The 41,397-nt window shown below is 63.3% G+C and carries 43 protein-coding genes and 1 pseudogene (1 of these 44 running past the window's edge); 22 read left to right on the top strand and 22 right to left on the bottom strand.

Features of this window, described 5'->3' with window-relative positions; translation table 11 throughout:
* The 4 genes in view from fliI to fliF are tightly spaced (at most 16 nt apart) and all read right to left on the bottom strand, a layout consistent with a single transcriptional unit that may run on beyond the window.
* Window positions 1–1,381, bottom strand: the 5' portion of a protein-coding gene (gene fliI / locus OP498_RS07420) for a flagellar protein export ATPase FliI (protein ID WP_280553097.1). 11 nt of this gene lie to the left of the window's left edge; only the first 1,381 of its 1,392 coding nucleotides appear in the window; it begins with the start codon at window positions 1,379–1,381; its stop codon lies off the left edge, out of view.
* Window positions 1,381–2,112 carry a flagellar assembly protein FliH gene (locus OP498_RS07425; protein WP_280553099.1) on the bottom strand — a complete coding sequence of 244 codons (732 nt, stop codon included), beginning with the start codon at window positions 2,110–2,112 and terminating at the stop codon, window positions 1,381–1,383. Before OP498_RS07425 ends, fliI begins: the two co-directional genes overlap by 1 nt.
* A 16-nt stretch (window positions 2,113–2,128) precedes the next feature.
* Window positions 2,129–3,133, bottom strand: coding sequence for a flagellar motor switch protein FliG (gene fliG / locus OP498_RS07430; protein ID WP_280553101.1), 1,005 nt, complete (start codon window positions 3,131–3,133; stop codon window positions 2,129–2,131).
* Window positions 3,126–4,841 carry a flagellar basal-body MS-ring/collar protein FliF gene (fliF, locus tag OP498_RS07435; RefSeq protein ID WP_280553102.1) on the bottom strand — a complete coding sequence of 572 codons (1,716 nt, stop codon included), beginning with the start codon at window positions 4,839–4,841 and terminating at the stop codon, window positions 3,126–3,128. Before fliF ends, fliG begins: the two co-directional genes overlap by 8 nt.
* A 253-nt stretch (window positions 4,842–5,094) precedes the next feature.
* On the opposite strand from fliF, the gene fliE reads away from it, so the two are divergent.
* The 6 genes from fliE to OP498_RS07465 all read left to right on the top strand — a co-directional run bounded on the left by fliE (window position 5,095) and on the right by OP498_RS07465 (window position 11,315).
* On the top strand, window positions 5,095–5,424 hold the full coding sequence (gene fliE / locus OP498_RS07440; RefSeq protein ID WP_280553103.1) for a flagellar hook-basal body complex protein FliE: 330 nt from the start codon (window positions 5,095–5,097) through the stop codon (window positions 5,422–5,424).
* A 229-nt stretch (window positions 5,425–5,653) separates the two neighbouring features.
* On the top strand, window positions 5,654–6,976 hold the full coding sequence (locus tag OP498_RS07445; protein WP_280553104.1) for a diguanylate cyclase: 1,323 nt from the start codon (window positions 5,654–5,656) through the stop codon (window positions 6,974–6,976).
* A gap of 45 nt (window positions 6,977–7,021) precedes the next feature.
* Window positions 7,022–7,201, top strand: a complete 180-nt coding sequence (locus tag OP498_RS07450) for a hypothetical protein (protein ID WP_280553105.1) — start codon at window positions 7,022–7,024, stop codon at window positions 7,199–7,201.
* A gap of 234 nt (window positions 7,202–7,435) precedes the next feature.
* On the top strand, window positions 7,436–9,097 hold the full coding sequence (locus tag OP498_RS07455) for a methyl-accepting chemotaxis protein (protein WP_280553107.1): 1,662 nt from the start codon (window positions 7,436–7,438) through the stop codon (window positions 9,095–9,097).
* 13 nt (window positions 9,098–9,110) lie between these two features.
* Entirely contained in the window at window positions 9,111–10,880 is a 1,770-nt protein-coding gene (locus tag OP498_RS07460) for a bifunctional diguanylate cyclase/phosphodiesterase (RefSeq protein WP_348533477.1), read from the top strand.
* Between the two features lie 168 nt (window positions 10,881–11,048).
* Window positions 11,049–11,315 carry a hypothetical protein gene (locus OP498_RS07465; protein WP_280553136.1) on the top strand — a complete coding sequence of 89 codons (267 nt, stop codon included), beginning with the start codon at window positions 11,049–11,051 and terminating at the stop codon, window positions 11,313–11,315.
* Window positions 11,316–11,424: 109 nt separating this feature from the next.
* Here OP498_RS07465 and OP498_RS07470 read toward each other — a convergent pair.
* Window positions 11,425–11,562, bottom strand: a pseudogene (locus tag OP498_RS07470) (methyl-accepting chemotaxis protein); the annotation flags it as partial.
* Window positions 11,563–11,664: 102 nt separating this feature from the next.
* On the opposite strand from OP498_RS07470, the gene fliD reads away from it, so the two are divergent.
* The 4 genes from fliD (at window position 11,665) to OP498_RS07490 (ending at window position 18,568) form a co-directional block, all read left to right on the top strand.
* On the top strand, window positions 11,665–13,029 hold the full coding sequence (fliD, locus tag OP498_RS07475) for a flagellar filament capping protein FliD (protein WP_280553108.1): 1,365 nt from the start codon (window positions 11,665–11,667) through the stop codon (window positions 13,027–13,029).
* Between the two features lie 283 nt (window positions 13,030–13,312).
* Window positions 13,313–14,512, top strand: coding sequence for a FliC/FljB family flagellin (locus OP498_RS07480; protein ID WP_280553109.1), 1,200 nt, complete (start codon window positions 13,313–13,315; stop codon window positions 14,510–14,512).
* 113 nt (window positions 14,513–14,625) lie between these two features.
* The gene (locus OP498_RS07485) at window positions 14,626–18,144 is read left to right on the top strand and encodes a tetratricopeptide repeat protein (RefSeq protein WP_280553110.1); all 3,519 of its coding nucleotides are present in this window, start codon (window positions 14,626–14,628) and stop codon (window positions 18,142–18,144) included.
* A 46-nt stretch (window positions 18,145–18,190) separates the two neighbouring features.
* Complete coding sequence (locus OP498_RS07490) at window positions 18,191–18,568, top strand: hypothetical protein (RefSeq protein WP_280549001.1); 378 nt, start codon at window positions 18,191–18,193, stop codon at window positions 18,566–18,568.
* A 27-nt stretch (window positions 18,569–18,595) separates the two neighbouring features.
* On the opposite strand, the gene OP498_RS07495 is transcribed toward OP498_RS07490, so the two are convergent.
* Entirely contained in the window at window positions 18,596–18,832 is a 237-nt protein-coding gene (locus OP498_RS07495; protein ID WP_280553111.1) for a hypothetical protein, read from the bottom strand.
* A 147-nt stretch (window positions 18,833–18,979) separates the two neighbouring features.
* Between OP498_RS07495 and OP498_RS07500 the strand changes: the two genes are divergently transcribed.
* Window positions 18,980–20,056 (top strand): XRE family transcriptional regulator, encoded by a 1,077-nt coding sequence (locus OP498_RS07500; RefSeq protein WP_280553112.1) that lies wholly within the window; start codon window positions 18,980–18,982, stop codon window positions 20,054–20,056.
* Window positions 20,046–20,537 carry a hypothetical protein gene (locus OP498_RS07505; RefSeq protein ID WP_280548998.1) on the top strand — a complete coding sequence of 164 codons (492 nt, stop codon included), beginning with the start codon at window positions 20,046–20,048 and terminating at the stop codon, window positions 20,535–20,537. Before OP498_RS07500 ends, OP498_RS07505 begins: the two co-directional genes overlap by 11 nt.
* Before the next feature lie 155 nt (window positions 20,538–20,692).
* On the opposite strand, the gene OP498_RS07510 is transcribed toward OP498_RS07505, so the two are convergent.
* The 4 genes from OP498_RS07510 to OP498_RS07525 form a co-directional block, all read right to left on the bottom strand.
* Window positions 20,693–20,980 carry a HigA family addiction module antitoxin gene (locus OP498_RS07510; protein WP_280548996.1) on the bottom strand — a complete coding sequence of 96 codons (288 nt, stop codon included), beginning with the start codon at window positions 20,978–20,980 and terminating at the stop codon, window positions 20,693–20,695.
* Window positions 20,981–20,990: 10 nt separating this feature from the next.
* Complete coding sequence (locus tag OP498_RS07515; RefSeq protein ID WP_280548994.1) at window positions 20,991–21,272, bottom strand: type II toxin-antitoxin system RelE/ParE family toxin; 282 nt, start codon at window positions 21,270–21,272, stop codon at window positions 20,991–20,993.
* 265 nt (window positions 21,273–21,537) lie between these two features.
* On the bottom strand, window positions 21,538–21,951 hold the full coding sequence (locus tag OP498_RS07520; protein ID WP_280553113.1) for a type II toxin-antitoxin system HicB family antitoxin: 414 nt from the start codon (window positions 21,949–21,951) through the stop codon (window positions 21,538–21,540).
* A gap of 166 nt (window positions 21,952–22,117) precedes the next feature.
* Window positions 22,118–22,324, bottom strand: a complete 207-nt coding sequence (locus OP498_RS07525) for a hypothetical protein (RefSeq protein ID WP_280553114.1) — start codon at window positions 22,322–22,324, stop codon at window positions 22,118–22,120.
* 176 nt (window positions 22,325–22,500) lie between these two features.
* On the opposite strand from OP498_RS07525, the gene OP498_RS07530 reads away from it, so the two are divergent.
* The 3 genes from OP498_RS07530 to OP498_RS07540 all read left to right on the top strand — a co-directional run bounded on the left by OP498_RS07530 (window position 22,501) and on the right by OP498_RS07540 (window position 24,594).
* Window positions 22,501–23,112, top strand: coding sequence for a lysozyme-like domain containing protein (locus tag OP498_RS07530; protein ID WP_280553135.1), 612 nt, complete (start codon window positions 22,501–22,503; stop codon window positions 23,110–23,112).
* Between the two features lie 158 nt (window positions 23,113–23,270).
* Window positions 23,271–23,648: a hypothetical protein gene (locus tag OP498_RS07535; protein WP_280553116.1), complete on the top strand. Its 378-nt coding sequence runs from the start codon at window positions 23,271–23,273 to the stop codon at window positions 23,646–23,648.
* The gene (locus OP498_RS07540; protein WP_280553117.1) at window positions 23,611–24,594 is read left to right on the top strand and encodes an OmpA family protein; all 984 of its coding nucleotides are present in this window, start codon (window positions 23,611–23,613) and stop codon (window positions 24,592–24,594) included. Before OP498_RS07535 ends, OP498_RS07540 begins: the two co-directional genes overlap by 38 nt.
* Window positions 24,595–24,602: 8 nt before the next feature.
* On the opposite strand, the gene OP498_RS07545 is transcribed toward OP498_RS07540, so the two are convergent.
* Entirely contained in the window at window positions 24,603–25,142 is a 540-nt protein-coding gene (locus OP498_RS07545) for a FlgO family outer membrane protein (RefSeq protein ID WP_280548985.1), read from the bottom strand.
* Between the two features lie 144 nt (window positions 25,143–25,286).
* Here OP498_RS07545 and OP498_RS07550 point away from each other — a divergent pair, with 144 nt between their 5' ends.
* From OP498_RS07550 to OP498_RS07565, 4 genes are all read left to right on the top strand, one after another.
* Complete coding sequence (locus tag OP498_RS07550; RefSeq protein WP_280553118.1) at window positions 25,287–26,246, top strand: tripartite tricarboxylate transporter substrate binding protein; 960 nt, start codon at window positions 25,287–25,289, stop codon at window positions 26,244–26,246.
* Window positions 26,247–26,554: 308 nt separating this feature from the next.
* Complete coding sequence (locus OP498_RS07555) at window positions 26,555–26,782, top strand: DUF2835 domain-containing protein (RefSeq protein ID WP_280548981.1); 228 nt, start codon at window positions 26,555–26,557, stop codon at window positions 26,780–26,782.
* Between the two features lie 293 nt (window positions 26,783–27,075).
* Complete coding sequence (locus OP498_RS07560; RefSeq protein WP_280553120.1) at window positions 27,076–31,053, top strand: EAL domain-containing protein; 3,978 nt, start codon at window positions 27,076–27,078, stop codon at window positions 31,051–31,053.
* Window positions 31,054–31,291: 238 nt separating this feature from the next.
* Window positions 31,292–32,452: a Fic family protein gene (locus OP498_RS07565; protein ID WP_280553122.1), complete on the top strand. Its 1,161-nt coding sequence runs from the start codon at window positions 31,292–31,294 to the stop codon at window positions 32,450–32,452.
* Window positions 32,453–32,464: 12 nt separating this feature from the next.
* On the opposite strand, the gene OP498_RS07570 is transcribed toward OP498_RS07565, so the two are convergent.
* The 8 genes from OP498_RS07570 to OP498_RS07600 form a co-directional block, all read right to left on the bottom strand.
* Window positions 32,465–33,154 (bottom strand): M15 family metallopeptidase, encoded by a 690-nt coding sequence (locus OP498_RS07570; RefSeq protein WP_280553123.1) that lies wholly within the window; start codon window positions 33,152–33,154, stop codon window positions 32,465–32,467.
* 73 nt (window positions 33,155–33,227) lie between these two features.
* Window positions 33,228–33,416, bottom strand: a complete 189-nt coding sequence (locus OP498_RS07575) for a hypothetical protein (protein ID WP_280553124.1) — start codon at window positions 33,414–33,416, stop codon at window positions 33,228–33,230.
* Between the two features lie 75 nt (window positions 33,417–33,491).
* Window positions 33,492–33,707 (bottom strand): hypothetical protein, encoded by a 216-nt coding sequence (locus tag OP498_RS18575; protein WP_348533478.1) that lies wholly within the window; start codon window positions 33,705–33,707, stop codon window positions 33,492–33,494.
* 62 nt (window positions 33,708–33,769) lie between these two features.
* Complete coding sequence (locus OP498_RS18580) at window positions 33,770–33,913, bottom strand: hypothetical protein (RefSeq protein WP_348533114.1); 144 nt, start codon at window positions 33,911–33,913, stop codon at window positions 33,770–33,772.
* 102 nt (window positions 33,914–34,015) lie between these two features.
* The gene (locus OP498_RS07585; RefSeq protein WP_280548975.1) at window positions 34,016–34,306 is read right to left on the bottom strand and encodes a type II toxin-antitoxin system RelE/ParE family toxin; all 291 of its coding nucleotides are present in this window, start codon (window positions 34,304–34,306) and stop codon (window positions 34,016–34,018) included.
* On the bottom strand, window positions 34,294–34,572 hold the full coding sequence (locus OP498_RS07590; protein WP_280548974.1) for a CopG family ribbon-helix-helix protein: 279 nt from the start codon (window positions 34,570–34,572) through the stop codon (window positions 34,294–34,296). Before OP498_RS07590 ends, OP498_RS07585 begins: the two co-directional genes overlap by 13 nt.
* 308 nt (window positions 34,573–34,880) lie before the next feature.
* On the bottom strand, window positions 34,881–35,606 hold the full coding sequence (locus tag OP498_RS07595; RefSeq protein ID WP_280553125.1) for a nucleotidyl transferase AbiEii/AbiGii toxin family protein: 726 nt from the start codon (window positions 35,604–35,606) through the stop codon (window positions 34,881–34,883).
* Window positions 35,607–35,613: 7 nt separating this feature from the next.
* Complete coding sequence (locus OP498_RS07600; RefSeq protein ID WP_280548972.1) at window positions 35,614–35,826, bottom strand: hypothetical protein; 213 nt, start codon at window positions 35,824–35,826, stop codon at window positions 35,614–35,616.
* A 155-nt stretch (window positions 35,827–35,981) separates the two neighbouring features.
* Here OP498_RS07600 and OP498_RS07605 point away from each other — a divergent pair, with 155 nt between their 5' ends.
* The 3 genes from OP498_RS07605 to OP498_RS07615 all read left to right on the top strand — a co-directional run bounded on the left by OP498_RS07605 (window position 35,982) and on the right by OP498_RS07615 (window position 37,898).
* Complete coding sequence (locus OP498_RS07605) at window positions 35,982–36,170, top strand: hypothetical protein (RefSeq protein WP_280553127.1); 189 nt, start codon at window positions 35,982–35,984, stop codon at window positions 36,168–36,170.
* Window positions 36,171–36,359: 189 nt separating this feature from the next.
* On the top strand, window positions 36,360–37,214 hold the full coding sequence (purU, locus tag OP498_RS07610; RefSeq protein WP_280548966.1) for a formyltetrahydrofolate deformylase: 855 nt from the start codon (window positions 36,360–36,362) through the stop codon (window positions 37,212–37,214).
* A gap of 12 nt (window positions 37,215–37,226) precedes the next feature.
* Window positions 37,227–37,898: an energy-coupling factor ABC transporter permease gene (locus OP498_RS07615; protein WP_280548964.1), complete on the top strand. Its 672-nt coding sequence runs from the start codon at window positions 37,227–37,229 to the stop codon at window positions 37,896–37,898.
* 624 nt (window positions 37,899–38,522) lie between these two features.
* On the opposite strand, the gene OP498_RS07620 is transcribed toward OP498_RS07615, so the two are convergent.
* The 3 genes from OP498_RS07620 to lexA form a co-directional block, all read right to left on the bottom strand.
* Window positions 38,523–38,897: a transposase gene (locus OP498_RS07620; RefSeq protein WP_280548962.1), complete on the bottom strand. Its 375-nt coding sequence runs from the start codon at window positions 38,895–38,897 to the stop codon at window positions 38,523–38,525.
* A gap of 379 nt (window positions 38,898–39,276) precedes the next feature.
* On the bottom strand, window positions 39,277–40,335 hold the full coding sequence (dinB, locus tag OP498_RS07625; protein ID WP_280553128.1) for a DNA polymerase IV: 1,059 nt from the start codon (window positions 40,333–40,335) through the stop codon (window positions 39,277–39,279).
* Window positions 40,336–40,359: 24 nt separating this feature from the next.
* A complete protein-coding gene (lexA, locus tag OP498_RS07630; RefSeq protein ID WP_280548958.1) occupies window positions 40,360–41,013 on the bottom strand; it encodes a transcriptional repressor LexA in 654 nt (217 codons plus the stop codon).
* Between the last annotated feature and the right edge of the window lie 384 nt (window positions 41,014–41,397).

Here is a 41,397-nt window from a genome sequence, read left to right on the forward strand (position 1 = left end):
CTCCCACGACGCCCGCCAGGGCCTGGCGGGCGTTTTCCAGGCTGCTGTTCTCCTCGATGCGCTGCTGCAGGAAGCTCTCGAGGTGCGGATAGCGCCGCACGGCCTCATCCAGTTGCGGATCATGCCCCGGTTGGTAGGCACCGACGCTGATCAGGTCGCGGTTGCGCTGGTAGCGCGAGAAGAGCCCCTTGAACTGCTGGGCCTGCTGCTGCTGCGGTGGGTCGATGATGGCGGTCATCGCCCGGCTGATGGAGGCCTCGATGTCGATGGCCGGGTAGTGGCCAGCTTCGGCCAGCGTTCGGGACAGCACGATATGGCCATCGAGGATGGCGCGTGCCGAATCGGCGATGGGGTCCTGCTGGTCGTCGCCCTCGGTGAGTACCGTATAGAAGGCGGTGATGGAGCCGCCGCCGCGCTGGGCATTGCCGGCGCGCTCGACCAGGTTCGGCAGCTTGGCAAAGACCGAGGGCGGATAGCCCTTGGTTGCCGGTGGCTCGCCGACGGCCAGGGCGATCTCGCGCTGGGCCATGGCGAAGCGGGTCAGGGAGTCCATGATCAACAGGACATTGCGTCCCTCGTCACGAAACCCTTCTGCCAGCCGGGTGGCATAGGACGCCCCTTGGAGACGCTGCAGTGGGGAGGTATCGGCCGGCGCGGCTACCACGACGGCACGGCGAAGGCCCTCTTCGCCCAGGATGTTGTCGATGAAGTCCTGGACCTCGCGACCCCGTTCGCCGATCAGGCCGACGACGATCACGTCGGCGCGAGTGTAGCGAGCCATCATGCCGAGCAGCACCGACTTGCCGACCCCGGAGCCGGCGAACAGCCCCATGCGCTGGCCACGGCCCACGCTCAGCAGGGCATTGATGGCACGAATGCCCACGTCGACCTGCTCTTCGATGGGCGCGCGCGCCAGGGGATTCAGCGGCGGTGTGGCCAGCGGGGCGCGGGGGGCATCCTCGAGCGGACCCATGCTGTCCAAGGGCGTCCCGTTACCGTCGACGACACGCCCCAGCAGGGCCTCGCCGAGCGGAAAGCGGCGGGCGCTATTGTGGGCTCCATCGGCAAGGGGGAAGACTCTGGCTCCCGGCATCAGGCCGGTGATCTCGGCCAGTGGCATCAGATACAGCCTGTCGCCGGCGAACCCCACGACCTCTGCCTCGGCGAAGCGGCCCGCTTCCTGACGACCGGCCGGAAGCTCGATACGACAGGCATTGCCCAGGGCCACCTGCAGTCCGACCACCTCGATCACCAGCCCGGTGGCACGCACCACCCGACCGCTGGCGCGGCAGGGGGGCAAGGGCTCCACGCGGGCACGCACGCCACGCAAGGCGCGCTGCCAATGAGCCTGGTGAGGGTTGGTGGACAGCGGCTCGGTCACTAGTGCTCGTCCCCTTGTGCCTGATGCGTGGTCGGGCTGCGATGTCTCACCTGGGTCTTCACGGCTTGCCAGCGACTCTCCCAGGTGGCGTCGAGTTCGCCATTGGCGCTGGTCACCCGGCAGCCGCCACGGCTGAGCTGGTCATCGGGCTGCAGCGTCCAGCCGGCAGCCGATAGCTCTTCGCCCAGATGCTTCTGTACCAGCTTGTGGTCCAGCGGATGCAGCCAGAGACGTTGCTGGCCGATGAGCGGGGGCTCGGTATGCAGCAGCGTGCGCACCAGTTCCAGCACCTGGCGAGGTCTCGCTTTCAGGGCCTCGCCGGCGAGCTGATGGCCGGTGGCCAGTGCCAGGTCGACCAGATCCTCGGCGATGGTGTCGTCAAGTTGTTCCAGGGCAGCACCGAAGGCGGTGGCCAGGGCCGCGATGGGTTCCAGCGCCTCGGCGAGGCGCGCCTCCAGCTCGTCCTTCGCCTGCTGGCGCCCTTCCTCGAGCCCCTTGGCCAGTCCCTCGGCATGGCCTTGTTCGCGACCCGCTTTCAGGCCCTCTTCATGGGCTTCTCGCCGGACCCTCTCGCGCAGCGCTTGCAGTTCCGCCTGGCGCTTGAAGGCCTGGCGTCGCTCGTCATCTGGCGTCGCTTGCGAATTGCCCTGGGACTCGGATGGAGCGGCGCGCCGTGGTCTCTCCAGTTCCCCCATCTGCCAACGGCGCCAGGGTGTCTGGTCGTCTGCCATGCCTGATTCACCACGCTCAGACATAGGTTTCGTCTCCGCCGCTCAGCACGATCTCGCCACCATCGGCAAGGCGACGCACCACCTGCAGGACGGCTTTCTGTTCGGCTTCGACCTGGGAGACACGAATCGGCCCCCGGGCCTCCATGTCCTCGCGCATCAGGTCCGCGGCGCGCTGGGACATGTTGCGCATGAACTTGTCCATGAGGGTTTCCGGTGCCCCCTTGAGCGCCACCACCAGGGAGTTGGTGTCGATCTCCTTGAGGATGAGCTGGATGCTGCGGTCGTCCAGGTCGATGAGGTTTTCGAACAGGAACATCTCGTCGATGATCTTCTGGGCCAGGTCTTCGCTGTGCGAGCGAACCGTCTCGATGGCAGCCTCTTCCTGGTTGGAGTTCATCAGGTTGAGGATCTCGGCGGCGGTACGTGCGCCCCCCATCTTGCTGCGCTTAAGGTTCTGGCCATCCAGCATGTTGGTGAGCACCTCGGTGAGCTCCTGCAGGGCCGCGGGTTGCACGCCGCTGAAGGTCGCGATGCGCAGCACCACATCGTTGCGCAGCTTCTCGTCGAACAACGCCATCACGTCCGCCGCCTGGTGCCGATCCAGATGGATCAGTACCGTGGCGATGATCTGTGGGTGCTCATCGCGGATCAGCTCCGCCACCATCGAGGCTTCCATGAGATTCAGGGCATCGATGCCGGAGCCGGTGCCGCTGGTTTCCAGCACGTCCTCGATCAGGCTGGACGCACGATCGCTGCCCAGCGCCTTGGTCAGCACCGAGCGGATATGCTCGCTGGAGTTCAGGTTGAGCGCGATGAACTCCTCGGTTTCGTCATGGAAGGCCTGTAGCACCTGGTGCATGTCATCGTGGGAGACCTGGTCCAGTCGGGCCATCTCCGTACTGATCTGCTGGATCTCGGTGGGGGAGAGGTACTTGAACACCTCGGCCGCACTATCCTCGTCGAGTGCCAGCAGCAGGATCGCGCTGCGCCGCGCGCCGCTTATCTCCTGGAACTTAGTCATGCTTGTTCATCCAGCCGCGAACGATCATGGCCACCATGCGCGGATCCTCTTCTGCCATCTCGCGAAGATCATTGAGGTTGTCCTCGTAGGCCGAGGCCTTGCGCTTGCGTCGCGGCTTGTTGTAGGTGGATTCATCTTCCTGCCCTTTGACGGAGGCGTGTTCCTCGTCATCCTCGCCGACCCTGGCCTGGAAGGTCGGTGCGGGCTGCGTGGCCGCCTGGGGAGCCTGGCTGGCGCGCTTGACCAGCGGACGCAGGATCAGCAGGTAGAGCAGCAGGACAGCCAGGCCCACCAGCAGATAACGGCCCAGGGTCATGGCCAGCTGCTGGACGTCGGGTTCCTGCCACCACTCGAGGGGCTCGATCTCCGGGGCCGCCCGAGTGAAGGGGCTGTTGACCACGGCAATTTCGTCCCCACGGGCCTGGGAAAAGCCCATGGCCCGGCGTATCAGCCGCTCGACCTGGTCGATCTCGGTCTCGCTGAGCGGTGTTGGCTGCATGACACCCTCATCGTCAGGGGTTGGGCGGTAATTGACGACGACCGCTGCCGAGAGTCGCTCCACCTGGCCGCGACGGTGCTGGACGTGCGAGATGCTGCGGTCGACCTCGTAGTTGATCACGTCATCACGATCGAGGTTGCGCGTCGCCGCCGGGGTATCCCCGTTCGCCTGCCCACCCGCGGCATCTCCCTCGGCGGGCGGGTTCTCCACCGGTGACGGCGCGGCGCCGGGAGGGGTGTTGCTCAGTGCCCCGGGGATCCCGCCGGCCAGGTCGTCACTGCCGTTGTAGCTGACGCTGCTCTGACGGCTGCGCACGGCGGCCTCGTTGGGCGGCTGGTTGGGTCCGTAGCGCTCCGAGGTTTCCTCGCGGCGGGAGAAGTCCACCTGAGCCGTTACCTGGGCCTTGACGTTTTGACTGCCCAGGATCGGCGTCAGGATGGACTCGATGCGCCGCTGGTAGGAGCGTTCCACCTCGGCGATATAGTCCAGCTGCGTGCCGTCCAGCCCCAGGCCGTTGGCATCAGGGGCCGTCAGCAACCGGCCATTCTGATCGACCACGGTGACGGCCTCGGCTGCCAGGTCAGGCACGCTGCTGGACACCATGTGCACGATGGAGTTGACCTGTCCCTCGCCGAGCGTGCGCCCGGCATGCAGCGTCAGCACCACCGAGGCCTTGGCCGGCTCACGGTCGCGCACGAAGACCGACTCCTTGGCCAGCGCCAGGTGAACCCGGGCCCTGTTGACCGGCCCCAGTGATTCCATGGACCGCGACAGCTCGCCCTCCAGGCCCCGCTGATAGTTGATCTGCTCGGCGAACTGGCTGATGCCGAAGGCCTGGTTCTCCATCAGCTCGAACCCGACGTTCCCGCCTTGTGGCAGTCCCTGTTCCGCCAGTTGCAGGCGCAGCGTGTGAATCTGGTCACCGGGGACGAGCAGCGCCTGGCCACCCTGGCTGAACTGGTAGGGGATGCCACGGGTGTCGAGCTCGTTGATGATGCTGCCCCCGTCCGCTTGGCTGAGGTTGCTGTAGAGCACGCGGTAGGCGGGTGAGCTTGCCCACATCAGCAGGGCAACCACCACGGCAATGCACGCGGCACCGGCGATCAGCAAGGCCACCAGCGGGTTGCCACGCAGCTGATCCTTGAGGCGCGCAAGGCCGGCCGAACCCTCACGGGCTTGGCTATCGGTGGCTGAAGCGCCACTGCTCATGTGGGCCTCCAGACGCGGCTGGCTCCATGAGCAAGATTCATTGAGGAAGAAGGCATCGAGTGCGGTCCGTCCATCGCGGTTGGCCGCCCCTGGAGTGGGCGGAACTCTGATGGAGGCCATTATCCGCGGCCGCTGTCACCCTAAAGGTCAGAAAAGCCCAGTTTTTATGGGGCATTTGACCGCATGGCCGAGACATTCCGTCAGGTAGTCTGATGTCTCTTTTCTCGTGACCCTACATGCCAAGGTGGTTGTGATGAGTGCTCCCGCGATCGAGTCAGTTCTCTCCCAGATGCAGTCATTGTCCAGTCAGGCGGCATCCCAATCGTCCAGTGGTCAGCGGGTGGACACCCAGGTGGGGGCGGGCGGCTTCACCGGCGAGCTGCAGTCCGCCATCCACCGCATCAACGAGCTCAAGCTCGATGCCGATGCCAAGGCTCAGGCCTTTCAGGCCGGTACCGCCGGCGTGGCGCTCAACGATGTGATGGTCGACATGCAGAAGGCGAGCGTGGCTACCGAGATGGGAATCCAGGTACGCAACCGTCTGGTCACGGCCTACAAGGATGTCATGAACATGCAGGTGTGATCGGGCCTCCCCCTCTTCCGGACATGACGGGCGCCGGCTTTAATGTCGGCGCCCTATGTACCGTCTTGGGCCGTTCGGGCCCGATGTCGCTCGTTGATGATGCGTCTTGCCTCGGCACAAGCCTCATTCGACTTCGTGGGTCAGTCGTCCCTCGCCTTGCTGGCCATTTCTGCGGGGATAGCTGGAGAGGGACGGCGGGGTGTGTCCGAAAAGAAGAGGAAATCGTTTGATGAGCGAAGCCTGGGTGGGCCCCGTGACAGGACCGGATTGCGTTCAGGGAGGCGTATGCGAGGACATCACGTCGCTGCGCAAGCGTTTCTACCAGCTCTATATTGCCGTCGAGCAGAGCCCGGCGGCCACGGCGATCACCGACGTCAAGGGACGCATCGAGTTCGTCAATCAGCGCTTCCTGGACGTGACGGGATATTCGCGCGAGGAGCTGATCGGGCAGACGCCGGCGATGATCCAGTCCGGTGAGACATCCGACGCGGTCTATCGTGACCTATGGCAGACCCTGCAGGCCGGTCGCGTGTGGCAGGGCGAGCTGCTCAACCGGCGCAAGAACGGTGAGCTCTACTGGGAAGCCGAGGTGATCACGCCGGTGCGTAATGACGCGGGCGAGGTCGTCAATTTCGTCGCGGTCAAGGAGGACGTCACCGAACGCAAGCGACAGGAGAGCGAGCTCAAGCTGCTGGCCACCGCCTTCGCCACCGGGCAGGCGACGCTGATCACCGATGCCCATATGCAGATCGAACGCGCCAACCAGGCCTTCACCGACATCACCGGCTATCGCGAGCATGAGGTGCTGGGCAAGACTCCGCGGCTCTTCAAGTCCGGGCGCCACTCTGCCGATTTCTATGCGCGACTTTGGGATGACCTGCTAAACAATGGGCACTGGCAGGGCGAGATATGGAACCGCAACAAGTACGGCGATATCTACCCGCTCTGGCAATCCATCACCGCGGTTCGCGACGACAGCGGCCAGATCCGCAACTTCGTCGCCGTGTTTCACAACATCGCCGAACGCAAGCGCATGGAAGATGAATTGGAGCGACAGGCGACACTCGACCATCTCACCGGGACCTACAATCGACGCGCCTTCGACACCGCCCTGCGTCAGGCCATCTTCCAGGCCGAGCGCGGCGATGAGAGCTTCTCGCTGCTGCTCTTCGACATCGACCATTTCAAGGAGGTCAACGACCGACATGGCCATGATACTGGCGATGCCATCCTCAAGCAGTTGGCCGATCGTGTTTCCAGCAGCCTGAGGAGTACCGACGTCCTCTCACGCTGGGGTGGGGAGGAGTTCACCATCCTGCTGCCCGACACCCGGCTACGAGGAGCCAGCACCTTTGCCGAGCGATTGCGCTGTCAGATTGCCGAATCACGCCTGCAGGGCCTGACCATCACCATCAGCACCGGTATCACCGAATACCGTCCGGGTGATGACATGGACAGCATGCTGGCGCGGGCCGATGAGGCGCTCTATCGCGCCAAGTCAGCGGGCCGCAACCGTGTGGTGGTCGATGACACCACACGGGTGGAGGAGTAGGGCAGAATGCATCGAGGTGGTGTCTCAGGGGCAGAAGAGAGAAGGATGGCGCGCGAGGCTCTGGAGCAGCGTGATCAGGCGCTCGCTCAGTCACGCCGAAACCTGCAGCTGGAGGCGCTTTCCCGCTATCACGTCACCCTGATTCAGGGGGATCTCACCGGTCGCCCGGTGGATCCCGAGACTTTCGCCGAGCGCTACCTGAATACCCAGCACGTAGGAGTCTGATCATCCTCGCCGCCGTGTCGCGGGGGGGGGATGACCTCGCGCTGTCAGGCACCGGAACAATCGCGGGTGTGCGTCTCTCCTCGGGCGGCCGACTGAGGGCCATGGCGGGCTTCCTCGCCCATCGTGGCCGGGTTGTGTCGCATTGCCATCGGAATGTCATGAAGCGCTGATATAAAGCCTGAGCATGCCGGCCGTTGTGACCGGTCGACCGACTTACCAGCGACAGGACCCCCGATGCGACGTCTCGACCGAATGACTATCCGGCTCAGCTGGAGCCTGGTGCTGCTTGCCTTTGGCGCCATCATTCTCGGCATCGGTGCCCTCGGCCTCTATGCCAATCATCACGGTCGCACCGCCTTCGGGGACCTGCACGAGGTTCAGGTGCAGCAGTCCCGGGCCTTGAACCAGGCCTATATCGCCACCCTGAGAGCCCAGGTCGCCATGGACCGCGCGGCTCATCTGATGCGTGTGCCCTCATTCGATCGTCCCGGGCCGGTCGTCGACCAGGCCAGGGCCTACATGCGTGATGCCGAGGCGGCCTTCGAACGCTTCCAGGCCCTGCCCGATGCAACGGCCCAGCAGGGCGCCATGGACGACCTGGCCTCGCGCTTCCAGTCGCTGTTGAACACCGGGCTGTCGCTGCAGCTGATGCTCCTCGAGGAGGAGGATCTTGGCGGCTACGACGCAGGGAAGTCCCGGGTAGCGGAGTTGAGCCAGGTCTTCATGGACGCTGCGGATGATTTCTTCGCCGCCAAGGCGGAGCGTGGCGATGCCCTGGCCGAGCGCTTCAATGCCATGGCCGGTTGGCTCAACCTGGCACTGGCCGGCGCCCTGAGCGGCGCGCTGCTGCTCATGTGGGTGGTGATCTGGGGCGTGCGGGCCAATGTCATTCGGCCACTGTCGCGCATCATCGAGCACTTCCGGCGTATTGCCGACGGTGATCTGGCGACTCCAGTGGAAGCGCGAGGCGACAATGAGATCGGTCAGCTTTATGCCGAGCTCGACGGCATGCGACGGGCCCTGGCAGAGACTGTCGAGCGGGTCCGAGACGGTGGCGATCGAGTACTCGACAATGCCGCGCACCTGAGCGAGGGCAATCAGGAGCTGTCGGCCCGCACCCAGCAGCAGGCGGCCTCTCTCGAGCAGACCGCCTCCAGCCTGGATGAAATGACCGCCTCGGTTGCCGACACCGCCGGCCATGTCCGCGAGGCCAATACGCTTGCCGAGCAGGCCACCGGCAAGGCCCGTCAGGGCAATGATGGGGTAGGCGCATTCGTCGAGACCATGGCCGAGATTCGCGAGCGCTCAAGCCGAATCGGCGAGATTGTCGGATTGATCGATGACATTGCCTTCCAGACCAACCTGCTGGCACTCAATGCTTCGGTAGAAGCCGCCCGGGCAGGCGAGCAGGGGCGCGGTTTCGCGGTCGTGGCCGAGGAGGTCCGACTGCTGGCCTCGCGCAGTGCCCAGGCGGCCCAGGAGATCCGGGCGCTTATCGAGGCCTCCCGGGGCAGCGTCGAACGGGGTGATGGGCTGTCGCGTCGGGCCAGCGAGGACATGGCCGCCATAGTCGACGCCATCCAGAGGCTCGGCGAGTGTACTGACTGGATCGCGCACGCCGCCACCGAACAGCACCGCGGTCTGGATCAGATCAACCAGGCCATGCATCAAATGGGCATCGTCACGCAGCGCAATAGCACCATGGTGGAGCAGGCCAATCGAGCCGCGGCGGCCCTGGAGGATGAGGCCGGGCGCATGCGGGACTTCACCGCGCGCTTTCGCCTGCCATCATCGACCCGGTGGCAGGGGGATGTGGATGGCCGCGATGCGGCGGAGGACGCGTCTCGCGACATCGAGGCGAGCAAGCCGAAGGAACTCGAGGCACTGCCTGCCTGAGGGAGAGAACGCGATGCACGATGCCACTACCCAGGCGAACAACGTGCCCGATGCCATGATCGATCACGAGGCCCAGGAGCTTGACCACATCCTCAAGCAGGGCCGCATCACGCCACTCTTCCAACCCATCGTCGATGCCAGCTGCCAGGGCGTCTTCGGTTACGAGGCCCTGTCCCGGGGGCCGTCGGACTCGGCGCTGCACTCGCCGCTGACGCTGTTCGACACGGCTCGGTTGACCGGTCGGCTGGTGGAGCTGGACCTGCTGTGTCGCCGCGCGGCCATCGAGGCCTTCGCGCGGCTCGAACTCCCGGGGCGGCTCTTCCTCAACGTCATGCCGACCTCGCTGCTCGAGGACGACTTTCGCGAGGGACTGACGCGCGCCTATCTGGATGGGGTAGGGCTGTCGCCCGAGCGAGTGGTGATCGAGTTGACGGAGCATCTGCCGATCCACGACTACGCCCTGATGCGCCAGGCCGTGGACCACTACCGGCGCATGGGCTTCCAGGTGGCGCTGGATGACCTGGGGGCCGGTTATTCCAGCCTGCGCCACTGGGCCGAGCTGCGTCCCGATTTCGTCAAGATCGATCGCCACTTTGTCGAGGAGATTGACCGTGACCCCGGCAAGAGCCAGTTTCTCGGTTCGCTGCTCGAGGTGTCGCGCAGCCTGGGGTGTCAGGTCATTGCCGAGGGCATCGAGACCGCCGGCGAGCAACGCTGCCTGTGGGGCATGAACTGTACTCTGATGCAGGGCTACTATTTCGCGCGGCCGGCCCGGGAACCCCTTCGCCGGCTCGAGCAGCCCCCGTCGACGCCCAGGGCCGTCTCGGGCAACTTCGGCACCAGCGCCGCCATGCTATGTCGCCACCTGCCCCCCGTGGCGCAGGGCACGCCGGTCCCCGAGGTGGTGACGCGTTTTCGCGAGGACCCCGGCCTGCGCTGCCTGGCCGTGCTGGACGACGACCAGCGCCCCGTGGGCGTGGTTCGCCAGCACGAGTTCCTGTCCGAGTTCACCAACCCCTTCAGCCACTCTCTGCATGCCCGGCGTTCCATTGATGCGCTGATGGACCGTCGCATGCTGATCGCCGAAGAGTCCATGCCGCTGGAGACGCTCAGCCGCCAGATCACCGGCTCGAGCCAGGGGCGCCAGGACGACTTCGTGATTGTCGATGCTGACGGGCGCTATCGCGGACTGGGTCAGGCCATCGACCTGCTACGCGAGATTACCGCCCTTCAGGTACGTAGTGCCCGGCAGGCCAATCCATTGACCGGGCTGCCGGGCAACGAAGTGATCAACGACACGCTGGCGGCGCGACTGGCTGCCGGGGAGCCTTTTGTTGCCGTCTACGCCGACCTGGACAGCTTCAAGGCCTACAACGACGTCTATGGCTATGCTCGGGGCGACCAGGTGATCCTGGCATTAGGGCGCATGCTCCAGGAGGTCTGCGGGGATCACGGCTTCGTTGGCCACGTCGGCGGCGACGACTTCATGCTGGTGCTGGACCCTGCGGAGGCTCGGGCCTGCTGCGAGGCAATCCTCGAGCGCTTCGCACGCTTCATCCCCACCTTCTACACCACGGCGCATCGACAGACCGGCGGCTTTCCGGGGCGAGATCGCCACGGACGGGTAGTGATGGTGCCGCTGATGACGCTGTCGATGGCCTATCACGCGGTGTCGCGTGGCTCGGGGGCGACCGCGATGGACATCGCCAGCGTTTTGGCGGAGCTCAAGGGCCAGGCCAAGCGCCAGGCGGGCAACAGCCTGTTCATCGCCAGACGCCACTGAGCGGCGTGTTCAGTGTCGAGAACGCCGGGGAGAGCTGGGAGTCCCTGCAACGTGCCGTGGACCGCGTGGTGGCGATCATCCAGGCCGGCCCTGACAAGGAGCGCATCGACCGGATCATCACCCGCTGGCTCAAGCGCCATTTGCATCGGCTGGGGGGCCGAGGTCAACTTGAATCGGCTCGAAAGCCTGGTGGAGGATAAAGATATGTTGGCAGAGAATCTCGAGAATCTGGTCAAGAAAGAACGCCTGGAAGGCCGTCAGGAGGGCCGTCTGGAAGAGGCGCGAGACATGGTGCGTACCCAGCTCACCTTCAAGTTCGGTGAGGTGCCAGAGTGGGTAGAGGCGAGACTCGCCCAGGCCGACCATGAACAGTTGAAAGGCTGGATGCGTGACGTCCTGTTTGCCAACAGCCTGGAAGAGATGATGAAACGTTGACTCCTCCTGGCGGATCACGCCTCGATCCGCCATGCCCTCCTTGGCAAACAGCTCTCTGGTCCCTCTTCTTCCGATGCCCGCCTGACGGCGTGAGCCCTACGCCGCGCCCTGCTCGGCGGTGGGCGAGCTGGCGCACCTCGCCGGCCACCACCGCGAAGCCCCGGCCGTGCTCGCCGACGTGGGCCGCCTCGATGGTGGCGTTGAGCGACAGCAGGTTGGTCTGCTCGGCGACACACTCCTGGACCACGTCGCGCGCCTCGACTTGAGCAGGCACCACTCGGCCTAAAGTTCCCCGGAACCCCGCCGATATGATTTACGATATCGCTTCAGTCGCTCAAAGGGGCTTCGCATGGCTAGCATTTCATCTCTCGGCATCGGTTCCGGCCTGGATCTCAACGGCCTGCTCGACCAGCTGCGCTCTGCCGAACGCGAAAAGCTGGCGCCGTTGACGACCCAGAATACCCAGGAGCAGGCGAAGATTTCCGCCTATGGTCGGCTGCAGTCCGGTCTGAGCAAGTTCCAGGACGCAGTGGCCAAGCTCAACGACACTTCGCTCTATGAAAAGCTCGCCGCCAAGGTGCAGGGGGAGGGTATGACCGCCAGTGCCAGTGCCGACGCCAGCCCCGGTAGCTACGAGATCGCCGTGACCCAGACGGCCCGTGCCGGCAGCTTGGCCAGCACCCGAGTGACGAATCTCAACGATCAGCTGACCGCAGCGAACGCCACGCTGGATCTGACCTTCGGCGATGGCGGCACGAAAAGCATCGCCCTGGCGGAGGGCGCGACCCTCGAGCAGATCCGAGACACCATCAATGCCGATGCTGCGGCCGGGGTGGATGCCTCTATCATCAACGACGGCACCGGTAACCGCCTGGTGCTCAGTTCCCGCGAGAGCGGTGCCGATGCTGGCATCACGGATATGGCCTTCACCAACCTGGCGGGGGGCGTCACCCTGGGCGGGGATGCCAACACGGCTCAACTGGGCCGTAACGCCGATCTGGATATCAATGGCATCACCATCACCAGCGCTACCAATACGGTAGAGGGCGCCATCCAGGGCGTGACCCTGCAGCTGGATCCTTCCTCTACTGGTCAAACTCTGAGTCTGGACGTGTCGCGTGATACCGGCGCTCTCAAGGAAGCCGTCGGCAAGCTGGTCTCCTCCTACAATGAGCTGCAGTCCACCATCGGCCGCATGACCGCCTACGGCGGCGGTGATAGCGCCTCCGGTGAGCTGATAGGCGACCGTACTGTACGCAATATCGAATCGGACCTGGTGCGCGACCTGACCAGTAGCGTGGCGGGGAGCGAGCTCACGATCATGTCGCAGCTTGGCGTCTCGCTGAACGAGAAGGGGCGACTGGAGCTGGACGATGCCAAGCTCGACAAGACAATCACGGATGCCCCCCAGCAGCTGGCCGCCTTCTTTGCCGGTGCCGATGAGGCGGGCGGCATGGCCGGCCGCATGGAGGCCACCCTGGGGCGCTTCCTGGACGATGGCGGGCGGATCGACAGTGCGATCGACAGCTCCGCGAGCCGCGTGGAAAGTCTCGACCGCCGCTATGCGCGCATGGAGCAGAGCGTGGAGCGCACCATCGAGCGCTATCGTACCCAGTTTGGCCAACTGGACAGCATGATCGCCAGCATGAACCAGACCAGCAGCTACCTGATGCAGCAGTTCGACTCCCTGAATGCCCAGCTCGGCCGCGACTGAACCTTTCCCCGCCCACCGTACTGCGCAAACTTGCGTCCCGGCCATTCGGCCGGGGCGATGGCGTTTGCGGGGGCTCCGCCAGGCCTCGTCAGGCGTAGTGCCGTGTCAAGGCTTTCGCGCCCCGGCGGCAAAAAAATGGCGATTTTCCCTAAAGTCTCCCCACGGGCTGCCGTTATAGAGAGTAACGGCCAACGGCGCCGTTGTGGCAGGCCCGCTGGGCCTTGAACACCCATCGCAGCGGGCCCGCCAATGGAGCCCTCAACTTACGGGAAGGAATCACACCATGTCCGTGATCAATACCAACATCACCTCCATGATCGGCCAGCAAAACCTGATGAAGTCGCAGAACGACCTCGCGACCTCCATGGAGCGCCTGTCTTCCGGCCTGCGTATCAACAGTGCCAAGGATGATGCGGCCGGTCAGGCCATCGCCAACCGCATGACCTCTCAGATTACCGGTCTGGCCCAGGCGCAGCGCAATGCCAACGACGGCATCTCCGTCGCGCAGACCGCCGAAGGCGCCCTCAACCAGGTCAACGACAACCTGCAGCGCATCCGCGAGCTGTCCGTTCAGGCCCAGAACGAGACCAATTCCAAGGACGACCTGGAGTCCATCCAGGGTGAGATCAACCAGCGCCTCAACGAGATCAACCGCATCTCCGAAGAGACAGACTTCAACGGCGTCAAGGTGCTCGCCAACGACGCCTCCCTCTCCATCCAGGTCGGTGCCAACGATGGCGAGACCATCGATGTCTCCCTCGAGGAGATCAACTCGAACTCCCTGAGCCTGGATACCTTTAACGTCGACGGTCCGGCCAATGCGGCCGCAGCGACCAATGTTACCGCCGCAAATGACTTTGTCTCCGCCAGCGTCGGCACTACTGTTGCCGTAATCGATACCGTCGCTGCCATGACTGGCACGGATTTCGGCTTCGCCAGCGCGACAGCAGCCAGTGGCTCCACCACCCTGTTCACCGCTGACGATGGTGGCTACTACGCCAAGGTCACCCTCGACGGCACCGCACTCACCGACAGTGAGGTCAAAAGCCTGGCCGCAGAAGGCATTCGCGTCGACACCACTTCCCAGACCAATGTGACCTACATGTCGCTGCAGGCGGACGAGGCGTCTGTCACTGCGACAAACGGCACGCTGACCTTCGACGCGACCGGTGCTAATGCGAACATCTCCGAGCTCTCCTACGAGCGCACCACCGGCTCGCTGGCGGCCATGGATTCGTCGCTGAACCAGGTGGACAGCCTGCGCTCCGACCTGGGTGCCATCCAGAACCGCTTCGAGTCGGCGATCACCAACCTGCAGACCAACGAGACCAACCTCTCGGCGGCGCGGTCCCGCATCGAGGACGCTGATTATGCTTCCGAGGTGGCCAACATGACCCGCGCGCAGATCCTGCAGCAGGCCGGCACCTCGGTTCTCGCCCAGGCCAACCAGACGCCGCAGAACGTGCTCTCGCTGCTGGGCTGATCTGGCATCGCCACAGCGAGTGTTGCACCATACGGGGTGGCCTTGGCCACCCCGTTTTTTATCGGGTCATCCTGTCGGCCAGATCGCCCCCACCTTCCGGAGAAAGCTGTACCATGGCACGCAAGAATCGTCTCTCTCGCCGCCAGTCGTCCCCTTCGGCGCTGCGGCGCAAGCTGGATTCCCAGGCCGAGGCATTCCTCGCGTCCTATCAGCGCCGTGACTTCGCCTCGGCCCGGCTGGCGGCCGATACGCTGACCCGCGATTTTCCCGGTGTGGCCTTCAGCTGGAAGGCCCTGGGGACCTGCCTGCTGGAAAGCGGCGACGCCGCACAGGCCCTGCCGGCCCTCGAACGTGCCCTGGAGATCAAGCCCGAGGATGTCGAGGCCCTGGCCAACCTGGGCAAGGCCCTGCAGACGCTGGGGCGCTACGAGGATGCCAAGCACTACCTTCAGCGCGCTCTTGAGTTCGAGCCCGACAACCACCAGGCGAACCTCAACATCGCCCATGTCTACAGCCAGCAGGATGATCGTCGCGAGGCCATAGAGCATCTCGACAAGTCCATCGAGGCTACACCGACCAATTTCTTACCAAGAATGCGCAAGGCCACGGCACTGGTCGAGCAGCGCAACTACGATGCCGCCCTGGACATCCTCGAACCCCTGGCGCAGGCCCACCCCCGAAACCCTGGCGTACAAAGCAACCTGGCCAACCTCTACAGCACCATGGGGCGATTCGACGAGGCCGAGCACCATTACTGGGAGGCCGTCGAAATGGCACGGGGAAATCCGCTCCCTTATTCAAACTACTACTTCACGGCTCACTACAATCCCCGGCATGATGCTGCCGCCTTTTTCGAGATGGCCGAGGATTGGCGGCAACGCTACAGCCCGGCACGGCGCCCGGCGCGCCCCATCACCCCGCGCGAAGCGGACCGCTCCCTGCGCGTGGGACTGGTATCCAGCGGGCTTCGTGTTCACCCCGTGGGGCAGATGATCACCGTGGCACTGGAGCGCATCGGCAGTGAGCACCTTGAGTTCGTCGCCTACTCCGACAAGCTTGCCAATGATGTGCTCGCCAGGCGCATCCAGAACACCGTGGCGGACTGGCGCGATGTCGGCCACCTTTCGCATGGCCAGCTGGCGGAGCAGATCCGCGAGGACGAGATCGACATCCTCATCGACATGACCGGCCACACCTCTGGCAATCGATTGATGGCCATGGCCCAGGAACCGGCCCCGCTGATCGTCAAGTGGGTAGGGGGGCTGTTCAACACCGTCGGGCTCGACGCCTTCGACTACCTGATCAGCGACAGCATCGAGACACCACCCGGCGTCGACGGGCTCTACTTCGAGAAGCTGATTCGTCTGCCCGACGACTACATCTGTTACATGCCGACCCGCGATGCCCCGTCTGCACCGGGGCCGCTGCCGGCATTGGGCAATGGCTATATCACACTGGGCTGCTTCAATAACCCGGCCAAGCTCAACGAGCCGCTGCTGCGGGAGTGGGCCAGTCTACTGCACCAATTGCCGAAGTCCCGCTTGTTCCTCAAGGGGGGGCAGTTCACCAACGAAGCCTACCGGGAGAGCATTCACCGGACCCTGGAGAAGGCGGGCATCGAGCGAGAGCGGATATTGCTGGAGGGGCCTTCGTCCCATGCCGAGCTGATGCGGGCCTATCAGCGAGTGGACATTGCCCTCGACTCCTGGCCCTACTCCGGCGGGTTGACCACCTGCGAGTCGCTTTTGATGGGGGTGCCGGTCGTCACCCTTCCGGGGCCATCCTTCGCCGGTCGTCACAGCGCGACGCATCTGATCAATGCGGGTCTGCCGGAGCTGGTGGCGGATAGCTGGGACGAGTATCGCCAGCGGGTGGTCGAGCTCGCCGGCGACCTGGATAGCCTGGCGCTGATCCGCCAGGGGCTGCGCCAGCAGCTGCTGGACTCCCCCGTCTGCGATGCGCCTCGCTTTGCCCGTCACCTGCTCAAGGCCCTGCGCGCCATCTGGCAACGCCGCTGTGAAGAAAAGCCGCCCGCCGCGCTCACCTTCAACAAGGAAGGCGAAGCCTGGTTCGAGGGGGAGGCGCAACCCGTCGCCATCGACATTCCGGAAACCGCCACGGCGTCTCCCGCCGCGAACGCGAAAAGCGGAGAGGCGTTCCATTGGCAGCTGCCGGGCAAGATCGTGGTCATCGATAACAGCGCCAAGCTGGTTCGTGAACAGGATTTCGAACGATTGAGAGGACTCGATGCCTTCGGGGTGGTGGCCTTCGATCCAGCCAGTCGGGTAGCGGAGGCAAGCCGGTTTGAGGGAAGCGACGATGTTCAGCTCTTTCCCCACGCCGTGTTGGGGGATGGCCGGCCGGTGACGCTGCACGCCTGCCTGGACCCGGCCATGAGCAGCACGCTGCGCCCCTTGCCGGTGGAGCAGCTGGATGACTCGCAACGCCAGGGCAGCCGGGTGCTGACCGAACTGCCCATCAATACCATCGCGCTCGACAGCATCGAGGGCCTGGAAAGCCTCGACTGGCTGATCCTGGACGACCTGAGCGATGCCGTCGCCATCCTCGAGAACGGTGAAGAGGCACTGAAGGACACCTTGCTGATTCAGGTACGCATCGCCTTCCAGCCGACTCACGAACGTCAGCCCAACTTTGCCGAGGTGAGTCACTGGATGGCCCGCCATGGTTTTCGCTTCTACCGTTTCAATGACATGGCCCATAAAAGCCACTTGCCGGAAAGTGTGCTTTTCAGTCAGCGTCAGGCATCCGACTTGATGGGTGCCGATGCAATATTTATCCCTAGTCATGCGCGGATCGCCGATATTGGAAAGAAGGGGCGTGTCAAGCTGGCCTTTCTGCTGCATGCCATCTTCGGTATCAAGGACATGGCTCACCTGCTCTTGTCTTCAGTAGATGAGGGCAAGGCACAGCAATACCTTGTGGCTGAGGGATTGGTGCAGCCACTTGCTGAAGAAGAAGCAGGGGAAGAAGCAGAAGCAGGAGCTGAAGAAGAGAATAAAGAATCATCAGGTGATGCACATGAAGAGTCAGGCTTTACAGTTCCCCAGGCACCCTTCATGTCGTCAGCGGAGCGCGACCTTTTCAGAAAGTCGCTCTTTCGAGCAAAGCATTATTTCGAGTTTGGCTCTGGTGGCTCGACTGTCTGGGCGGTAGAGCAGGGGCTGACAGCGTACGGGGTGGAGAGTGATGCCAACTGGGTCAATGCGTTGAAAGCCAAGCTGGGGGATGGTTGCCAGGTCAAGGTTGTGGATATCGGGCCGACCCGGGAGTGGGGCTATCCAGTCTCGCTCGATCACAGCGAGCGATTCCCCGACTACAGCCGTGCGATCCATTCCCACGATATGGCCTTTGACTTGATTCTCGTGGATGGTCGCTTCCGGGTTGCCTGTGCGCTTTCCGCAGTGAAGCATCTGTTGAAACATCACCCCGATCCTACGGAAGCGAGGATATTCATCCACGATTTCTGGGACAGGCCTCCCTACCATGCTGTGCTGGAGTTCCTGGAGCCCCTGGAAAGTGTGGAGACAGCTGGGCTTTTTCGGCTGAAGGAAGACATCGACAAGCAACGCCTAGACCAAGTATGGAAGGTGTTCTCCCGTCAGCCAGCCTGATGCAATGACATCGCTTGAAGCCTGAATTCACGAATAGGGACCGGGTATGAGCGCAATCGCTCCATCTCTCACAACCCTGCGCGAGCTGCTCCACGAAATCCTGCCCAAGCTCAAGGCTTCCGAGCGGCTGCTCGGCAATACTCTGCATGCCATCATCGAGGCGGCTGAGGATCCCCGAGAGCGAGCCCGGCGCCGTGAGCAGAAGGACGCCCTGGAGCTGGAGCTGTTCACCATCCGGCTGAACGTGGAGAGCCTGCTCAAGCGGCACGCCCAGGCGGTGCGGGACGCGGAACGGCAGGAAGGGGAGGGCGAAGATGCGGTGCTCTCCCTCGACGCCAATGAGGCTGCAGCCATCGAGAAGGCGAGGGACTTCCACGAGAAAGTTCAGGCGCTGCAGCAGGGGCGTTCGGTCTGGCAAGAGTAGGGGTAGTGCGGAACGCTTGATCGGGTTTTACGCTACGGCGCGCAGCAACGCTTCGGTGTCGCCGTCGCGGCTGGTTGCCTCGATCGCCGTGTAGTGCTCGACTCGCCGATCGCGTTGTGTCGCGGGTGAGTCGCTGCCGTCCCTTCCTCCAGCCTGCGGGGCCGATTGGCGCTCTGCGCTTTGCTGCTGGGCGAGCTCGAGCTGGACCGTCAGCAGCCGCTGACGCGCCTGAGCCGCGACCTGGTGGTCCTTGGGGGAGGGCACGACACTCATCCTGACAGTGGGGGAATGTGGTCCGTGAGTGAATCGGGCTGCTCATGAAGGTGGCGGGTGTGTGGATGGGTTGACGTTTAGACAACTTGATCCAAAAATGTCAACCTAAGCATGTAAGACCCGGGAAGGAGATGAACCATGCTGCATGAACGTATCCGCCGTGCGCGTACCCTCAAGGGGATGTCCCTGCAGCAACTTGCCGACGCCATGGGCGACATCACCAAGCAGGCTTTGTCCAAGTTCGAGCAGGGCAAGGATGTGCCCAACTCGACTCGTCTTCTGCAGCTGTCAGATGCCATGGGTATCAGTGCCGAGTTCTTTTTCCGCCGCGATAGCGTGGAGCTGGGCGAGGTGGACTTTCGCAAACACTCGGCCTTCGGAAAAAAACAGCAAGACGCGGTAAAGGAACAGGTACGTGAGCACTTGGAGCGCTACCTGGTGGCAGAGCAGCTTTTTGCGAGTGAAGCACCGATTCATGATTTCGCCTATTGTCGCAAGAGTTATCAAGTCAACGACATTGAAGACATAGAGCCTGCGGCAGAACAGCTGCGTGAAGAGTGGGAGTTGGGATTGAACCCTATCAGCAACCTCACCGAGGCTCTGGAAGAACGCGGCATCAAAGTGGTTGGGTTGGCAGCCCATGAAAAGTTCGATGGTCTTTGTGCTTTGGTGAATGGCGGGGGTGACGCTGTCATTGTGAGCAATCTTGAGCGACCCGGTGAGCGACAGCGTTTTAACCTTGCCCATGAGCTTGGTCATCTGGTGCTGGAGATCCCGAATGAAGTGCATGGTACTCGTGATGAGGAGAACTGGTGCCACCGCTTCGCTGGTGCCTTCCTCTTTCCAGCCAAGCAGGTGAAAGAAGTATTTGGCCAGAATCGAAAGCATGTGCTGTTGGAGGAGTTCTTGCTCGCGAAGCAGGAGTGGGGGATCTCGATTCAGGCGATCCTGCGTCGCCTTTATGACCTGGGTATTGTAGGCCCCAGTTTTTACCGGCAAACCGCAAAACGGTGGTCGATAAAGGGCTTTCGCCGAAATGAGCCAGGGCCGTTGTCGTCGGAATCTTCCTGTCGACTGAGGCAGCTCGTATATCGGGCTTTGGCAGAAGAGCTCATTACACCTTCCCGTGCCGCCGAGTTGCTGGACACCTCGTTATCCGAGATCGAGGTGATCATGCGAAACAGCCGTGACGGTGAGGGCGTTGATGGCCGGTAAGGTCGTCGTCTCAGATACCAATATCTGGATCGATTTGTATCGTGGCGGTTTGCTGTATATGGTCTTCCAGCTCGACCATCGGTTTGTTACGACAGATTTCGTGTTGCGGGAACTCCAGCGTCCGGATGGGCAGGAACTTGTTGGGTTGGGGCTAGGCATCGAGGCGCTGTCAGGAGTCGAGGTGCTCTCGTTGTATGAGCTGAGGAGTTCACTGGGCAACTCCTCCCTCGCTGATGTGTCCTGCTATTTTCTCGCCAAAGAGCGAAACTGGACTCTGTTGACAGGAGACGGTTCTCTTCGACGTTCCGGTCATCAAGGGCAGCTCGATGTGCGTGGTGTCCTCTGGATACTCGATCAATTGTATGACACTAAACTGGTATCCGGTGGGGCGCTTGCCGACTCACTGGAAACGATGTTGGAAAATGGCGCTCGTTTACCGGCAGGTGAATGTCAGCGCCGGATAAAAGCGTGGCGGTGTTGACCCCTGGAGTAAAGACCATGCACAGAGTGACGCAGGTAGAGCCCTTGCCGGGCCGCTGCCGGTAGCCCCCAGGATTGCTGCCTTGCCCTCCATCGACGTCGTCATCAGCCTTTCCCCCGAGGCGTACCTTGCCCACTACCAGGGGGCAGGTGAGGCTAGGCGGCGTGCGGGCGGATGCCGTTGAAACGTCCTTTGCGCTTGGCCTGCTCCAGGTCGTAGGCATTCTGCAGCCGCAGCCAGTAGCCTTCGCTGGTACCGAAATAACGGGACAGGCGAAGATCGGTGTCGGCGGTGATGGCGCGCTCACCGCGGGTGATCTGGCCGATGCGGGTGGCCGGTACGCCGATGGCTGTGGCCAAGGCGTTTTTGGTCAGCCCCATGGGCTCGATGAAGTCCTCGAGGAGGATCTCGCCCGGGTGGATGTTGGGCAGTCTTTCCGTCATGGTCGCCTCCTCAGTGGTAGTCGACGATTTCAACATCATGGGCATTGCCGTCTTTGAAGCGGAAGCACAGCCGCCATTGAGCGTTGATGCGGACGCTGTACTGGCCTTCACGATCGCCGTGCAGCGCTTCCAATCGATTGCCGGGTGGAATGCGCAGATCGTCAAGGTTGTCGGCAGCTTCCAGCTGGCGCAGCCCCTTCAAGGCATTGCGCTGCATGTCTTGTGGCAGCTTGCGTGACATCCTGCCGCTAGCGATGGTGGCGGTCTGCTTGTCCTTGAAGCTCTTGATCATGTCGCGCCCTGCGATGCCCTGATCTCAACATAACGCATGGCGGCATATAACGCAATGCGGCATATTATGCGGTTGCGGTAGAGTCGGGCAAGAAGAGCGGCTCGCTGGGTGTGCTGAAGCGAATCGCCGGGGCTCTGGGCGTTGAGCTTGGTGATCTGACATAGAGTGGCAGCTCAGCGCAAGGCGCCCCTGGCCCGCTTGGCACGCCGTAGGGCGTTGTCGCCATTGATAAATGATGTGCCCCGTACATCCCGGGGCGCTAACGTCATTGGGCGTGGCGTTCGAGTTCGTGCAGGGCGGCGCGGGCGAGAAATCCCGAGCGGCTCTTGAATTCAGCGTGGCGCTCGACAGCGGTATCGATGCGCTTGATCAGCAGGTCGGGCAGGGTGACGTTGACCTTGTGGCTTTTCCCTAGATAGGGCGTCATGTCGATCTCGACGGCGGCCCATACCCAGCCGGCATAGTCGGGATTCGCCAGGTGTTGTTCGATGGCGCTGGCCGTCGGAATAGGATCCCCATGCTCGGCCAGGCTTTCGAGATGCCCCTCGACGGCCTCGCGGGCATTGATGATCGCCTCGTCGAAGGTGTCACCGGCAGAGAAGCAACCCGGGAGGTCAGGCACTGCCACGCCATAGGCGTGCTGATCGTCGCCGACTTCAATGGCAATGGGGTAATGCATGTCGTTTCTCCTGTGGTGAGCCGGAGTGGTCGGCCTCACCTGAGGCCAGCCTGCTTTCTGATTCCCTGTTTCACCTCGGGCTCTGTTTATTTTGGGGTTATAGTAACCCTGAGGCCGTAGTTGGTCAAAAACTACAACTCCAATAACTCCGCCATGTGACAACGCTTCAGCGCGAGACGTCGCGGGCCCGCTTGGTTCTCAGCATGGCACGGTCGGCGCGCTCCACCAGCGAGGCGAAGTCGTCGTGTGGCGTGAGGTCGGCGATGCCCAGGCCGAGGGTGCAGCCGCAGCGCTGGGCCACTGCCGCGCGCAGGCGCTCCGCCAGGTGGCGAGCATCCTCGCAACGGGTGTCGGGCAGGCACCCAACCGGCATCTTGCTGTCGACCGGGACGCTCCGAACTTTAATGAAACCCTTGCGTGGCTTCAGAATCGCCCCTTTCCGCCGATCAACAGAACACCGCCCGCTACCAGGAATCCTTCGTCATGATGTGTGAGAGACCGACACTCGAGACCGGGGCGCGGCGCCGCGGGGCACTCCAGCGTGCGCTGATGGCGGTCATACTGCCGCTGGTGGTCTCCGGCTGCGCCATGCTGGCCCCGGCGCCGCCAGCGAACCAGTCGAATATCTGCGAGATCTTCCGCGAGCAGCCCGACTGGTACGACTACGCTCGGGCCTCCGAGGAGAAGTGGGGCACGCCCATCGCCACCCAGATGGCCTTCATCGAGCGGGAATCGAGCTTTCGCAGCCATGTGAAACCGCCACGGACCAGGCTGCTGGGCTTCATTCCCTGGAGGCGTCCCTCCTCGGCCTACGGCTATGCCCAGGCCCAGGACCCGGTGTGGGGCGAGTACGAGGCCGATGCCGGCCGGCTCTTCGCGCGGCGCACCCACATGAAGTACGCGACCGACTTCATCGGCTGGTACAACGACCGCACCCGGCGCATGACCGGCGTCTCGCTGCACAACCCCGAGCATCTCTACCTGGCCTATCACGAGGGGCAGGGCGGCTATCGACGAGGCTCTTGGCGCGGCAAGCCGGCGGTTCGGCGCGCCGCCCGCCAGGTGGCCGCGACCGCCTCGCGCTACCAGGGGCAGCTGGCCTCCTGCGAGGCGGAGTTTCGCTGCGACGGGCTGCTCGAGATCTGGCCCTTCTGCCGATGACGCCGCTTGGATGATGTATCGCGGCTGAACGCCTTGAGCGTCGCCCATCCCATGGCGAGGTGCGATACCATATCAGGCTTTAAGGCAATGACGCCGGATCGGCGTGTGGGCGTCAGGGCGCTGACCACCGCAGGATCAATGGGCTGAAGGAGGAAAGCATGCAGCGTCGGGAGTGCCTTGCCTTGCTGGCCGGGATGGCCAGCCTGCCGCTCGGGCTGTCCGGCTGCTCGCTGCGCGACGACCTGACGTTCGGCCTTCACCCCTGGCCCGGCTATGAACCTCTCTTCCTGTCACGCGGCTTCGGCTGGCTGCCGGACGGCATCACCCTTCAGCGCGGCGCCAATGCCGGTGAATCGCTGGGGGGGTTGCGTCGCGGCGGCCTGGCCAGGTTGTTCGGAGCCTCTGGCCGTTGGGCTCAGGAACGGTTGTGCCGGGCGTCACTTGCGCCTAAGGTTGGCGGCTTTCTGAACGTGCCTGATGAGTGCCGGAGAGGGCTGCATGATCGAGGAGCACCGTGGGCAGGGCCGCCACGATAACCTGATGCGACCCCTGCCGCCGGACGAGGACGCCAGCGGCTGGATGGTCAGCTATATCGACGTCATGACCCTGCTGGTGGCACTGCTGGTACTGATCATCACGTTAGGCGAGATTGGCACTGGCTCCGGGACGGAGGATGCAGCTGTAGAGCCGCATGCCGGGCCGTTGGCGGCGGTGAATCACGGCGTGCCGCTACCCGAACCCTTGCAGCGGGTCGTGGCGGGCCGAGAAAACATGCCTGTCGAGCGCGGGAGCGTATCGGCCCGTGCCATCTCGGCCGCGTTGGGGGTGGCCGGCTTGCCAGCGTCTCGTCCTGCGCAACCCCCGAGGTTGCTGGCCCGTGCGGACTCGGCTGTGGCGCGAGGCGAGGCGTTATCTGATGGGCCGCAGTGGCTGATGCCCACCGAGGTCGACCCCTCGCGCCCGCTGGCCGACTATCTGGTGGTGTTAACCGACAGTCCTCCCTTGGGTGTCGAGAAGGTCGATAACGCCGCCATCGATGGGGCACGCTTCGTGACGGCGTCGCTCGAAGACGCCCAATACCTGGCGGATCTGGCGGGCATGGAGGTCTCGCGGATTCCCGAAGGCGTCCGGTTACGGGTCGAGGATCGCCTGCTTTTCCCGACCGCCGAGGCCGAGCTGACCGAGGCGGGGCGCGCCCTGGTCACCGAGAGGCTGCACGAGATGGTTCAGCGTCACCCTGGCGAGGTGGCGGTGGAGGGGCATTCCGACAGTCGATCGATCAATACCGACCGTTTCCCCTCCAACTGGTCGCTGTCCAGCGCCCGGGCCATCGCCATCGTCGAGGCGCTGGTGGAGGCCGGCGTCTCCCCGGCGAGGCTGCGCGCCGTGGGCCTGGCCGATACGCGCCCCCTGGCAAGCAACGATACCGCCGAAGGACGTGCCCGCAACCGCCGCGTGGAAGTGGTGATCCAGGCGCGGTGAGTCACGGGTCAACGTGCGCGCAGTAGCTCACGCAGATTGCCGTCGAGCGTCAGCGAGAGACTGCTACTGCCCAGCACCCGGTTAGTGCGCAGCTCCACTACGCGCAGGGCCAGGTAGAGGCGGTCATGCCCCTGGGCATAGGTGCCGATCAGCAACGTCCTGGCACCTTCCCACTCCCCCAGGCGACGCACCCGGCGGCTCAGCAGGCCGTCACTCCCGCTCACTTCCAGCAACTGGCCGCCCTCCAGCAGGAGCTCCCGCACCGGCACACCCTCACGGGCCAGCGCCGCGGCCGAGAGCTCCGCGGCGATGCGGTCGAAGGGCGAGGCCCGTCCTGTGCCATCCACGTCGATGAACGAGGCCGTGATCATCGGGCCCTGATCGGTGAGCTCCGGGAAGGCTGCGACCATGTCACGCATGGCGTCGTCGAGGGCATCTGCCAGCCCCGGCTCGGGCGGTGCGTTGTACAGGGCGCCTTCATGCTGGGCGCAGCCGGTCAGTCCCAGCAGGAACAGCAGGAGACAGGCCAAGCGTAGAGAGTAGGGCATGATGGGAAAACTCCGGGGACGATTTCGCTGAGTAGATCGGCGCGTTCTCCGCTAACTTGAAGACGAGTGACCCGAACGTGACTGCTTGCATTCCACGCCTATCAAGGCAAGCCTTTAGGCTGATATTGCGCAGGAGAATCAAGGATGCCCCGATCGGGCTACAGTTGGCTGTCGATGAGTGTGCTCTGGGTAGTGCTGTCGGGGTCGGCATTGGCCGATGAAGACAGCAGGGGTGATGTTAGCCTGATCATTCCCTTCGGTCCCGGCGGCGCGAGCGATGTCCTTTTCCGGGACCTGGCCAGGGCCGCCGAGACTCATCTCGGTTTCTCTCTGCAACCTGTGAATCGACCTGGCAATGGAGGCGTTCGCGGTGCTCTGGAGGTCAAGGAGGCGGAGCCGGATGGCCAAACCCTTCTGGGTAGCCATCAGACGCTGTCGCTCTCTTTCCTGTCGGGTGCCGCACCGTTTTCGCATGACGCCTTCGAGCCGGTGGCACTTCTCACCCGGACCGTGAATATTCCGGCAGCAAGTCGCAGACTTGGCATTACCACGGCCGCAGAACTGGTCGTTCATCTACAGGAACAGCCTGAGGCGCTTCGGGTCGGGATGATTCGAGGTGCCACGGATCACTTTTTCTGGCGACAGTTCTTGCGCACGACGGGCCAGGCGGTCTCTGACGTTGGCTGGGTCGGCTACCCTGATACCGGCGCCCAGGTGGCGGCCTTGCTGGCAGGTGAGATCGACCTGGCGATGCTCAACCTGCCCTCTGGCGAGTCACTCTTCACGCATGGCGCCCTTGTCCCGCTGGGGGTCGCCGATGAGTCGCGGCTCTCGGCATTGCCCAAGGTGCCAACCCTGAAAGAGCAGGGAATCGATCTGGTCAACACCACCGATCGCGGGCTCTTTGCGCCTCGAGGCAGTGATCCCGCCTTTCTGGAGAAAGTCGCAGCGGCCTTCGGTCAGGCGCTCAAGCAGCCGGCAATGGTCGAGCATCTCGAGAGTGACTACGGAACCCGGGTCGATTTCCGGCCATTGGACGCGTATGAAACCTACCTGGAGACTCAGGCGGAGCAGCTGGCCTTCTTGATGCTGAAGGCACCTTGACGTCGTTTGGCCGCGTCCGTTCCTTCCCCGCGGGGGTTCTCGCGGCTGTGGGGCGGCGCATCGGATCGGGCGGCCTCGCCACGCTCGCCGCGTGAGCCGTTCTCCTGGCTCAAGGTCGTCGCACCCGCCACGACCTGGTTGGAGGGGAGGGGGGCGGGGCCAACGACGGTGGAGGCGAACATGGCAGGGTCCGGATGGCGCCCGTCAGCGAGGGCAATTGATGATGGCAATTGATGATGGTAATTGATGATGGTAATTGATGATAAAGTATCAGCGACCTTAGCGCGGACGACAAGTCAGTATTCCCCATGCCCAGTATCGATGTGGTGATCGAGCTCTCCCATGACGCCTGCCTGGCGCACTACGCGGGGCGGGTGCCCAACGTTCAGACCCGCAGCCTGGACGGCCGTCTCGTGGTATTTCCCGCCGAAGCGCTGAGACGGGTGGTGACCCGCGACGGCGTGCATGGTCGCTTCAGGCTGACGTTCACCGAGATGGGGCGCTTCTGTGCGATCCAGCGCCTGGTGTCATCATAAGGTCGGCCATTACTGGCGCGAGGTTCGTCGAGCCCAGAACGCTGCATCACCCTGTCTACGGGGTCGTCGAGCCGAGGCGCATCACCCGGTGTTTCATCAAGTTGCGACGAAAGCCGCCGATAATCCAAGAGGTCGTGAATGATACGCTGAGGGTGCCAGGCCGATTGGATGAGGGCAGAGCCCCGCGTGTTCACGAGTGGCGCCGCCCCATCCTGGGCACATAACAACAAGGAAGCGACCGGACGGGTTTGGTTCAAGCCCTTGGTTGACCATGCGCAGGGAGCACAACGTTCATGCCGTTCAAGACCCGCGATATCGCCCTGGATAGCTGGCTGCTGATGGTCTCGGCGGCGTTTGTGCTGATGGGGCTGGCCGGGATGGTGCAGTGGGTATACGACCCCTTGCACACCTTGCTGGTGCCGGATGCCTCGCTGGCGGCCATATTGTCCGGTGTAGGTCTGCTGGCCGTGGCCCAGCACTGGCATCGGGCGCGTCTTGTGGCAGGTAGCGCCCTGCTGGCCCTGGTGCTGTATACCCTGCTACCCATTACTGGGGCCGGCGGGAATCGGGTGGGCGTCTCGTGGCTGTTTGAGCAGCCGCGGGTTTCCTCATGGGTCGCCGCCACGCTGGTGATGGTGGCCACCGGCTTGTTGTTGGGGCTCGGGCGGCAGGTACTGCGTCGGTTGTGGCAGCTATCCGGGTGTCTGCTGCTGCTCGTCGGACTCTCCGTGCTGGTGCTCGTCTTCTCGGCCGATGGTCCTGAATGGGCGGCCATGACCTCATCCCCGCTGGTGGTGGCGCTGTTCGCGCTGATGTATGGCGCCGGAATGCTGGCGGCGAGTGCCAGGACGGGCCACAGCAGGCTTAAGCTGGGAAGGGCGGCAATCACGGTAGGCCTGGCAGGGGTGTTGGTCAGTACTCTGGCGTGGTGCTTGCTCAGCTGGCAGCAGCAACAACGGATTTACCAGCAGGCAGAGTATCTGCTCGACAACGTTCGGCTCAACGCCGAGCAGGTGCTGGGCTCGCATTTGATGCTGATGCAGCGCATGGCCGAGCGGCTGGATGCGTCCGCTGTTGGATTGGAAGCCGCCGTACTCGATCGCGATGTGGCCAATCACTTGCGAGATACCCCCAGTCTCGAGGTCATCGGCCTGCTGGATAGCCACCAGGACTGGCGCTGGCGCCGGGCGCGCAGCGCTGAGGCACAGCGCTGGTTGACGCAATGGGCGGGCTCCGAGCGCGTTCGCGACTGGTTGCGCATGCCGTTTCCCCAGCCCCGTCTCATGGTGCCCGATGACGAAGCGCCAGGCCTGGCGATCATGGCGATCGCGGTACCGCGGCGCGACCAGCAACTGGTGGCCGTGCTGGACATGGCCACTCTCCTTGATCATGAGCTACGCATTCAGCTGGCCGGCTTTCAGGTGAGCCTGTCCCGCGATGACGAGGTGCTTATCTCCCTGGCAGCACCGGGCAGGATTGCCCGTGATGTCACCGGCTCGCCAGCACTTGCATCGCGACACATCGGCTTACCGGGCGGCCCGATGCTCAGCCCCTCCGTGCATGCCGGTCCCGAGGCGGGCTGGCTGCAGGCTGGTATCGGACCGTCAGCCATTGGCATTGGGGGCCTGACGTTGACGTATCTGCTGGTTTTCAGCCTGGGGATGGTGCGCCTGGTACTCGGGCATTCCCGGGAGTCGATGGCGGCGCGGGAGCAGCTCGAACAGCAACAATCCATCCAGGCGATGATAGCCGAGGAGGTCCCGCGCGATCAGACGCTCGAGGCCATCTGCATGATGCTCGAGGGCCAGCTGCCAGGAGCGCTCTGCTCGATCATGCTGGCCGACGATGACGGCCGCGAGCTGCGCCTGGTGGCAGGTAACAGCCTGCCGTTGCGTTACCGGGAGGCGGTCCGCTCGGTTCCCATCGGGGCCGGGATTGGCGCCTGTGGCAGCTCCGCCCATGGTCGGGAAGTGGTGGTCTGTGAGGACATCGAGCATGATCCCCGCTGGAAGGGGTTCAGGTCCCTGGCCACCAACGAGGGGCTCAGGGCCTGCTGGTCGTATCCGGTGATCGCCAGCGAGGGTCGGCTGCTGGGGACCTTTGCGACCTACCATCGACGCCCGGCAAGGCCGGGCAGCAGCGAACTGGACATGATCCGTCAGGCCGTGGACCTGGTCGCACTGGCGGTGGAGCGCGAGCAGGATCGGCGTTCATTGTGGGAGAGCGAGCAGCGCTATCGGTCGCTGTTCGCCTACAACCCGGATGCGGTGTTTTCGCTGGATCTACAGGGACACTTCGTCACCGCCAATGATCATTGTGCTGCACTGACCGGCTCCCCCGTCGAGCAGATACTCGGCACGCACTTTTCAGAATTCCTGAACCCGGACGACCTGGCGCATGTCCAGCAGAAGCTCGAGATCACCGCGGCCGGTGAACCCTGCCGCTATGAGCTGCAGATTTCGCATCGGGACGGCACGCTTCGCCGGCTGGATATCACCAACCTGCCGGTCGTCGTCGGCCAGCGTATCAAGGGGGTCTATGGCATCGCCAAGGACGTGACGCAACGGCGGGAACACGAGACCCGCCTGCGGATCCTCGAGCGCGGGGTGGAAGCCAGCGTCAACGGGGTGTTGATCGCTGACGCGGGCGAGCCCGATCTGCCGATCATCTACGCCAATGACACCTTCCAGCGCATGACGGGCTACACACGCGAAGAGATCATCGGCCGCAATTGTCGCTTCCTGCAGGGCGCCGAGACCGACATGGCGGTGGTGCAGCAGATTCGCCAGCAGTTATCTCGAAAGCGCGAGGTCCATGTCACCCTGCGCAACTATCGCAAGGACGGCACCCCCTTCTGGAACGACCTGTATATCGCACCGGTGCGCGATGAGCAGGGGCGGGTCACCCACTATGTGGGCATTCAGCATGACATCTCCGAACACAAGGCCTATGAGGCCCGCCTGGCCTACCACGCCAGTCATGATGCCCTGACGGGGTTGGCAAACCGCGCGTTGCTCGAGGATCGGCTGGTCCATGATTTCGAGCTGGCCAGGCGTCAGGGGCACCTGCTGGCGGTGCTCTTCGTCGACCTCGACGAGTTCAAGCCGATCAATGACAGCCTGGGCCATGCCATCGGCGACCAGCTGCTGCTGGGTGTCGCCAAGCGCCTGTCCGCGACGATGCGCCCGGGAGACACCCTGGCGCGTCTGGGCGGCGACGAGTTCGTGGTGCTGCTGCCGGACCTGCACCATGCCGAGCAGGCGCTGCAGGTGGCCGAGCGGCTGCTGCCGATCATTGCCCGGCCCTATCGGGTCGGCGAGCATGAGCTTTCGCTGTCTTGCAGCATCGGCATCGCCATCAGCAGCGCGGACGTCGCCCAGCCCATCGAGCTCATCCAGCAGGCGGACATGGCCATGTACCGGGCCAAGCAGCAAGGCCGCAATGCCTACCAGTGGTTCACGCCCGAGATCACCCGCCGGCTGGGGGATCGCGTCGCGCTTCGCAATGAGCTCCAGGAGGCGATCGATGCCCAGGCCTTCGAGCTGCACTATCAGCCGTTGATCGACCGCCAGGGACGGGTCGCGGGCGTGGAGGCGCTGTTGCGCTGGCCAAACCCCGTGCGCGGTTATGTCTCTCCCGCACAGTTCATTCCCCTGGCCGAGGAGACCGGCCTGATCATTCCCATCAGCGAGTGGGTGCTCTCCCGGGCCTGTCAGGACCTGCGCATGCTCGACCAGGCGGGGCAGGGCATCCTGAACGTTGCGGTCAACCTCTCGCCGCTGCAATTTCACCGTTCCAGCTTTCTCGGCAACCTGCGCCAGACCCTGGCGGTGACCGGGTTGCCAGCGCCCAAACTGTCATTGGAGCTGACCGAAGGCGTGCTGATGAACGATACCGAAAGTGCCATCGACATCTTGCATGCCCTCAGGGGCATGGGCGTGGGCGTCGCCATCGACGACTTCGGGACCGGCTTTTCCAGCCTCAGCTATCTCAAGAACCTGCCCATCGACAAGGTGAAGATCGACCGCAGCTTTGTCAGTGAGGTCACTCACAGTGCGGAGGATGCCGCGATCATCCAGGGCATCATCTCCATGGCCCACCACCTCGGGCTGAAGGTGGTCGCCGAAGGCATCGAGCATGAGCAGCAGCACCACCTGCTGATGACGCATGGCTGCGATCTCTTCCAGGGCTTCCATTTTGCGCGGCCCATGCCGCTGGAGCGCCTCATCGAATTCCTCGAAGAGACCCGAACAGTCCCCTTGGGTGAGTAGCGTTGCCGGCAGCGTCTGCATCCCCCCGATGAGAACTATTCTGTTCATGCGATAGCCCGTGGAACACGGGGCAAGAAGGGCTACCGGTGGGGGTGCAGTTGATCGCCGACCGCTGGCAGCCATTAACAAGGGGACCTCGCCACTTGCCTGCTGAGTCGAATCGGAATATGATTCAAATCATGTTGTGAGCCGAATATGGTTTGTATTCGGCTCTCTGTCTTCGTAATGGCGATTTGAAATGACTGTTCAAGCTCCGAGATGGATCTGGCAGCATCCCGACTGGCCTTGTTTCACCTGGCAGGCGGGAGAGGTTCAGCCTCGTCTACAGAAGTGCTGGAGGAATCTGGGCATCTTGCTTGGCCGATCAGGAGCTCTCAGCCTCGGTGATGAACAGGAGGCAGAAGCGAGGGCGGCGTTGGATACCCTTTTGCAGAACATCGTCACCTCATCGGCGATTGAAGGCGAGCGCCTCAATGTCGCCTCTGTACGTTCTTCTCTTGCACGGCGGCTTGGCATTGAGGAACAAGATAGCCCACCCTCGCTGCGGGCCGAAGGCCTGGCCGAATTGATGCTGGATGCCATCCTGAATTCTGATTCACCGCTTGAGTCAGAGAGACTGCTTCAGTGGCATCGATGGCTATTCCCTGATGCTGAATTTTCTCTGACGGAACGGCGGCCTGGCCAGTGGCGCGGACGGGAGCCGATGCAGGTTGTGTCGGGCCGAATTGATCGACCCAGGGTGCATTTCGAAGCGCCGCCCAGAGAGGGTTTGGAGGTAGAGATCGATCGGTTCCTGGATTGGTTCGAGTCCAGCCGCCATGATCCCGTGCTGGACCCTCTCATCCGAGCGGGCTTGGCGCATTTTTGGTTTGTGACCCTTCATCCGTTCGAGGATGGCAACGGGCGTATCGCTCGGGCAATCGCCGATCGCGCCTTGGCGCAAGCGGACCAGCAGAGTATTCGCTTGTATGCCATGTCAGCAGCGATTCTGGCGCGCAGAGACGAATACTACTGCTGCCTGGAAGCGAGCCAGCGGGGAAGCCCAGACCTCACCGCGTGGCTCGCCTGGTTCTTGGATACCTTGGACGCCACGCTGTTGGATGTACTCGACAGGATCGGTCGTACCCTGGTCAAAGCCCGTTTCTGGCAGTGCTTCAGTGTGGCTGGTCTGCTCCCCGAGCAGATCAAGGTGCTTAACCGGTTGCTTGATGGAGGGGAAAGGGGTTTTGAGCAAGGTATCAGTGCTTCTCAGTATCAGAAAGTGACAACGGTCAGTAAGGCAACGGCCACGCGCCACCTGGCCGGGCTTGTGGAGAAAGGTTGCCTGGTAAGGCTCTCTGCTGGAGGTCGAAGCACGCGCTACCAGATTCCGGAACGGCTTCGTCAGGAAGAGGGCTAGTAGGCCCCTGGCTCACAGCTGTCGCCGCCAGCGACTTTCAATGGTCTCCCGCTCCGCCGGCCCATAGAGGGCCTGGGCATGGCCGCTGTAATGGGCCCATAGCTGGTCGCCGGCATCGTAGTGCCACCACTCGCTCGGCAAGTTGGTAAAGCCCTGTTCCCGCATGGCGCCATGGAGGCGGCGGCGGTTGTCGCGGGCCTGCCGCTGTCGGGCGTCCGGGCGAGGAATCGCTTCCAGCGCGACCGTATGGGAGGCCGGCACGGCCTCGTCGAACAGGGTGCCCATGTCCAGCGGCAGCCCGTCGGCATCGCTCAGGGTCACATCCACGGCACCGCCGGTGAGGTGGGGGCTCGGCGAGCTCGCCTCGCGACTGGGCACGGAAACGAATTCTCGCGTTCGTTCCAGCAGTGACTCGTCGCTGAGTTCGGGATGGTGAGAGCGGATGACCTCCTGCAGCGTATCGAAAAGGTACTGCTGCACGCGCCAGGGTCGCCAGCCGTCCAGGATCACCAGCCCGACCTCCGCGGGCAGGGAGCGTGCCACCTTCAGCAGCCGCCGATAGACCCCTTCACGGACATAGCATTCGTTGATTGCCCCGGGAATGTCCTGCTTGGCATAGACCGGGAAAACCTTGATCGGTGACGGTGCCAGGCTCAACGGAACCAGGGGCTCGTCACTTCCCGTGATGGGGATGCGGCTCACCACCGACCAGTCGGGGTCGGGGTGGCGGACGATGGGCTATGACAGTGAGCGGTTCACGACGGTCTCCATGGGGTCAGCCAAGCTGGGTCGGTAGCCAGAGGGTCAGGGAAGGGAAGAGGATGAGCAGGATCAGTACCAGGATCGCCGTCACCACGAACGGCCCGAAGAGGATCACCGCCAGATCGATGAGCAGCAGGCTGCTGGCAACCGTTAAAGACACGGACCGGCTGATGGCCAGTACGCGAGAGTTCGATAACGCCATGGTGGATGCCATCTGTCATGGGGCAGGGGGGGTAGCCCCTGCCCGAACTGCAAGACGTCTCGAGGACGGCGCGGCTTACTCGGCCAGGTGGGTCATCCCGGCATCCTCGAGCGCCATGTCGATGAAGGAAGGATCGATGTCCTGCTCGCCGAGCCACTCCAGGTAGGCCGGCTGGCCCTGTTCGCGGAACGCTGCCAGTTCGTCCTCGGATGGCCGGATCACCTCCATGCCCTGTTCCTCGAGGTAGGCGATGCGCTCGTCGACCCGGGTCTCGTTGTGCTCGCGGGCCATCTGGTTGGCCTCCGAGACCGCCTCCAGGAAGGCCTCGCGCGTCGCGTCGTCCCAGCCGTCGATCAGGCGCCGTTGCCGACCAGGAACTGGTCCGAGTACTGGATGTTGGCCAGCGTCAGGTAGTCCTGCACCTCGTAGAGGCTGCCCATGATGATGTACATCGGCGGGTTCATCTGGCCATCGGCGACACCGGTCTTCAGCGCCATGTAGACCTCGGTCCAGGGGATCGGCGTGCCGGCTTCCTAAAGACCGCTTGGGAAGCACGCGAGATCGTGGCGGTGAGTCGGCTCGCTATCGATTGCTGCCCGTTAGAAGCCGGCTTCTCTCTGGTGACGGATGGCCAGTACCACCACAGTGTCCCCATCGAGACGATACCGGGCGATGTAAGCGCTATTACCAAAATCAATCAGCCAATCCCGGTATTCCTCGGATAGATCATCAATCGGGCGGCCGATATGTGGGAATTTTCCAAGCTCCTCGAGGCCCTGGATGAGCGCCTTAGCGGCTCTCTCGGCTGCTGCTGGATTCTTCGGCCGCAGGAACTCACGCAGTCGCTCCAGATCCCGTATTGCTGACGGGGAAAAGATCACTTGTGGCATGTTGGTGCGGACACCTCATCATCCTTTCCCCAGCTGCCCAGCCACTGCTCGACTTCGTCAGCGGTCGTATGCACGCCAGTCGCTTGGTAATCCTCCCAAACCTTGAGCGTTTCCTGCCTGAACATCTCTCGTCTTTCCTCTCGCTCCACATACTGCTCAATGGCCTCACGCATGAGCCAGTGTGCCGAGCGCTGACGGGCGTCGGCCAGATTCTGCACCCGTCCTTTCAGATCGTCGTCGAGTTTGATGGATGTTGGTTTTGCCATGCCGACCTCCGTAGCAAAAGGTAATACCTATTGTTACTATAGGTCTTGTCGGCTGATCTGTCGATGGCCAGCCCACAAGAAAGAAACCCTTGGTGCCGCGAGCATCGTAGCTGCTTGGCAATTCTGTCGCGGCACGGCCGACAACCCTGGAAACCCATGGAAGAGGAGAGGAGGCGAGACTCGCGGCCGACACCATGCCGGCACTGGCTCGATCCGATCATCCGGGATCCTACTTCATCGGGCCCCGTGTGATTGACCACCCGATTGGTTCGGAAGGGGCTTCCGAAACGATTGAGTCATGTCATCGGCTATTGGGCCATGTGTGCCAAGATCAGTTCATCGAGCCACTCAGGCGCTTGCTCTTCGATGAGTGATTTTGCCAGCTCATCAGACATATGTAGCGATTCTGTGGCGTGCTTTATATGGATCTGTTGCCGAGCTTTTAGGTCCCTTAGGGCTTCCCCTAGGGCGGTGGATATTACATGATTTCCGTATTCATCACATGCGATATCCCATGCCGGTTGTGGTATGGGGCCCCAGGCACGTCGCATCATGCAGAGGTCGAGAATATCTTTGATATGATTTTGATATCTATCGGCATTGGCCGTTAGTTTAGTGGCAAAACAGCCCTCTCGGCTTACACAGGGAATGGGGAAAAATCTCTGCTGAGTGTCGGGTTTTATTCGATCATTGGAAAAGTTAATGATTTCGAGTTTTATGGGCCGCCCTGGCCCTTCGAGGAGGGCACGAATAGCATCACGGTCAGCGCGAATTTCCCGCTCACCGAAGCGCGTCAGCGTATGGCCCTTGCGAAGTAGCCTGCCAAAGCTGATGTTGGTGATGGTTGAACGAGCGGCTCGATAAGCCTCTTTACCGATACAGAATAGATCGATGTCGACGGATTCACGAAACTCATCAAGTTCGAGCGCGATGCGGGTTCCTCCCCCGAACAAAATGTTGTTCTCACAAAGGAAGTCAGGATCAAAACTCGCGAGGATATTGCTGATCGCTTTATGATGAGGGCGGCTATACATTGCGTCATCAAGCCACGAGAAGATGGCCGTGACCGTAGATGCGGGCCAGTTTTTTAATTAATGCGAGTTCATCCTCGCTCAGCCGTTTTTTCTCAATAAAACGCCATCTCTCTTCATAGAGGCGAAACGCTATCTCGGGATCGACATAATCCTCTGCACGATCCCAAAGAATGGCATCGAGCTCTGGATAGGCATGTCGATTGATTGGAGGGATAGTCATAGATGCGCCAACGGTTAATCGGAGGGTGATTTGCAACTAATTTTAATTATAGCTGGTTGGGCTGGTGAACGTCAAAAAGCTATGCGTGCCAGAGGGTCGCGCTTTATTGCCAGGCCTACGCTAGATTCGCAACCCCCGCCTCACAGGAGCGCAAGATGTTTGCCATCGATACCGATGCCCTGGTGGCAGATCTGCTGGCGATTCCCTCGCCCTCCCTGCATGGCCAGCCCATGGTGGACTGGCTGGTGCCCCGGCTGGAGGCGGCAGGACTGACGGTGGCGACGACTGCCCGCGGTGACCTGTATGCGCAGCGGCCGGGCGATACACCGTCTCGCGCGGGGTAGGGCAGGTCGTAGATGCGCTGGCAGGTGGTCATGCTCATCAGCAGGCGAATCGGGAAGCGGCACATCAGCGCGAGCAGCGGGGCGGGGCAGTGGATCGGATGGGCGTTCGAGGCCGTCCCGGGCGTGCCCGAAGCCCCTGTTTTGGCTACACTGTCGCCCCCAGCCACCGCCGAAATCCGGGATCATCCGATGTCACACTACTACCGCCTGGTGGTTTCCTGTCCCGACCGCCTGGGCATCGTCGCCAGGGTCTCCAACTTCATCGCCGGCCACGGCGGCTCGATCACCGAGGCCAGCCAGCACTCCGACCTGGAGGGCGGGCGCTTCTTCATGCGCTACGAGATCCTGGCCGACTCCGTGGGCATGCCGCCCGACGCGCTGCGCGAGGCGTTCGCGCCCGTTGCCTCCGAGTTCGAGATGACCTGGGCGCTTACCGATACTCGCCAGCGGCGGCGGGTGGTGCTGATGGTGTCGCGGGAGACCCACTGCCTGGTGGACCTGCTCTATCGCTGGACGGCGGGGGAGCTCGACTGCGACATCGCCGGCGTGATCTCCAACCACGAGGACATGCGTGGCCTGGTGGAGTGGCACGGCATCACCTACCACCATGTGCCGGTCAAGGCCGACGACAAGCAGGCCGCCTTCGCCGAGGTGCAGCGGCTGGTCGACGAGGCCCACGCCGACTGCGTGGTGCTGGCGCGCTACATGCAGATCATGCCGCCCGAACTCTGCCAGCGCTTCCAGGGGCGGATGATCAACATCCACCACAGCTTCCTGCCATCGTTCGCGGGCGCGAGGCCCTACCACCAGGCCCACCAGCGCGGCGTCAAGCTGATCGGCGCCACCTGTCACTACGTCACCGAGGAGCTCGATGCCGGGCCGATCATCGAGCAGGACATCCACCGGGTCAGCCACTGCCACACGCCCAGCGACCTGGTGCGCTTCGGCCGCGATGTGGAGAAGGCCGTGCTGGCCCGCGGCCTGCGCTGGCACCTGGAGGATCGCGTGCTGATTCACGGCAACAAGACCGTGGTCTTTGCCTGACGGAGTGACCTCATGACGATTGCCGAGCCGGTTCTCGCCCCCTGGCTGCTGTGGCTCTGCGGCCTGGTCTCGCTGGCGGTGGTTGGCCTGGCGTTGAGCCGCCGGCCGTGGGTCGCGCTGCTCGACGACCACGCCCTGCAGCACCGCTGGCTCGCCGCCACCGTGATGGTGATGCTGCTCTGGCAGCTGCGCGCCCAGGCGGTGGACTGGCTGACCCTGCACCTGATGTTCACCGCCCTGCTGACCCTGGTCTTCAAGGCACCGCTGGCGCTGCTCTCGATTACCGCGATCAATATCGCCATGGTGCTGCTGGGGCGCATCGAGTGGCCGCTGCTGGGCGTCAACGTGCTGATCACCGGAGTGGTACCGGCGCTGGTGATGGGCATCGTCTGGCGGCTGGTCGACCGGCGCCTGCCCGACAACCTGATGGTCTTCCTGTTCGTCTGCGCGTTCTTCGGCTCGGCGCTCGCCACCCTGGCGGCGGGCCTGGCCGCCGTGGGGCTGATGGCGCTGGGCGCCATGGATACCGAGGCGTTGCGCCAGGCGCTGGAGTACGCCCGCTTCCTGCCGCTGCTGATGCCCTCCGAGGCCTTCATTACCGGCATGCTGATGAGCATCCTGCTGGTCTATCACCCCGGCTGGGTCGCGACCTTCAACGATCATCGGTATATCGATACCAAGTGAGTGGCCTGACACCAAGGGTTTAGCAACCAATCTCTGTGCAAGTGCGGTTCCCAGACTAGGTTCAGGTCACCTGTAGGAGCGGTGCTTGCACCGCGAAATGCGGAGATCGGTAGACAATCGCCATGCAAGCACGGTTCCTACAAGGAGTTCAGCGGTGGCTTCAGCCCCCTGTAGGAGCGGTGCTTGCACCGCGAAAGGCGGAGGTCTCCAAATCTGTGGGAGCGGTCGGTTCGACGACTCGACTTGCACCGCGAAAGGTGGAACACACAGTCAATGGGAATTGGCAACCTATCGCCGTGCAAGCACGGCTCCCACAAGAAGTTCAGTGGCGATATCAGTACCTGTGGGGGCGGGCGGTTCGACGGCATTGTGGGAGCGGTCGGTTCGACGACTCGACTTGCACCGCGAAAGATTGAGCGCACTGAATCGCCGTGCAAGCACGGTTCCTACAAGGAGTTCAGCGGTGGCTTCAGCCCCCTGTAGGAGCGGTGCTTGCACCGCGAAAGGTGTAGGGCTCCGAATCTGTGGGAGCGGTCGGTTCGACGACTCGACTTGCACCGCGAAAGTCGGAGCGCACAGACAATGGGAATTGGCAACCTATCGCCGGCTCCCACATCCACCTCCCTACAGCCACGCCGCATTCCAGTATGGGTAGTCCATGATGTTGTCCACCAGGCCTGCCCGCAGGGGATTGGCCACGATATAGCGGGCAACCGACTTCAGGTCCTCCTCCTTCCTCAGGGCATGGTCATGAAAACCGCGCTGCCACACGGCTTCGCCGATATCGCAGGCTACCTTGGCCTTGTAGAGCTTTACCGTGGTAGAAATCGAAGCCCCCTTGAGCTGAATCAGCCAGTGCAGGTGGTCAGGCATCAGCACAAAACTCAGGGTATCCGCATGCCGTTGAACCGCATCGCAATACAGGTAGCGGCAGGCCAGGCATGCCTTGAGCGGGTTCCGGAAATGAGGTTCCCGATCATGGGTGACGATCGTCAGCAAGTAGCAGTACCCGGGAATGGACCTGCGGCCCTTTCGAAGATCATGGCTGTGGGGTTGTGGCATGCATTTGGATCCCTCTGATTGCCGTGATTTTCAGTCTAGCGACTTGCACCGCGAACTGCGCAGGCCGGCAGCCAATCGCCGTGCAAGCACGGCTCCCACAACAGGTTCATGTCACCTGCCCCCTCCCTGTAGGAGCGATGCTTGCATCGCGAAATGCGCAGGCCGGCAGCCAATCGCCGTGCAAGCACGGCTCCCGCAAGGAGTTCAGTGCAGGCTTCAGCCCCCTGTAGGAGCGATGCTTGCATCGCGAAATGCGCAGACCAGCAGCGAATCGCCGTGCAAGTCGAGACGTCGAACCGACGGCTCCTACAAGGTCCTAGATTGGCAGTGAGAGCTGTTGCCGTGCCTCCTCGGGCACCAGACGCACGCCGACGCCGAGCAGGCGTACCGGGCGTCGGGCGCGGGCCCAGGCCTGTTCCAGCAGGCGGGTGTAGCTCTCGGCATCGGGGCTGAGGCCGCGGCTTTCCAGGGTGGTGAGGCTGAAGTCGTCGAAGCGCACCTTGACGAAGAGTCCGGCCATTGGCGGGTGGCCGTGGCGTTCCAGGCGGCCCTGCAGCTTGTCGCAGAGCGGGGCGAGGGCGGCGCTGGCGGTGGCGAGGTCGGGGAGGTCGTGGTCGAAGGTGGTCTCCACGCTCACCGACTTGCGCTCGCGCTCGATGCGCAACGGGCGATCATCGATGCCGCGGGAAAGCTCATACAGCCGCCGGCCGAACTTGCCGAAGTCGTCCAGCAGGCGCTCGATGGGACGCGTTCGCAGGTCGGCGCAGGTGGCGATGCCCATGGCGTCGAGCTTGGCGCCGGTGGCCGGCCCCACGCCGTGGAGCTTCTTGACCGGCAGGTCGCGCACGAAGGCGTCGACCTTCTCGGGCGGGATCACCGTCAGGCCGTCGGGCTTCTCCCAGTCGCTGGCGATCTTGGCCAGGAACTTCGACGGCGCCGCGCCCACCGAGACGGTGATGCCGGTGCGCCGATAGCACTCTTCCTTCAGCCAGCGGGCCATCCAGGTGGCGCTGCCGCGAAACCCCTCCACCTCGGTGACGTCGAGGAAGGCCTCGTCCAGCGACAGGGGCTCCACCAGCGGGGTGAGCTCGTGGAACACCGCCTGGATCTGCCGCGACACCTCGCGGTACTTCTCGAACTGGCCGCGCATCAGCGTCAGGTGCGGGCAGAGGCGCAGCGCCCGGGCGGTGGGCATGGCGGAGTGGATGCCGTAGGTGCGGGCGGGGTAGTTGCAGGTGGCGATCACCCCGCGCTGCTCCCGCGCGCCGCCGATGGCCAGCGGGATGTCGCGCAGGGCGGGGTTGTCACGCATCTCCACCGCGGCGAAGAAGCAGTCGCAGTCGGCGTGGAGGATCTTGCGGACGCGCTCGGTCATGGGGCGAGGGGCAGCCGGCGTCGATCAGAGCGCCTGGCCGCTGCCGCCACGGATCACGCCCACGCCGATGCCCTCGATCTCCAGCGGGTCATGGCGCAGGTCCACCTCGAGGGGCGCGAAGTCGGGGTTCTCGGCCTCCAGGGTGACCACATGGCCCTGGCGGTGGAAGCGCTTGACGGTGACCTCGTCCTCCAGGCGCGCCACCACGATCTGGCCGTCGCGGATGCGCTCGGTGCGGTGCACGGCCAGCAGGTCGCCCTCGAGGATGCCGGCATCCTTCATGGAGAGGCCGCGTACACGCAGCAGGTAGTCGGCCCGCGGGGTGAAGTACTCCGGGGGCAGCGGGCAGTATCGGTCGATGTGCTCGGCGGCGAGTATCGGGCTGCCGGCGGCCACCTCGCCGATGATCGGCAGGCCCTGGACCGGCTCGTTCAGCCCCTCCTCGTTGGCCGCCTCCGGCTCCTGGGCGGGCAGGCGAATGCCCCGGGAGGTCCCGCGGATCACCTTGATCGCCCCCTTGCGCTCCAGGGCACGCAGGTGCTCCTCGGCGGCATTGGGGGACTTGAACCCCAGCGCCCGGGAGATCTCCGCCCGGGTCGGCGGGTAGCCCAGCTCGTTCATGGTCTTGACGATGAAGTCGTACACGTTCTGCTGCCGGGCCGTGAGTGAGCGACTCATGGGGCCTCCAGGGTCGTTAACCAGGGGGTGGCGAGCGCCTCGCCACGTGTCTGATCAAGTATACAGCATGTCTTTCTGTCCAGTAAAAGTGCCAGGCGGCCAAGCGGTGCAGCTTTGCAGGAACGGTCGTTTTGTGGGTTTGGTGTTTTGTAGGAGCGATGCTCGCATCGCGATAGGCGGATAGCAGGAATCGCCGTGCAAGCACGGCTCCCACACTGGTCATAGCCGTCGTCAACGAAGTTGGCACGTCATCGCCGTGCAAGCACGGCTCCTAGTGCGCCCGTGAAGGCGTGCACACAACTCGGTGAAAGTCCGAGTCGGGGTAAGCCATGGCCCCGTAGCCGAAGGTAACTGCGTCGCCGCGAGGCGGGGTGGAGAGCAACC

Source organism: Halomonas sp. 25-S5 (assembly GCF_029889845.1).
In the GTDB taxonomy this organism is placed as follows: Bacteria; Pseudomonadota; Gammaproteobacteria; order Pseudomonadales; family Halomonadaceae; genus Halomonas.

Bases quoted from the DNA above. Each gene is read 5' to 3' on its own strand.
- OP498_RS07560 (WP_280553120.1), top strand. From the start codon at position 27,076: ATGCCGTTCAAGACCCGCGATATCGCCCTGGATAGCTGGCTGCTGATG.
- OP498_RS18575 (WP_348533478.1), bottom strand. From the start codon at position 33,707: ATGGCCCGCGAGCACAACGAGACCCGGGTCGACGAGCGCATCGCCTAC.
- OP498_RS07480 (WP_280553109.1), top strand. From the start codon at position 13,313: ATGTCCGTGATCAATACCAACATCACCTCCATGATCGGCCAGCAAAAC.
- OP498_RS07460 (WP_348533477.1), top strand. From the start codon at position 9,111: ATGCACGATGCCACTACCCAGGCGAACAACGTGCCCGATGCCATGATC.
- OP498_RS07515 (WP_280548994.1), bottom strand. From the start codon at position 21,272: ATGATCAAGAGCTTCAAGGACAAGCAGACCGCCACCATCGCTAGCGGC.
- OP498_RS07530 (WP_280553135.1), top strand. From the start codon at position 22,501: ATGGCGGTCATACTGCCGCTGGTGGTCTCCGGCTGCGCCATGCTGGCC.
- OP498_RS07445 (WP_280553104.1), top strand. From the start codon at position 5,654: ATGAGCGAAGCCTGGGTGGGCCCCGTGACAGGACCGGATTGCGTTCAG.
- fliE (WP_280553103.1), top strand. From the start codon at position 5,095: ATGAGTGCTCCCGCGATCGAGTCAGTTCTCTCCCAGATGCAGTCATTG.
- OP498_RS07550 (WP_280553118.1), top strand. From the start codon at position 25,287: ATGCCCCGATCGGGCTACAGTTGGCTGTCGATGAGTGTGCTCTGGGTA.
- OP498_RS07520 (WP_280553113.1), bottom strand. From the start codon at position 21,951: ATGCATTACCCCATTGCCATTGAAGTCGGCGACGATCAGCACGCCTAT.
- OP498_RS07595 (WP_280553125.1), bottom strand. From the start codon at position 35,606: ATGTATAGCCGCCCTCATCATAAAGCGATCAGCAATATCCTCGCGAGT.
- OP498_RS07500 (WP_280553112.1), top strand. From the start codon at position 18,980: ATGCTGCATGAACGTATCCGCCGTGCGCGTACCCTCAAGGGGATGTCC.
- OP498_RS07540 (WP_280553117.1), top strand. From the start codon at position 23,611: ATGATCGAGGAGCACCGTGGGCAGGGCCGCCACGATAACCTGATGCGA.
- OP498_RS07575 (WP_280553124.1), bottom strand. From the start codon at position 33,416: ATGGCGTTATCGAACTCTCGCGTACTGGCCATCAGCCGGTCCGTGTCT.
- fliG (WP_280553101.1), bottom strand. From the start codon at position 3,133: ATGACTAAGTTCCAGGAGATAAGCGGCGCGCGGCGCAGCGCGATCCTG.
- OP498_RS07485 (WP_280553110.1), top strand. From the start codon at position 14,626: ATGGCACGCAAGAATCGTCTCTCTCGCCGCCAGTCGTCCCCTTCGGCG.
- OP498_RS07565 (WP_280553122.1), top strand. From the start codon at position 31,292: ATGACTGTTCAAGCTCCGAGATGGATCTGGCAGCATCCCGACTGGCCT.
- OP498_RS07585 (WP_280548975.1), bottom strand. From the start codon at position 34,306: ATGCCACAAGTGATCTTTTCCCCGTCAGCAATACGGGATCTGGAGCGA.
- fliD (WP_280553108.1), top strand. From the start codon at position 11,665: ATGGCTAGCATTTCATCTCTCGGCATCGGTTCCGGCCTGGATCTCAAC.
- OP498_RS07510 (WP_280548996.1), bottom strand. From the start codon at position 20,980: ATGACGGAAAGACTGCCCAACATCCACCCGGGCGAGATCCTCCTCGAG.
- OP498_RS07615 (WP_280548964.1), top strand. From the start codon at position 37,227: ATGACGATTGCCGAGCCGGTTCTCGCCCCCTGGCTGCTGTGGCTCTGC.
- OP498_RS07455 (WP_280553107.1), top strand. From the start codon at position 7,436: ATGCGACGTCTCGACCGAATGACTATCCGGCTCAGCTGGAGCCTGGTG.
- OP498_RS07535 (WP_280553116.1), top strand. From the start codon at position 23,271: ATGCAGCGTCGGGAGTGCCTTGCCTTGCTGGCCGGGATGGCCAGCCTG.
- OP498_RS07605 (WP_280553127.1), top strand. From the start codon at position 35,982: ATGTTTGCCATCGATACCGATGCCCTGGTGGCAGATCTGCTGGCGATT.
- OP498_RS07555 (WP_280548981.1), top strand. From the start codon at position 26,555: ATGCCCAGTATCGATGTGGTGATCGAGCTCTCCCATGACGCCTGCCTG.
- OP498_RS07600 (WP_280548972.1), bottom strand. From the start codon at position 35,826: ATGACTATCCCTCCAATCAATCGACATGCCTATCCAGAGCTCGATGCC.
- purU (WP_280548966.1), top strand. From the start codon at position 36,360: ATGTCACACTACTACCGCCTGGTGGTTTCCTGTCCCGACCGCCTGGGC.
- OP498_RS18580 (WP_348533114.1), bottom strand. From the start codon at position 33,913: ATGGCGCTGAAGACCGGTGTCGCCGATGGCCAGATGAACCCGCCGATG.
- lexA (WP_280548958.1), bottom strand. From the start codon at position 41,013: ATGAGTCGCTCACTCACGGCCCGGCAGCAGAACGTGTACGACTTCATC.
- OP498_RS07505 (WP_280548998.1), top strand. From the start codon at position 20,046: ATGGCCGGTAAGGTCGTCGTCTCAGATACCAATATCTGGATCGATTTG.
- OP498_RS07490 (WP_280549001.1), top strand. From the start codon at position 18,191: ATGAGCGCAATCGCTCCATCTCTCACAACCCTGCGCGAGCTGCTCCAC.
- OP498_RS07425 (WP_280553099.1), bottom strand. From the start codon at position 2,112: ATGGCAGACGACCAGACACCCTGGCGCCGTTGGCAGATGGGGGAACTG.
- fliF (WP_280553102.1), bottom strand. From the start codon at position 4,841: ATGAGCAGTGGCGCTTCAGCCACCGATAGCCAAGCCCGTGAGGGTTCG.
- dinB (WP_280553128.1), bottom strand. From the start codon at position 40,335: ATGACCGAGCGCGTCCGCAAGATCCTCCACGCCGACTGCGACTGCTTC.
- OP498_RS07525 (WP_280553114.1), bottom strand. From the start codon at position 22,324: ATGCCGGTTGGGTGCCTGCCCGACACCCGTTGCGAGGATGCTCGCCAC.
- OP498_RS07450 (WP_280553105.1), top strand. From the start codon at position 7,022: ATGGCGCGCGAGGCTCTGGAGCAGCGTGATCAGGCGCTCGCTCAGTCA.
- OP498_RS07545 (WP_280548985.1), bottom strand. From the start codon at position 25,142: ATGCCCTACTCTCTACGCTTGGCCTGTCTCCTGCTGTTCCTGCTGGGA.
- OP498_RS07590 (WP_280548974.1), bottom strand. From the start codon at position 34,572: ATGGCAAAACCAACATCCATCAAACTCGACGACGATCTGAAAGGACGG.